Annotated in this window: 62 protein-coding genes and 1 tRNA gene (2 of these 63 running past the window's edge); 28 read left to right on the top strand and 35 right to left on the bottom strand. The window is 63.3% G+C overall.

Annotated elements, in window-relative coordinates:
* From GN300_RS06250 to GN300_RS06260, 3 genes are all read left to right on the top strand, one after another.
* A protein-coding gene (locus tag GN300_RS06250) for a biotin-dependent carboxyltransferase family protein (protein WP_058037623.1) crosses the window boundary here: on the top strand, window positions 1–374 show its end. The gene continues 490 nt to the left of window position 1, outside the view; 374 of the gene's 864 nt are visible here — the last part of the coding sequence; its start codon lies beyond the left edge, outside the window; the stop codon is at window positions 372–374.
* A gap of 46 nt (window positions 375–420) precedes the next feature.
* Window positions 421–1,971 (top strand): bifunctional 3'-5' exonuclease/DNA polymerase, encoded by a 1,551-nt coding sequence (locus GN300_RS06255; RefSeq protein WP_063315744.1) that lies wholly within the window; start codon window positions 421–423, stop codon window positions 1,969–1,971.
* A gap of 102 nt (window positions 1,972–2,073) precedes the next feature.
* Entirely contained in the window at window positions 2,074–4,299 is a 2,226-nt protein-coding gene (locus GN300_RS06260) for an MMPL family transporter (protein WP_050654594.1), read from the top strand.
* Window positions 4,300–4,303: 4 nt separating this feature from the next.
* On the opposite strand, the gene GN300_RS06265 is transcribed toward GN300_RS06260, so the two are convergent.
* Genes GN300_RS06265 through GN300_RS06280 form a run of 4 tightly spaced genes read right to left on the bottom strand, consistent with a single transcriptional unit; the run spans window position 4,304 to window position 6,783 of the window.
* The gene (locus GN300_RS06265; RefSeq protein WP_063315743.1) at window positions 4,304–5,149 is read right to left on the bottom strand and encodes a DNA-3-methyladenine glycosylase; all 846 of its coding nucleotides are present in this window, start codon (window positions 5,147–5,149) and stop codon (window positions 4,304–4,306) included.
* Complete coding sequence (locus GN300_RS06270; RefSeq protein WP_007729599.1) at window positions 5,146–5,745, bottom strand: methylated-DNA--[protein]-cysteine S-methyltransferase; 600 nt, start codon at window positions 5,743–5,745, stop codon at window positions 5,146–5,148. The genes GN300_RS06265 and GN300_RS06270 overlap by 4 nt, the downstream gene beginning before the upstream one ends.
* Entirely contained in the window at window positions 5,742–6,296 is a 555-nt protein-coding gene (locus GN300_RS06275) for an RNA polymerase sigma factor (protein WP_080961251.1), read from the bottom strand. The genes GN300_RS06270 and GN300_RS06275 overlap by 4 nt, the downstream gene beginning before the upstream one ends.
* Window positions 6,283–6,783, bottom strand: a complete 501-nt coding sequence (locus GN300_RS06280; RefSeq protein ID WP_063315742.1) for a methylated-DNA--[protein]-cysteine S-methyltransferase — start codon at window positions 6,781–6,783, stop codon at window positions 6,283–6,285. Before GN300_RS06280 ends, GN300_RS06275 begins: the two co-directional genes overlap by 14 nt.
* Window positions 6,784–6,927: 144 nt before the next feature.
* Here GN300_RS06280 and GN300_RS06285 point away from each other — a divergent pair, with 144 nt between their 5' ends.
* Window positions 6,928–7,473 (top strand): hypothetical protein, encoded by a 546-nt coding sequence (locus GN300_RS06285; RefSeq protein ID WP_007729604.1) that lies wholly within the window; start codon window positions 6,928–6,930, stop codon window positions 7,471–7,473.
* A 4-nt stretch (window positions 7,474–7,477) separates the two neighbouring features.
* On the opposite strand, the gene GN300_RS06290 is transcribed toward GN300_RS06285, so the two are convergent.
* From GN300_RS06290 to GN300_RS06305, 4 genes are all read right to left on the bottom strand, one after another.
* Window positions 7,478–8,215 carry an SDR family oxidoreductase gene (locus GN300_RS06290; protein WP_030537223.1) on the bottom strand — a complete coding sequence of 246 codons (738 nt, stop codon included), beginning with the start codon at window positions 8,213–8,215 and terminating at the stop codon, window positions 7,478–7,480.
* Window positions 8,212–9,237: a phosphotransferase family protein gene (locus GN300_RS06295; protein ID WP_063315741.1), complete on the bottom strand. Its 1,026-nt coding sequence runs from the start codon at window positions 9,235–9,237 to the stop codon at window positions 8,212–8,214. Before GN300_RS06295 ends, GN300_RS06290 begins: the two co-directional genes overlap by 4 nt.
* On the bottom strand, window positions 9,234–10,445 hold the full coding sequence (locus GN300_RS06300; RefSeq protein ID WP_003940162.1) for an acyl-CoA dehydrogenase family protein: 1,212 nt from the start codon (window positions 10,443–10,445) through the stop codon (window positions 9,234–9,236). Before GN300_RS06300 ends, GN300_RS06295 begins: the two co-directional genes overlap by 4 nt.
* 75 nt (window positions 10,446–10,520) lie before the next feature.
* On the bottom strand, window positions 10,521–12,299 hold the full coding sequence (locus tag GN300_RS06305) for an ABC transporter ATP-binding protein (RefSeq protein WP_007729612.1): 1,779 nt from the start codon (window positions 12,297–12,299) through the stop codon (window positions 10,521–10,523).
* Window positions 12,300–12,394: 95 nt separating this feature from the next.
* On the opposite strand from GN300_RS06305, the gene GN300_RS06310 reads away from it, so the two are divergent.
* Window positions 12,395–12,982, top strand: coding sequence for a TetR/AcrR family transcriptional regulator (locus GN300_RS06310; RefSeq protein WP_063315740.1), 588 nt, complete (start codon window positions 12,395–12,397; stop codon window positions 12,980–12,982).
* Here the strand turns inward: GN300_RS06310 and GN300_RS06315 are convergent.
* The gene (locus GN300_RS06315) at window positions 12,917–14,452 is read right to left on the bottom strand and encodes a LuxR family transcriptional regulator (protein WP_063315739.1); all 1,536 of its coding nucleotides are present in this window, start codon (window positions 14,450–14,452) and stop codon (window positions 12,917–12,919) included. The genes GN300_RS06310 and GN300_RS06315 overlap by 66 nt on opposite strands.
* Before the next feature lie 171 nt (window positions 14,453–14,623).
* Between GN300_RS06315 and GN300_RS06320 the strand changes: the two genes are divergently transcribed.
* The 6 genes from GN300_RS06320 to GN300_RS06345 all read left to right on the top strand — a co-directional run bounded on the left by GN300_RS06320 (window position 14,624) and on the right by GN300_RS06345 (window position 18,087).
* The gene (locus tag GN300_RS06320) at window positions 14,624–14,998 is read left to right on the top strand and encodes a PLDc N-terminal domain-containing protein (protein ID WP_007729621.1); all 375 of its coding nucleotides are present in this window, start codon (window positions 14,624–14,626) and stop codon (window positions 14,996–14,998) included.
* Complete coding sequence (locus tag GN300_RS06325) at window positions 14,995–15,432, top strand: DUF6325 family protein (protein WP_063315738.1); 438 nt, start codon at window positions 14,995–14,997, stop codon at window positions 15,430–15,432. Before GN300_RS06320 ends, GN300_RS06325 begins: the two co-directional genes overlap by 4 nt.
* Window position 15,433: 1 nt before the next feature.
* Window positions 15,434–15,742 carry an SHOCT domain-containing protein gene (locus GN300_RS06330; RefSeq protein WP_030537230.1) on the top strand — a complete coding sequence of 103 codons (309 nt, stop codon included), beginning with the start codon at window positions 15,434–15,436 and terminating at the stop codon, window positions 15,740–15,742.
* A gap of 66 nt (window positions 15,743–15,808) precedes the next feature.
* The gene (locus GN300_RS06335) at window positions 15,809–16,786 is read left to right on the top strand and encodes a DUF1214 domain-containing protein (RefSeq protein ID WP_063315737.1); all 978 of its coding nucleotides are present in this window, start codon (window positions 15,809–15,811) and stop codon (window positions 16,784–16,786) included.
* A 27-nt stretch (window positions 16,787–16,813) separates the two neighbouring features.
* The gene (locus tag GN300_RS06340) at window positions 16,814–17,227 is read left to right on the top strand and encodes a phage holin family protein (RefSeq protein ID WP_063315736.1); all 414 of its coding nucleotides are present in this window, start codon (window positions 16,814–16,816) and stop codon (window positions 17,225–17,227) included.
* 38 nt (window positions 17,228–17,265) lie between these two features.
* Window positions 17,266–18,087 carry a tyrosine-protein phosphatase gene (locus GN300_RS06345; RefSeq protein WP_003939715.1) on the top strand — a complete coding sequence of 274 codons (822 nt, stop codon included), beginning with the start codon at window positions 17,266–17,268 and terminating at the stop codon, window positions 18,085–18,087.
* Here the strand turns inward: GN300_RS06345 and GN300_RS06350 are convergent.
* Window positions 18,074–19,051 (bottom strand): DMT family transporter, encoded by a 978-nt coding sequence (locus GN300_RS06350; RefSeq protein ID WP_233405577.1) that lies wholly within the window; start codon window positions 19,049–19,051, stop codon window positions 18,074–18,076. The genes GN300_RS06345 and GN300_RS06350 overlap by 14 nt on opposite strands.
* 34 nt (window positions 19,052–19,085) lie before the next feature.
* Between GN300_RS06350 and GN300_RS06355 the strand changes: the two genes are divergently transcribed.
* On the top strand, window positions 19,086–19,664 hold the full coding sequence (locus GN300_RS06355; RefSeq protein WP_007729643.1) for a TetR/AcrR family transcriptional regulator: 579 nt from the start codon (window positions 19,086–19,088) through the stop codon (window positions 19,662–19,664).
* Window positions 19,665–19,714: 50 nt separating this feature from the next.
* Here GN300_RS06355 and GN300_RS06360 read toward each other — a convergent pair whose 3' ends face one another.
* On the bottom strand, window positions 19,715–20,341 hold the full coding sequence (locus GN300_RS06360; RefSeq protein WP_030536574.1) for a TetR/AcrR family transcriptional regulator: 627 nt from the start codon (window positions 20,339–20,341) through the stop codon (window positions 19,715–19,717).
* An 89-nt stretch (window positions 20,342–20,430) separates the two neighbouring features.
* On the opposite strand from GN300_RS06360, the gene GN300_RS06365 reads away from it, so the two are divergent.
* Complete coding sequence (locus GN300_RS06365; RefSeq protein WP_003940411.1) at window positions 20,431–20,892, top strand: SRPBCC family protein; 462 nt, start codon at window positions 20,431–20,433, stop codon at window positions 20,890–20,892.
* 2 nt (window positions 20,893–20,894) lie between these two features.
* On the opposite strand, the gene GN300_RS06370 is transcribed toward GN300_RS06365, so the two are convergent.
* The 3 genes from GN300_RS06370 to GN300_RS06380 form a co-directional block, all read right to left on the bottom strand.
* The gene (locus GN300_RS06370; RefSeq protein WP_007730038.1) at window positions 20,895–21,542 is read right to left on the bottom strand and encodes a TetR/AcrR family transcriptional regulator; all 648 of its coding nucleotides are present in this window, start codon (window positions 21,540–21,542) and stop codon (window positions 20,895–20,897) included.
* Window positions 21,543–21,639: 97 nt separating this feature from the next.
* On the bottom strand, window positions 21,640–22,401 hold the full coding sequence (locus GN300_RS06375) for an SDR family NAD(P)-dependent oxidoreductase (RefSeq protein WP_003939707.1): 762 nt from the start codon (window positions 22,399–22,401) through the stop codon (window positions 21,640–21,642).
* A gap of 73 nt (window positions 22,402–22,474) precedes the next feature.
* Window positions 22,475–23,620: an acyl-CoA dehydrogenase family protein gene (locus GN300_RS06380; protein WP_007730036.1), complete on the bottom strand. Its 1,146-nt coding sequence runs from the start codon at window positions 23,618–23,620 to the stop codon at window positions 22,475–22,477.
* A 140-nt stretch (window positions 23,621–23,760) separates the two neighbouring features.
* Here GN300_RS06380 and GN300_RS06385 point away from each other — a divergent pair, with 140 nt between their 5' ends.
* Together GN300_RS06385 and GN300_RS06390 are read left to right on the top strand one after the other, a co-directional pair.
* Entirely contained in the window at window positions 23,761–24,360 is a 600-nt protein-coding gene (locus GN300_RS06385) for a TetR/AcrR family transcriptional regulator (protein WP_063315735.1), read from the top strand.
* 35 nt (window positions 24,361–24,395) lie between these two features.
* Window positions 24,396–24,974: a hypothetical protein gene (locus GN300_RS06390; protein ID WP_063315734.1), complete on the top strand. Its 579-nt coding sequence runs from the start codon at window positions 24,396–24,398 to the stop codon at window positions 24,972–24,974.
* Between the two features lie 7 nt (window positions 24,975–24,981).
* Here the strand turns inward: GN300_RS06390 and GN300_RS06395 are convergent, their stop codons facing one another.
* Window positions 24,982–26,223 carry an RNA polymerase sigma factor gene (locus GN300_RS06395; protein ID WP_063315733.1) on the bottom strand — a complete coding sequence of 414 codons (1,242 nt, stop codon included), beginning with the start codon at window positions 26,221–26,223 and terminating at the stop codon, window positions 24,982–24,984.
* Window positions 26,224–26,229: 6 nt separating this feature from the next.
* A complete protein-coding gene (locus GN300_RS06400; RefSeq protein ID WP_003939718.1) occupies window positions 26,230–26,574 on the bottom strand; it encodes a YciI family protein in 345 nt (114 codons plus the stop codon).
* A 140-nt stretch (window positions 26,575–26,714) separates the two neighbouring features.
* Here GN300_RS06400 and GN300_RS06405 point away from each other — a divergent pair, with 140 nt between their 5' ends.
* Window positions 26,715–27,191 carry a DUF309 domain-containing protein gene (locus GN300_RS06405; RefSeq protein ID WP_003940372.1) on the top strand — a complete coding sequence of 159 codons (477 nt, stop codon included), beginning with the start codon at window positions 26,715–26,717 and terminating at the stop codon, window positions 27,189–27,191.
* On the top strand, window positions 27,191–27,829 hold the full coding sequence (locus tag GN300_RS06410) for an LON peptidase substrate-binding domain-containing protein (protein ID WP_003940076.1): 639 nt from the start codon (window positions 27,191–27,193) through the stop codon (window positions 27,827–27,829). The genes GN300_RS06405 and GN300_RS06410 overlap by 1 nt, the downstream gene beginning before the upstream one ends.
* A gap of 6 nt (window positions 27,830–27,835) precedes the next feature.
* On the opposite strand, the gene GN300_RS06415 is transcribed toward GN300_RS06410, so the two are convergent.
* The 4 genes from GN300_RS06415 to GN300_RS06430 are packed head-to-tail and all read right to left on the bottom strand — an operon-like array spanning window position 27,836 to window position 31,599.
* Window positions 27,836–28,651, bottom strand: coding sequence for a mycofactocin-coupled SDR family oxidoreductase (locus tag GN300_RS06415; protein WP_007730029.1), 816 nt, complete (start codon window positions 28,649–28,651; stop codon window positions 27,836–27,838).
* A gap of 58 nt (window positions 28,652–28,709) precedes the next feature.
* Window positions 28,710–29,336, bottom strand: a complete 627-nt coding sequence (locus GN300_RS06420) for an LUD domain-containing protein (RefSeq protein ID WP_063315732.1) — start codon at window positions 29,334–29,336, stop codon at window positions 28,710–28,712.
* Complete coding sequence (locus tag GN300_RS06425) at window positions 29,333–30,853, bottom strand: LutB/LldF family L-lactate oxidation iron-sulfur protein (protein ID WP_063315731.1); 1,521 nt, start codon at window positions 30,851–30,853, stop codon at window positions 29,333–29,335. Before GN300_RS06425 ends, GN300_RS06420 begins: the two co-directional genes overlap by 4 nt.
* Entirely contained in the window at window positions 30,850–31,599 is a 750-nt protein-coding gene (locus tag GN300_RS06430) for a (Fe-S)-binding protein (protein WP_058037936.1), read from the bottom strand. The genes GN300_RS06425 and GN300_RS06430 overlap by 4 nt, the downstream gene beginning before the upstream one ends.
* 98 nt (window positions 31,600–31,697) lie before the next feature.
* On the opposite strand from GN300_RS06430, the gene GN300_RS06435 reads away from it, so the two are divergent.
* Window positions 31,698–32,408, top strand: a complete 711-nt coding sequence (locus tag GN300_RS06435; RefSeq protein WP_042446958.1) for a FadR/GntR family transcriptional regulator — start codon at window positions 31,698–31,700, stop codon at window positions 32,406–32,408.
* Between the two features lie 53 nt (window positions 32,409–32,461).
* Window positions 32,462–32,535, top strand: a tRNA-Met gene (locus GN300_RS06440).
* A gap of 97 nt (window positions 32,536–32,632) precedes the next feature.
* On the opposite strand, the gene GN300_RS06445 is transcribed toward GN300_RS06440, so the two are convergent.
* From GN300_RS06445 to GN300_RS06480, 8 genes are read right to left on the bottom strand one after another with little or no spacing between them, the layout of a single operon-like run.
* Window positions 32,633–33,259: a TenA family protein gene (locus tag GN300_RS06445; protein ID WP_063315730.1), complete on the bottom strand. Its 627-nt coding sequence runs from the start codon at window positions 33,257–33,259 to the stop codon at window positions 32,633–32,635.
* The gene (locus tag GN300_RS06450) at window positions 33,256–34,008 is read right to left on the bottom strand and encodes a glutamine amidotransferase (protein WP_003939869.1); all 753 of its coding nucleotides are present in this window, start codon (window positions 34,006–34,008) and stop codon (window positions 33,256–33,258) included. Before GN300_RS06450 ends, GN300_RS06445 begins: the two co-directional genes overlap by 4 nt.
* Window positions 34,001–35,092, bottom strand: coding sequence for a phosphotriesterase (locus tag GN300_RS06455; RefSeq protein WP_233405578.1), 1,092 nt, complete (start codon window positions 35,090–35,092; stop codon window positions 34,001–34,003). Before GN300_RS06455 ends, GN300_RS06450 begins: the two co-directional genes overlap by 8 nt.
* A complete protein-coding gene (locus GN300_RS06460) occupies window positions 35,047–36,090 on the bottom strand; it encodes an ABC transporter permease (protein WP_003939698.1) in 1,044 nt (347 codons plus the stop codon). The genes GN300_RS06455 and GN300_RS06460 overlap by 46 nt, the downstream gene beginning before the upstream one ends.
* Complete coding sequence (locus GN300_RS06465; protein WP_003939830.1) at window positions 36,087–36,857, bottom strand: ATP-binding cassette domain-containing protein; 771 nt, start codon at window positions 36,855–36,857, stop codon at window positions 36,087–36,089. The genes GN300_RS06460 and GN300_RS06465 overlap by 4 nt, the downstream gene beginning before the upstream one ends.
* A 2-nt stretch (window positions 36,858–36,859) precedes the next feature.
* Window positions 36,860–37,867, bottom strand: coding sequence for a substrate-binding domain-containing protein (locus tag GN300_RS06470; protein ID WP_019745494.1), 1,008 nt, complete (start codon window positions 37,865–37,867; stop codon window positions 36,860–36,862).
* On the bottom strand, window positions 37,864–38,763 hold the full coding sequence (locus GN300_RS06475; RefSeq protein WP_042924967.1) for a PfkB family carbohydrate kinase: 900 nt from the start codon (window positions 38,761–38,763) through the stop codon (window positions 37,864–37,866). The genes GN300_RS06470 and GN300_RS06475 overlap by 4 nt, the downstream gene beginning before the upstream one ends.
* Window positions 38,764–38,765: 2 nt before the next feature.
* Window positions 38,766–39,608 carry a BtpA/SgcQ family protein gene (locus tag GN300_RS06480; protein ID WP_003940276.1) on the bottom strand — a complete coding sequence of 281 codons (843 nt, stop codon included), beginning with the start codon at window positions 39,606–39,608 and terminating at the stop codon, window positions 38,766–38,768.
* Between the two features lie 234 nt (window positions 39,609–39,842).
* On the opposite strand from GN300_RS06480, the gene GN300_RS06485 reads away from it, so the two are divergent.
* On the top strand, window positions 39,843–40,868 hold the full coding sequence (locus tag GN300_RS06485; protein ID WP_042446970.1) for a LacI family DNA-binding transcriptional regulator: 1,026 nt from the start codon (window positions 39,843–39,845) through the stop codon (window positions 40,866–40,868).
* Here the strand turns inward: GN300_RS06485 and GN300_RS06490 are convergent.
* The 4 genes from GN300_RS06490 to GN300_RS06505 form a co-directional block, all read right to left on the bottom strand.
* Window positions 40,829–41,911 carry a M20/M25/M40 family metallo-hydrolase gene (locus GN300_RS06490; protein ID WP_030536559.1) on the bottom strand — a complete coding sequence of 361 codons (1,083 nt, stop codon included), beginning with the start codon at window positions 41,909–41,911 and terminating at the stop codon, window positions 40,829–40,831. The two genes, GN300_RS06485 and GN300_RS06490, sit on opposite strands and share 40 nt — an antisense overlap.
* A gap of 26 nt (window positions 41,912–41,937) precedes the next feature.
* Complete coding sequence (locus GN300_RS06495) at window positions 41,938–42,555, bottom strand: sortase domain-bontaining protein (protein WP_030536558.1); 618 nt, start codon at window positions 42,553–42,555, stop codon at window positions 41,938–41,940.
* Entirely contained in the window at window positions 42,527–44,224 is a 1,698-nt protein-coding gene (locus GN300_RS06500; protein WP_063315729.1) for a hypothetical protein, read from the bottom strand. Before GN300_RS06500 ends, GN300_RS06495 begins: the two co-directional genes overlap by 29 nt.
* Before the next feature lie 133 nt (window positions 44,225–44,357).
* On the bottom strand, window positions 44,358–44,930 hold the full coding sequence (locus GN300_RS06505; RefSeq protein WP_003940498.1) for a peroxidase-related enzyme: 573 nt from the start codon (window positions 44,928–44,930) through the stop codon (window positions 44,358–44,360).
* A gap of 154 nt (window positions 44,931–45,084) precedes the next feature.
* Here GN300_RS06505 and GN300_RS06510 point away from each other — a divergent pair, with 154 nt between their 5' ends.
* Entirely contained in the window at window positions 45,085–45,963 is an 879-nt protein-coding gene (locus GN300_RS06510) for an AraC family transcriptional regulator (protein WP_063315728.1), read from the top strand.
* Between the two features lie 63 nt (window positions 45,964–46,026).
* Here GN300_RS06510 and GN300_RS06515 read toward each other — a convergent pair whose 3' ends face one another.
* Together GN300_RS06515 and GN300_RS06520 are read right to left on the bottom strand one after the other, a co-directional pair.
* Window positions 46,027–46,674, bottom strand: coding sequence for a CoA transferase subunit B (locus GN300_RS06515; RefSeq protein ID WP_007730017.1), 648 nt, complete (start codon window positions 46,672–46,674; stop codon window positions 46,027–46,029).
* Entirely contained in the window at window positions 46,671–47,417 is a 747-nt protein-coding gene (locus tag GN300_RS06520) for a CoA transferase subunit A (RefSeq protein ID WP_030536554.1), read from the bottom strand. Before GN300_RS06520 ends, GN300_RS06515 begins: the two co-directional genes overlap by 4 nt.
* Before the next feature lie 171 nt (window positions 47,418–47,588).
* On the opposite strand from GN300_RS06520, the gene pcaH reads away from it, so the two are divergent.
* Genes pcaH through GN300_RS06550 form a run of 6 tightly spaced genes read left to right on the top strand, consistent with a single transcriptional unit; the run spans window position 47,589 to window position 53,517 of the window.
* Window positions 47,589–48,308 (top strand): protocatechuate 3,4-dioxygenase subunit beta, encoded by a 720-nt coding sequence (pcaH, locus tag GN300_RS06525; RefSeq protein WP_007730015.1) that lies wholly within the window; start codon window positions 47,589–47,591, stop codon window positions 48,306–48,308.
* Complete coding sequence (gene pcaG / locus GN300_RS06530) at window positions 48,301–48,942, top strand: protocatechuate 3,4-dioxygenase subunit alpha (protein ID WP_063315727.1); 642 nt, start codon at window positions 48,301–48,303, stop codon at window positions 48,940–48,942. Before pcaH ends, pcaG begins: the two co-directional genes overlap by 8 nt.
* 11 nt (window positions 48,943–48,953) lie before the next feature.
* The gene (pcaB, locus tag GN300_RS06535; protein ID WP_003940620.1) at window positions 48,954–50,282 is read left to right on the top strand and encodes a 3-carboxy-cis,cis-muconate cycloisomerase; all 1,329 of its coding nucleotides are present in this window, start codon (window positions 48,954–48,956) and stop codon (window positions 50,280–50,282) included.
* Window positions 50,279–51,460, top strand: a complete 1,182-nt coding sequence (pcaD, locus tag GN300_RS06540; RefSeq protein WP_063315726.1) for a 3-oxoadipate enol-lactonase — start codon at window positions 50,279–50,281, stop codon at window positions 51,458–51,460. Before pcaB ends, pcaD begins: the two co-directional genes overlap by 4 nt.
* Window positions 51,457–52,281, top strand: coding sequence for an IclR family transcriptional regulator C-terminal domain-containing protein (locus GN300_RS06545; RefSeq protein WP_058226620.1), 825 nt, complete (start codon window positions 51,457–51,459; stop codon window positions 52,279–52,281). Before pcaD ends, GN300_RS06545 begins: the two co-directional genes overlap by 4 nt.
* A gap of 24 nt (window positions 52,282–52,305) precedes the next feature.
* The gene (locus tag GN300_RS06550; RefSeq protein ID WP_007730007.1) at window positions 52,306–53,517 is read left to right on the top strand and encodes an acetyl-CoA C-acetyltransferase; all 1,212 of its coding nucleotides are present in this window, start codon (window positions 52,306–52,308) and stop codon (window positions 53,515–53,517) included.
* Here the strand turns inward: GN300_RS06550 and GN300_RS06555 are convergent, their stop codons facing one another.
* Entirely contained in the window at window positions 53,518–54,057 is a 540-nt protein-coding gene (locus GN300_RS06555; protein WP_099698127.1) for a MarR family winged helix-turn-helix transcriptional regulator, read from the bottom strand.
* Between the two features lie 72 nt (window positions 54,058–54,129).
* Between GN300_RS06555 and GN300_RS06560 the strand changes: the two genes are divergently transcribed.
* Window positions 54,130–54,753: the 5' portion of an SDR family NAD(P)-dependent oxidoreductase gene (locus GN300_RS06560; protein WP_063315725.1), read on the top strand. It continues 102 nt past the right edge of the window; the window shows 624 of its 726 coding nt (coding positions 1–624); the start codon lies at window positions 54,130–54,132; its stop codon lies beyond the right edge, outside the window.

Here is a 54,753-nt window from a genome sequence, read left to right on the forward strand (position 1 = left end):
CACCGGTGCCGCCGATGGCAAACGAGACTCTCGCCATTCGAGTGGTGTTCGGTCCTCGCGCAGATCGATTCACCAACCCCGAAACACTCCTCCATGGCCGATGGGCGATCTCGACCGACTCGGACCGAATCGGCGCACGCGTCGATCGCGTCGGCGCCGACGAACTACTTCGAAGAACAGACGACACCGAACTGCCCACCGAAGGCGTGGCACTCGGATCGATCCAGGTACCACCCAGCGGCCAACCTGTCGTGTTCCTCGCCGATCACCCCATCACCGGCGGCTATCCGGTGGTGGGAGTGGTCGCGGACGCAGATATCGACCGACTCGGCCAAGCCCGCCCGGGTCAACACATCCGGTTCGTCAGGGCCTGAGCACGCCGAGCGATAGCGTGTCGGACCCAGCCGTCACACTGATGTCGTGCGAGTTGTCCTGGTCCCCGGTAGTACGACGTCCACGGGAGCTGTGACGGCAACTGTCCTACGGACCGATCCCGCTGGAACGCCGCTCGCCGATCCCGTCGAATACCCCGACCTGATCGCAGCGGTACGCACCATCGAGGAAGCCGAGCACCCGCGGTGGGTGTGGCCGAGTACGGCGACCGTGTACCCACCGCTACTGCGGGCAGGCGTACGGGTTCAACGGTGCCACGACATCTCCCTGACCCGCGCGATACTCGGAATGCGCGCCGGCAAACCGTCACCGCCCGCCGACGAGTTCGACGACGATCGACTCGGACTCTTCGACACTGCACCCGTTCTCGATCCCCTCGCCGTCGTCACCGAATTCGCCGAGCAGCGCGCAACCATCGGCACGGACGCTCGACTGGACTTGTTGATCGCAGCAGAATCGGCCGGCGCTCTCAGCGCCGCCGAGATGACGCACACGGGCCTTCCGTTCTCGACGCAGAAGCATCGCGAACTCCTCGAAGAACGGCTGGGGCCGCGGCCGACGGGATACGACCTCCCCGCTCGTATGCAGGAACTTGCCGCCCAGATCAGTGAGGTCTTCGGGCGCACCGTCAATCCTTCGTCTTCGGTGGAGATCACCGAGGCGTTCGGACGTCAGGGCATCGAACTACCGTCGACGCGCAAGTGGTTTCTGCAGGAAATCGATCATCCGGCTGTGCCGCTGCTCCTACGTCACCGCGAACTCGCCAAGCTGTACAGCACCAACGGTTGGCAGTGGATGGACAGTTGGGTGCGGGGCGATCGATTCCGCCCGATCTACGTTCCCGGTGGTGTCGTGTCCGGCAGGTGGGCGAGCCGGGGCGGCGGGGCCCTCCAGATTCCGAAGACCATGCGCTCGAGCGTCGTCGCCGATCCGGGCCACGTGTTCGTCGTCGCCGACGCCGGTCAGCTCGAACCCCGAATTCTGGCCGCCATGTCCGGCGACCGCCGCATGATGGCCGCCGCCGGCGACGACGATCTGTACGCACTTGTCGGTGCCGAAGCCTTCGGCGGTGATCGCGCAAAAGCCAAGGTCGCAATCCTCGGAGTCCTGTACGGGGCGACGGCGGGTGAAGCCAAAGCACTGCTCGTCTTGTTGCGGAAGCGATTCCCGGTCGCCGTCGAGTACGTCGAGCAAGCTGCCAAGGCAGGTGAGCGCGGCGAGGTGGTGAAGTCACTGCTCGGCCGGGCCTGTCCCCCACCGTCTCCCGACTTCTACTCCCACGGCGACGCTCACGCCCGCGGTCGTTTCACGCGCAACTTCGTCGTGCAGGCGACTGCGTCCGAGTGGGCGCTGTGCCTCCTGGCCGACCTCAGGCGCCGCCTCGCCGAAGATCCGGACGGCGAGTTGGTCTTCTTCCAGCACGACGAGGTAGTCGTGCATACCCGCAACCCCGAAACCGGTACCGCGCACGTGCTGGCCGCAGCTGCTTCGGCAACTCGATTGTTGTTCGGCGACACAGTCGTCCGTTTTCCCATGGACGTCGCAGCCCGCGAGACATACGGCAAAGGCACTTCGTAGCGTCGTCAATTCCACGCCAAGTGGTTCCACCGCGCCCGTATTGCGTGTTCTACTGGAAAACGTTGCTTTGTTGGTGCTGGTCGACTGCGTTCGAGGAGAACCATGACCAAGCTGGACACAACTGACGCAGAACGGAACGAGCGCGGAGCCGTGAAGCGCCTTCGCGTGCCGATCTTCACCGTGATCGCCCTTGCGATCTTCGCCTTCGTCGCAGGCGGATTCGGCGGTTCTTTCCAGGGCAAACTCGCCGAGGTTCAAAAGAACGACAACGCCTCGTACCTCCCGAGTTCCGCCGAATCGACAATCGTCAGCAACCAATCCGCGAACTTCCTCGCAGTCGAGACGATCCCTGGATTTGTTCTGTTCCATAGAGATTCGGCCCTCACCGAGGCGGACAAATCTGCAATCAACTCGGCCTACGGCGCCATTGCCGGCATCTCCGGGGTAGACGCCGACGGTATGCAGCCCACTCAGTACTCCGCCGACGGCACAACTGCGTCGATCTTCGTGCCACTCGTCGCCAAGGACGGAGACACATCCGTGGCAGGCGATGTCCTGGCGACCACCGAGCAGAACGTCATCGACGCCGCAAAACAAGCAGCTGGTGATGTCGAGGTACTCCCAGCCGGGCCAGGTGGGCTACTCGTTGCGTTCATCGACGCCTTTGCCGGTCTGGACGGAGCGCTCCTTGGCGCGGCACTCCTGGTCGTGATCCTCATCCTGCTTGTCGTGTACCGATCGCCGGTGTTGTGGTTCTTCCCGCTGTTCTCCGCGCTCCTCGCCATCGGTTTGTCGTCGATGGTGATCTATTTTCTCGCGAAAGCCGAATTACTCACTCTGACCGGACAGTCTCAAGGCATCCTTTTCGTGTTGGTGATCGGTGCCGGTACCGACTACGCCCTACTCTTGATCTCTCGCTATCGCGAAGAATTGCACACGTATCCCAACCGCTTCGACGCGATGATCAAGGCCTGGCGCGAGTCTGCGCCGGCCATCACCGCTTCGGCTGTCACCGTGATTCTCGGTCTGCTTTGCCTGACGTTCTCTCAACTCAACTCCAACAAGAGCCTCGGACCCGTCGCCGCCATCGGGATCGCCTGCACCTATCTGGTGATGATGACGTTCATGCCGGTCGCTCTGGCCGCCACCGGACGGTGGGTCTTCTGGCCGCGCAAGCCCAAGGTCGATCACGCCGCAGACCTTACGACGCACGGGATGTGGGGCAAGATCGCCGAGGCCGTCGGTAGCAAGGACCGCCCACTGTGGATCGGCGCCACAGTGTTGTTGATCATCCTGTTCGCGGCCGGGATCGGCAGTCTCAAAACCGATGGCCTGACATCCACCGAAAGCTTCACCAATCGTCCCGACGCCGTTGTCGGACAAGAACTCTACGACTCGAAGTTCGATCCCGGAGCCGGCGCACCGGCCGTGATCACCGCAAACGCCGACCAGGCCGACGCCGTCATCAAAGCAGCCAGCGGCGTCGAAGGTATCTCGCAGGATCCCGGCGCCGTCTGCACCCAGGTGGACGTCGCGAAGGTCAGCGATTTGATCAAGACCAACCCCGCTGCCGTCGCACAAGCCGCCGCTGCGGGTTGCGCCCCTGCGGCTTTCACCGTTGCACCGATCGACGGCCGAACCATGATCAATGCAACCCTCGCCGACTCCTACGATTCGCCGCAGGCACTCGAAACTGTCAAGCGACTGCGGACTGCCGTCCACGACGTGCCCGGCGCCGACGCGCTCGTCGGCGGCAGCACGGCCACCACCCTTGATGTCCAGGCGGCCTCGGTCCGCGACAGAAACCTGATCATCCCGATCGTGCTGGTGGTGATCTTCCTGGTTCTGGCCGCTTTGCTCCGTGCTCTGCTGATCCCGGTGATTCTCATTGTCACCGTGGTGCTTTCCTTCGCGGCGACCCTCGGTGTGAGCGGATTCTTCTTCACACACGTATTCGGGTTCGCCGGGGCGGATCAATCGTTCCCGCTGTTCGCCTTCGTCTTCCTCGTCGCGCTGGGTATCGACTACAACATCTTCCTGATGACCAGAGTCCGGGAGGAGACCGGAGAATTCGGCACCCGTGCAGGTGTACTGCGCGGTCTTGCGGTGACGGGCGGCGTGATCACGTCAGCCGGAATCGTCTTGGCCGCAACGTTTGCCGTACTGGGAATCCTGCCACTGGTCTTCCTCGCCGAGATCGGATTTGCCGTGGCCTTCGGCGTGCTGCTCGATACGATCATCGTGCGCAGCGTCCTGGTGCCGGCACTCTCTCACGACATCGGGAAACGTATTTGGTGGCCGTCCGAACTGGCCCGCGCGAAAGACTGACCGACTACAGAAACGCTTCCTTGGTCCACAGATGAAAGAGCGCGTAGGCTCGCCAGGGTCGCCAGCGCTCGGACAACGCTGTGGCTTCTTTGGCCGTCGAGACCCCCAGCGCACGTTTCAACACCAGATCATCGGGTACGAATGCGTCGCGATCACCGAGAATCCGGACGGTGAGATAGTCAGCGGTCCACGGTCCGATTCCCTTTAGCGCCAACAGCTCTCGACGAAATTGGACAGGATCCGCATTCCAGGAGAGATCGAGGCCGTTCGCTGCCGCAGTTGCCAGCGTGTGCACTGTTCCTGCGCGCGCTGTGGTCAATCCGACGGCTTTCTGTATGCCCTCGGTTGATTGCGCTGCAACCATGTCCGGATCAGGGAAGGCAAGAAAATCCCCTTGCACCGGCGCTCCGAATGCGCTGACAAAACGACCACCGAACGTCCTCGCCGCGCCGAGCGAAACCTGTTGTCCCAGAACGGTGAGCACTGCGGTCTCGAACCCGTCCACCGAACCGAGCACACGCAATCCTGGACGGGCGGCAACAAGTGGGGCCAACAACTCATCACTACCGAACGCCGCTTCGACAGCAGTGTGATCGGCGTCGAGGTCGAGCCAACGGCGCACGATCACCTCCAGAACTGCGGAATCCGTTACCGGCACATCGGAATCCACGACGACACCGTCGTCGGTCCACGACACCGACACGACAACGGGTCCGGAAGGCAACGGTACGACTCTGGTGTGAACACCGTCGTCGTGACGCTCGAGGCCTGCGACGCAGTGAGCCCGCAGGGCACCGGTGAGCGGTTCGACTGCATAGGGCGCCTGAAAGCGCAGCGTCACTGCGCTCACCGGCCGGCTTCCAGATCCAGCAGAATCGCTTTCAGTTCGGGGCCACCCGCGTACTGCCCGAGGCTGCCGTCGCTGCGCACCACCCGGTGACACGGGACCACCAACGGCAGCGGGTTCTTTGCGCATGCGGTCCCGACGGCACGCACCGCACGCGGGCTTCCCGACGCTGCTGCGACCACCGAATAGCTTGCAGTGTGGCCGTATTCGATCTCGGGAAGATGACGCAACACTTCGCGTCGAAACCCTTTCGCGAGTTGGAAATCCAAGCGCAGATCGAATTCTCGACGCGCACCGGCAAAGTACTCGTCCAACTCGCGAGCGACAGTGTCCAGCCTGCGCGGGTAATGAAGCACACGAGGGCTGACGGTGTCCGCCAATCGTTCCAGAACGAGGTCGTGCCCTTCGACGGCAAAGGCAACCCGCACCAGGCCGACATCAGTTGCCGCCAGCAGCAGCTTTCCGACCGGCGAATCGACGGTTCGATATGCCACGTCGATCAATTCGGCTTCGGACGCCTGCGCAGCCAGGCGCGCCCGTAGGCGGATCATGGCGTCGGCGTCAACGGCTGGAAGTGCCTCGAACACATCGTTACTCATGAGTGACTCCCTTCCGCAGCGGTAGCGGACAAGTAGGTTCTTCGTAGGGTGGCGATACCGTCGGCACCCGCGCGTCTGGCGGCTGCCGGCGTGTTGCCGAGGATGTCCGCGATCTCTGCATACGGCAGCCCACCCAGAAAGTGATAGGCGACCGCCGCACGTTGTTTGAGTGGTAGTTGTTCGAGTGCGTCCCAGAGTTCGTGATCCCACGTGCCCGGCACGCCGATTCGCGTCGGCAATTCCGGAACGTCGTCTGTCGGCACGGCCACGCGGGCACGCACTCGGGTGATGTCGATCGCCTTGCGGTGCGCGATGGTGACCAGCCAGGCTTCGATGTTCGCGTCCGGGTTCAGATCCGGGTATGCCCGCATCGCCGCGATGAACGTCTCGGACCACGCGTCCTCGGCGTCGACGGGCCCGACCACCGCGCGGCAGACACGGAGGACCACTGCACCGTATTCGGTCACGACGTCTTCGAACGGTTTGAGTGTCACGACCGGTAGACGTTCCCGATCACCGAATTGTGAGCCGAGCGCATCAGAAGAGGACATCCGATTCGCCGCCGTGCTCGCGGTCGAGCAGGAACCGCTTACGTTCGAGGCCGCCGGCGAAACCGGTCAGACTTCCGTCGCTACCGACCACGCGATGACAGGGAACGATGATGCTGATCGGATTCTTGCCGTTTGCCGCGGCGGCGGCACGGATCGCAAGCGGGTTACCCAAAGTTTGCGCGAGCTCCATGTAGGTCCAGGTTTCGCCGTACGGGATCGTTCGCAAGGTGTCCCACACCCGCTTCTGGAACTCGGTACCCACGGGCGCCAGCGGCACGGAGAACTCCGTGCGATCACCCTCGAAGTACTCGGTGAGCTGCGATTCGACTTGACCGAAGACCGCCGAGGAACGATCACCGAACGTGGACTCGTCCGGCTTGTGGCGATGCTCCGCCATGTACAGCCCGCAGAGGTCGTCACCTGCTGCTACCAGCGTCAACGCTCCGATCGGCGAGTCGATCACAGTGTGCGTACGGATAGCCGTCATGTCTCGATCCTTCCAGGTTGCGCGGTGCGGCAGGCAGCGGGTGAATTGATTGTCCGCGCCGGCACCGACACCTCGAAGACGCCGCGGGCCTCGTGAATGTGAGATTTACCTGTACTTTGACGTCACATCAGGCAGTATCGAGGGATGGCTCTAGTTTTGCCCGGCAGCTCCACCGTCGTCCGCTCCGTCGGCGACGTGGTGCACTGGTCCCTGTCCACGGTCGCTTTTGCGGTCACCCTGCCCACTCGACTCGAGGCGCTCCTCTTCTCGGTCGAGAGGTTGGTGGCGCGCATCAACCAGATCGCCGACAACGCCGACCGCGTCGTCATCGGAGCTGCCGCCGTGACCGTTCGCGCTGAGACACTGGTCGAGGCCGTCGAGCAGACGTCGGACATCGCGGGACAACTCCTCGAGATCTACGAGCCCATCGCCCTACAGCTCGCGCCGCTGGCCGCCAGGTTCGCCGACGACCTTTCCGAGGCAGAGGTCAGCGCCGCGATCAAGCTGATCGACCAACTACCGGAGCTCACCGACCGGGTGGCCGCGGTGTTGCCCATCCTCGGAACCTTGGACTCCGTCTCGCCCGAGATCCACGAACTCCTCGGAGTGGTCAAGGACCTGCGGCAGGCGATCGTCGGGGTGCCTGGCTTTCACTTCTTTCGCAAGCGGGGCGAAGCCAAGCTGGATTGAAATTTCAGGCGGAGTAGCCGTTGGTCCCGGCCCGCGCCATGACGACCTTCGGAACGACCGCTCGAGACGAGAGCTTGAGCAGACCGTCCACCAACTCCACGATGTCGTCGACCTTGATCATGGTGTCCGGTGTGATCCGATCGTGTGTCCATGCCGACATGTCGGTGTCGACGTAACCGGGAGCGATGGCCGTCGCACTGACGCCGTTTCCGGACTCCTCGGCGTTGAGTGCCTCGACCATCGAAATCAGCGCAGCTTTGGTGGCTCCGTAGACGGCCAGGCCGCTCTCGGCATACACACCGGCCATCGAGGCGAGAGCGATCACCTTCGCTCCGCCGGCAAGGTCCGCGTCCGCCGCTGTACGCAGGAGCGGCAGCGACGCTTGCAATAGTGCAAACGGTGTTCGGAGATTGACGGCAACGGTCTTGTCGAAACGTCGCATCGGGTAATCCGCTACTCGCCCACTGGTTCCCACTCCGGCGTTGAGGACGAGAGCCCTCATGGAGCCGAATCGCTCATTGTGTGTGGCGACGAGTGCTGCGGCGAAGTTCTCGTCCGCCATGTCGCCGGCCGAGACGACGACGTCCGGCGATCCGGCGCGGGTAAGTTCTTCGGCGACAACGGCGAGCCGCTCGGTATCACGCGCCGTGATGGTCAGCCCGTACCCTTGCGAAGCCAAGCGTGTTGCGATGCCGAGCCCGATTCCCTTGGAGGCGCCGGTGACCAGTGCTGATCGAGTCATTCGAATTTCCCTTGCAGTGCGTTGAGTCCGGCCGAGATCAGTTCCGGCACAGAAGATCCAGCCTTGTCGAATCCCCCGCCGACGGTGGCTCCTGCTCGGAATCGGTGATCGATGCCCTGCGCCACGACGGCGAGTTTGAAGAACCCGAGCGCCATGTAGAAGTTCCAATGCGCCAGTTCACGACCCGAAACGGACGAATACCGTTGCGCCAGATCGACAACGGACGGTAGCGACGGGCTCGTCCATGCAGCAGGCTCACCCAGAACCAGATCCAGCGCGGGATGCCGATAGACGCACATCATCGCGATGTCCGCCAGCGGATCTCCCAGCGTCGACAGTTCCCAGTCCACCACTGCGGCAACCTTGGTGACGTCGTTCGCCGCGAGAATCGTGTTGTCGATCCGGTAGTCGCCGTGCACGATCGACGAGGCTGATTCCGCCGGAATCAATTCCGCGAGGCTCGACGCCAACCTGTCCACGTCGGCCGAGTCCTCGGTCTTGACGCGTGACCATTGACCGGCCCACAACTTCACCTGGCGGGCTACGTAACCGTCGGGTCTGCCGAGTTCGCCGAGACCCACTTCGGTGTAGTCGACGTCGTGCAGTGCAGCGAGAACACGCACCAACTCGTCGGTGCACTGCGTGACCTGCGCTGCCGGAACAGCTTCCAACTCGGTTTTGGTTCGGATCACTTGACCGGTGACGAACTCGACCACCGTGAACGACGCACCCATCACCGAGGCGTCCTCGCACAGCACGACGGTCGGCGCGACCGGCACGGCGGTGTTCTGCAACGCCGAGGTGATTCGGAACTCGCGCGCAACATCGTGCGCCGACGGCGTGAGGCCGGCCGTGGGTGGACGACGGAGAATCCACTTCGTGTTGTCGTCGAAGATACCGTAGGTGAGATTGGATTTGCCGCCTGAAATCAGTTCGGCTCGCAACTCACCGCTCACCTCGACGCCAGCGGCTTGCAGATACTTGTGGAGCGCCGCGAGATCGAGTCCTGGAAAGTCCGTCACTTCGACTCCTCCCGAGCAGCGCGCTTCGCAGCTCCGACAACACGTTTCGCAATTGCCCAGCGATGAACCTCGGACGGGCCGTCGTAGACGCGGAAGGGACGCACTTCGCGGGACAAGCGTGCCAGCGGCAGATCGCCGGACACGCCCATTCCGCCACACATCTGAATGGAGCGGTCCACGATCCGGAAGATCGCCTCGGCAGCGTAGGTCTTGGCGATGGACGTCGCGTTGCTCGCGTGCCCGCCCTGATCGAGTTCGAAGCAGGCCTGCACCAGAAGTGCGCGGCTGGCTGCGATGTCGATCTCGTTGTCGGCGACCATCTTCTGGATCATTCCGAGATCACCGAGTTTCGAGCCGAAGCCTTCTCGTTCGGCAACTCTGGCCACGGCGACGTCGTGGCCGCGGCGCGCTGCACCGAGCCAGCGCATCACGTGCGTCATGCGGGCGGGACCGAGGCGAACCTGCGCGTAGGCGAAACCTTGATCGACCTCACCGAGAACGGCCTCGTCGGGTACGAAGAGATCCTCGAACGTGACCTCGCAGTGCCCGCCGATCATGGCCTTGTCGAGGGTGTCGATGTGTCGACCCACTACCAGGCCGGGAGTGTCCGTCGGCGCCAGGAACATGGTCGCTCCGCCGCGCTGCCCGGGCTCACCGGACGTGCGCGCCATGATGATGAAGAACCCGGCGCCGTCGGCGCCGGTGATGAACCATTTCTTACCGTTGATCTTCCAGCCACCGGGGACTTTCTCGGCGCGGGTGTTCAAAGCCGAAGGATCGGATCCCGCTCCCGGCGCGGGTTCGGTCATGGCGAATGCCGACCGCATGTCCCCGCTTGCGAGCGGAGCGAGGAACTGCTGCTTCTGTGCTTCGTTCGCCACGTGGGCCAGCATGTGAACGTTGCCCTCGTCCGGCGCCGCGATGTTGAGCGCCGTCGGCCCGAATAGCGAGTAGCCGGCTTCCTCGAAGACCGGCGCGCGATCACTCATGTTGAGTCCGTGTCCGCCGTACTCGATCGGCGCATGCGGGGCGAAGACACCGGCTTCTTTTGCTGCCGACTGCATCTCGATGCGGATTGCATCGCCACCCGCTACAGCGATGTCACCGGCGTGTTCGTCTTCGATGGGGAGCACTACGTTGCGCGTGAAGTCGCGCGTCTTCTCGATCAGCGCCACCACCTCGGGCGCGTACGTCAGATCGATTGCCACCAGCCACCTCCGAAAGAACATCCCGACCGAGCGATCGCTCGGTATCAGCACTCTCGCACACGCCGACGCGTCGGGTCAACAATCCTCGAGCATTGCCTCGCCCTGATCGAGCCGGCCGGCAACCACCATGTCGCGGTACAGATCGTCCTTGTCCATGAGCTCGTCATGGTTGCCGATGTTGCGGATCCGACCGTCTTCCATGACCACGATCCAGTCGGCGTCACGCACCGTCGAGAGCCGGTGAGCGATAGTCACCACGGCCCCGGTGCGCGCACGTTCGTTGATCGCGTCGACAATCGCGGCTTCGGTGAGCGTGTCGACCTGGGCAGTGGCTTCGTCGAGCAGAAGCAAAGCACTCGGCCGCAGAACTGCGCGCGCCATCGCGATCCGCTGACGTTGGCCGCCCGACAGCGAGGTGGCCGTCAGAGCGGTGTCGAGTCCATTCGGCAGGGCCTCGATCGCGTCGTCGAGCCGGAGCAAGCGCAGAACGGCCTGGACTTCTTCGTCCGTCGCATCGGGATGGCTGAAGACGACGTTCTCCCGAATCGTTCCGGGCACCACCGGTGTCTCCTGCTCCACGTATGCGAGACTCTCGCGCACAGCGCGGTGATCGAGCGCGTCGTAACCGACTCCATGCAGGAGAACCTCACCCGATCGCGGTTCGACAAATCGCAGCACGGTCGAGAGCAAGGTCGTCTTTCCTGCACCCGACGGGCCGACGATGGCCATGTGCCCACGCGTCGGAATGACCAGCGAGACATCGCGCAACGCCGGCTGGTTCGATCCGTGGTAGCTCACGGTGACGTCGCGCAACTCGATCAGCGGCGCGGCAGCGTTGGTTTTCGCGACCACGTCCACGACCTCGTCGTACTGCTCGGTGGGCAACGACTGCATCTCGCGAATCCGGATAGCTGCCGCGATTCCCGACTGAACGGAGGTCACGTTCTGCGCAAGCTCCGACACCGGCCCCATCAGGGTGAAGGCGTAGAGCAGAAACGCGATGAGCGTCGAGACTGCCATTTCGCCGTCGGCGACTCGCCAGGCACCGAAGCCCAGGATGGCAATGATCGATCCTTGAATGGCGGTCCACGCGACAGTCCACGCGGTTGCCGACACTCGCACCGCCGTGATCGCATGCTTTTTCGCATCGGACGCATTGTTCGTCACCAGAGCCCCGACGCGATCCTCGGCGAGGGAAACTTTGACCGTCCGGATCGCACGCAAGCCACCCTCGAGAACGCCGCCGAGCTGACCGAGCGATTCCTGGGTTCGCGCTTCCGCTGCGGAAATCCGAGGCATCAGAACCGCAAAGAGTATGGAGGCGAACACGATTGCCACCATGGTGACCCCCAACAACGGCAGATCCAGTACGCCCATCAGAACAATCGTTCCGATGGTCAACGCGGCTGCGTTCAGAATATTCACCGCGGCCGACGACGCAGCCTCCCGCAGCAGCAAGGTGTCAGACGTGACCCGGGTGACCAATTCACCAACGGATCGCGATTGCAGCGACGGCACCGTCGCAGCGAGGAATCGCTTCACCAGCGACGACCTGGCGTCGAAGACAACCTTCTCGGCGGCGGTTCCGAGAACGATCCACTGAGCACAACCGAGCACTGCACCGACGATCAGAAGGACGACGAGCGTGAGGATAGGTCCTTTCAGCGACGCACCGGTATCGAGGGTGTCGAGAACCCACTTGGTGACCATGGGCGTTGCCAGCGTCGCCGCGGAGCCGCACAGCGCCAGTACCAATCCGAGAAGGAGCGACGGCAGATGCGGTCGAGCGAACTCCGAGAGGACGCGGAGATTGCTCCATTTCGGTGCGGGCTGAGAAGCGTCGGATTCAAGCATGAATTTATGGAACACGAATGTTCCATAAAGGGCAAGAGAAATTCCGATTCGGAAACACTGGATACCGAAACCGGACACGGCTACGCTTCGGATTCGTGACAACGATCCACAGCGCACCAGAACAAAGCGCGACCCGCGAGCGCACACGGAAGGCCATCCTCGATGCTGCCGTTTCGGTGTTCGCATCCAAGCCTGCTGCGACCCTCAGCGAGATCGCTTCGGCCGCAAAGGTCGGCCGGACCACTTTGCACCGCTACTTTCCCGAACGGTCAGACCTGGTCGACGCAGTCGCGGCCGAGGCCACCCGCGCCGTCGGAGAGGCAGCAGCAGCAGCTCGACTCGGCGAGGGTACGGGAGCCGAAGCGCTGGTTCGCCTGTGCCATGAATACTTCGAACTGGCCGACCTCTTGACGGTCCTGTTGTTCACTCCCGGTGTGTATCAAGAAGATTCGTTTGCCAAGTCCGCGTCGAACGACGACTCAGTCACCGATGCCATCGAGCGCGGACACTCCGACGGTTCCATCGACCCCGACATGGGTTCGGACTGGGTGCAGAACCTGCTGTGGTCACTGCTCTACACGTCGATGGACTACGTGAACCGTGGTTCCGGGACGCGCCTACAAGCCTTGGACCTGACGGTTCGCAGCCTCCGCCGCGGAATCGCCCCCGATCCCGCGGTCTAGGTTGTCGGCTGCTTGAACAGCGGCACGCCGTTTGGTCACGCCTAGTTTGCGGTAGATCGAGCGAATGTGAGTCTTCACAGTGGGATAGGCGATGCCGAGGTGCGCAGCGATCTCGTCTGCAGTCATCGTGGTTCGCAGAAAAGTGAGGATCTCTTTCTCACGTTCCGTCAGGACTCCGGCGAGTTTGGCAGAGAGCTGGCCCCGTTTTTCCAGAATCGTGCGCAGGAGCTCCTGGTGTCTCGACCCCTGTGTTGCGTGCGCGTTCAACAGATCGACGATTACCGGATCGCCGCTCAGAAATGGGGCGAGAATCCGCTCGGGGATTGCTTCCGCCAGCGCACGATCCAACTGCTCGTGCGCCTGCGGTCCACGCCCGGCGACGGAGTTCAGGGCGGCAGACGTGACAAGGGTGCTCACCAGCGCATATCGCGGCAGCGCGGCCGAGGTTGCCAAGCGAAGCGCTTGAGCCGACGGTTCCGGATCCCCCATGACTCGGTAGAGCTCCGCGAGAAGCGCGTGAGCGACCGCAGCACCTGTTCTGGTCAGCGTGGGCATTGCGATGCGTCGAGCTTGCTCGTCCTGTCCTTGAGCGTGGGCGAGCCAGGCCGTGGTGACGCGCCGCAGCGTATCCCAAGGAATGCCGTGCTTGTCCGCAGTGCTCACGCCTCGCAGCAGACGAGCGGCGTTGTGGTACCGGTCTTCCCGGTTCAGAGCGATCAGGCTCATCACCAGGTACAGACGGGCGAGCGCCTCGAAATTGGTTCCGGGGCTGCCCTCCTCGATGATCGAATCGAACTGAGCGATCGCCTCCTCGAAGTCGCCACGCCAGTAAGCGATGCACCCCCGATTCGACTGTGGGAGACCACCTTCGAAGCGTTCCCAATCGGACGCCACCTCTCGCGCAGGAAGGCCGTCGAGGATCTGTTCGGCTTCCGTGAATGCTCCCGCGTGGGTCAGCGCAAAGGCCAAGTTGGACTGTGCGAGACGCAACGTCTCCGTACGCGACTGCAACTGCGCCTCGTCGCCGGCCGAGCGAAGTAGCGCGATGGCACGAGGAAGGTCACGACGAAGCCTGACCTCGGTCCATCCGAGGAGGAAAAGCGCGGACGGGTAATCGTCCTCGGGCTCGCACTGGGCGAGCGCGTGACGCGCGCGATCGGCGATGACGGCCTTGGTCGAGGTGTCCGGAGCGAGCAGCAGGTCGGTGAAGCAGACGACAAAATCGTCGGACGCCACCCGCAGACCCTGCCCGCGGAGAAACTCAGCGCCGTACGGATCACCGCTGAGATCCCGGCAGCACGCTCGTATCAGCAGGATGTGCGGATCGTGGGGATCGGGATGAGCAAGGCAGAGCTGCTCGAGTTCCCTGGTGTGAGATTCGAGAATCAAACGAAGCCAGTTTTTCCGCAGGACTCGTCGAGCCTGCTCCGCCTCACCAGAGGCGAGTGCGTCACGCACGGCTTCGATCATGTGTCGAAGATACTCGAGACGTTCGATGTCCGTGGAAATCCGGTCTCATCCGCTTCGGATTAGGCCGCGATCGAAGCCCGCCGATACCGGTGAGAATTGCCGGAATCAACCGAAATGCGTGAGTCAGCGGAATACCGTGTGCGCAGGCCTGACACGAAACGGATAAGACACATGAGCTTCTGGGAAAGCCTCGGCTGGATGCTGTGGGCGACCGTCTTCATCGGATATCTCTTCGCGCTGTTCGCGATCATCGCCGACCTGTTCCGCGACCACAAGCTGAACGGCTGGTTGAAGGCCGTTTGGGTGTTCTTCCTGCTCTTCCTACCGATCCTGACCGCCCTCGTCTATCTCGTCGCCCGCGGCGAAGGGATGACGGAACGCAGCAACAAGGCCGCACGCGACGCCGAGAAGGCCGCCGAATCGTATATCCGCGAGGTCGCGGGGAAGAGCCCCAGCGAGGAGATCGCCGCAGCCGCAGCACTGCTCGAAGCCGGAGCGATCAGCGAGGACGAGTTCGCCGCACTCAAGCTGAAGGTCCTCTCGTGAGTGCCGCGCGTTTCGGCCCCGTCGACTTCTACCTTCTCGGCCTGCCTGGGCAGAGCCTCGACCCGGCCGCGCTCTCCGCACTGACCGACCTTACGGATACCGGCCTGGTGCGGCTGCTCGATCTGATCGTCATCTCCAAGTCCGAGGACGATGAACTCACCCTCATCGAAGTCGAGGAGTTGCCGAACGGCTTCGAGATCAACGTCGAGATGCTCGGCGCGTCCGGTCTGCTCGGGCATGAGGACATCACCGAACTCGCGGCAGCCATTCCCACCGGCGCTGCAGCGCTGCTGGTCGCGCTCGAGCTGGTCTATCAGCGCGAACTCGCCGCCCGCACCGCTGCGTCAGGCGCGGTGCTACTGGGTTACGAGCGGATACCCGCACCCGTCGTCAATGCCCTCATGGACACGATCATCCCGGAATTGGAGGTCTGACATGCCGTACATCCCGAGACGAGGCCGCCCCGGACTACTGGGCCTCGCCGCCCGCACCGCGGTCGTCACCGGTACCGCGACCGCCGTCAGCGACGGTATGGCCACCCGCCGGCAAAGGAGAGCTCAGGCCGACTACGAGCAGGCGCAGTACGAATTCGCCCAGCAGCATGCCGCACTCCCGATGCCCACACCCGCACCCGCGGCCCCGGTCGATCTCGTCACCGAGTTGCAGAAACTCGGCGACCTCAAATCACAAGGCCTGCTGAGTGAGGCCGAGTTCCAAGCCGCCAAAGCGCGACTGCTCGGCTGATTCACCCCGACAGAGGCGAGGGATTCCCGCTCTCGCTTCCATACCCGACACCGAATGGAACCCGCTATGTCCACGATCGTCGTCAACGTCCTGAACTTCAATCGGGCAGAATCCGATCTCATGTTCGCTCGCCTGGCCGCGGGCGTCGGCCTGGGCACGTGGAACCACACTCGTGATCTCGGGTCACTCGACAACCAGCCGATCATCCGCCAGAACCGCGACACTCTGTACAGCAGCGCGATCATCGACGTGCGCGAGAACGTCACGATCACGGTGCCCGATACCGGCAAGCGCTACATCTCCGTGTGGGTGGTCAGTCAAGATCATTACGGTCCCGTCATCCTGCGCGACCCGGGAGAGCACCTGCTCACGCGTGAATTGGTCGGGACCGACTACGCCGCACTGATCGTGCGCATCCTCGTCGATCCGAACAGCCCCGAAGACGTCGCCGAGGTGAACCGGTTGCAAGACGCCCTCAACATCGACGGCGGCGGAACGGGAGAGTTCCCGTTGCCCGACTACGACGAGCAATCGCAGACCGAGACCCGCGACGCACTCCTCGCACTCGCGCGTGGCATCACCACGTACGACCATTCATTCGGTACCGCTGCGGAAGTCGATCCGATCAGGCACCTGCTCGGTACCGCATCCGGCTGGGGTGGCCTTCCCGAGTACGAGGCCACCTACGTCAACTTCGACGAACGTCTCCCGGTCGGGGAATACCGTCTCCGCCTGAACGATGTTCCCGTGGATGCGTTCTGGTCGGTCTCGCTGTACAACGCGGCCGGATACTTCGAAGAGAACGCCCTGGGCGTCAACAGCATCAACAGCCTCACGGCCACCCCAGACTCCGACGGCAGCACCACCATCCGCTTCGGGGTCCATCTCGACGGCGTCGCGAACGCACTGCCCATCATGCCCGGGTGGAACTACGTACTGCGCCTGTACCGCCCCCGTCCCTCCGTGCTCGACGGCACCTGGACGGCGCCTCGTCCCGAAGCCCTGCAGCAAAGCGTTCCCCACGCACACACCACTCTCGGGTGACTCGACCTGATCACGGAGGTACAAGCCATGCGTCTGTTATTTCAGCTCATTTCGCAATGTGTTCTCGGCGCGATAGCGCTGATCGTCGTGCATTTTGCTCTTCCCGGGGTCAGCCTGAGCGTGAACGGCTTCTTGGCCGCTATCGGTGTATTCACCCTCGCACACATGATTCTCGGCCCATTCGTGCTCAGCGTGGCACTGCACTACGCAGCTCCGCTCGCGGGTGGTGTCGGCTTGGTCGCCACACTGCTCGCGCTCTGGGTTGCGACCCTGGTCCCCGACGGTATCGAGATCAGCGGCGTCGGGTCCTGGATCCTCGCCCCGATCATCGTGTGGGTGATCACGGCATTGGGAGAGTGGATCTTCATGGCTCTCGTCATCGACAAGTGGATAAAGAGACGCAATGCCGAAAAGCTCGTGCGCAGTGTGCAGAAGGCATGAATGATCAGTTCGGAAACGGAACCCACAAGGAGTCAGCCATGCCAACTCACCCGCTCGATCGCCGCGTTCTCCTGAAGACCGCTCCGAACTTCCGGGACCTCGGTGGCATTCCTGTTGCGGACGGCACCGTGCGCGCGGGCGCGCTCTACCGTTCGGCGACTCTCGCGAAACTCGACGGCGACGACCTTGCCGCGGTCGCCGACTTGGACGTGCGGACGGTCTACGACCTGAGGACCGCCGCCGAGCGCGACGGCGCACTCGACAATCTCCCTGACTCGACGCGCACAGTCTGGCTCGACGTACTTGCCGACAATGCCCAAAACGCCGCGGCCACTGGACTACTCATGACGGACCCGGTCGCATACGCCGAGACCATCAGCGACGGACGTGGGATCGCACAGATGGAGGAAGCCAACCGCAACTTCGTCAGCCTGCCGTCCGCTCTCGACGCCTATCGCACGTTCTACCTCGACCTCATCGACGAAAAACGCACCGGGGCAGCACTTTTCCACTGCACCACCGGCAAGGATCGAACCGGGTGGGCCGCGACCTCTTTCCTACTCCTCCTCGGGGCCGACGAAGCCGATGTACGCGCCGACTACCTGGAGACGAACACCGATCTGGCCCCCATGACAGAACCGATCCTCGACTTCGCCGCGAGCAAAGGCGTTGACGCAGAAGTGCTACGACCCCTCCTCGGAGTCCGTGACAGCTATTTCGACGCAGCTCTCGACGAAATGCGCACGCACTTCGGCACCGTCGAGGACTACGCAATCAACGGACTGAAGCTCACCGCAGAGCAACTCACCGCGCTCCGCGAGCGGTTCACATCCCGATCGGCCTTCATCAGCGCGACGTGATCGAAGCTCTCGGCGGGCAGGAATCCGTGCCCTCGTCCTGCTTCTTCGGGCGATTGCCCACCCGGGTGACCACGACGACGGCGACGATGCCCACCGCCAAGCCGAGCGCGGTGAACGGAGTGAAGGATTCTCCGAACATCAGTGCGCCCCAGACCGCGGTGACGGGGGCGATCAAGAACATCAGGGTGTTGACGGACGTAATGCCGATGCGGAGGAGCAACAGCCAGTACAGCCCGTAACCACCGAAGGTGGACAACACGATCAACCAGAGCAACGCGATCCAGAATGTGCTGACACTCGGCGGTACGGCAGCATCCGAGACGATCGCCAGAGTTGTGAAAACTATTGCGCTGGTAGAGCAGTGGATGGCCAGAGCCTGCAGAGGTGGCGTGGACGTGTGAGCGCGTTGTTGGACGAAGGTGGATGCAACCAGGCTGAGCATCCCCAGGAACGGGATCGCGTATGCCCACCACGGAGCAGATGTACCGGCCCCGGCATCGGCTGCCGTGACCATCGCGACGCCGCCCATTCCGATCGCCAACCCGATCCACTGCATACGCGGGACTGCGACACCGAGGACCGGACCGAGCAGCGCGGCAGCCACCAGCGGCTGAATACCGTCGATCAGCGCTGTGGTTCCGGTGTTCACGCCGAGATCGACTGCCCAGTACACCGACAACAGGTAGCCACTCTGGGAGAGCATCCCGATCACCACCTGCCTGCCGAGAGCCCGCGGTGCGGGCATCGTGTTCCGGCGCCGGGCGGAGAGCCAGACAATCGGGGGCAGTACCACCGCGAGCGGGAGAAAACGCCACATCAGCAGCGTGGGGACCTCGGCACTGCCAGCGCCGAGTTTGGCCCCGATGAATCCCGAACTCCAGCACGCGACGAACAGGACCGACAAGGTAGCCGTCACGGCAGATCTCGAGGTCACGATCCGAGGTATACCGATCTGTTTACTCATGAGCCCGACTATACAGATCGGTATACTTTTGTCCATGGCAGAGGAATCCACACCCGAATTGACTCCGAAAGCGCGTCGCATTCTGGAGTCTGCGTCGAAGCTGTTCTACGAAAAGGGGATTCATGCCGTAGGCGTGGATACCGTCGCACTGGACGCCGGGGTCACGAAGAAGACTTTGTACGAACGGTTCGGCTCGAAAGACGGTCTCGTCGTTGAATACCTGAGGGCTCGAGATCGGCGGTGGCGAATCTTTCGCGACGAGAAGCTCGCATCAGCCGGAGCTAGCCGCGCCGAACAGTTGAGTGCGGTATTCGACGCTTCCGCCTCCTGGTCCAAGGCGAGCGGAGGCAAAGGGTGCAGCATGATCAACGCGCACGCCGAGTTCAGCGATCACTCACATCCGGTGTTCGCTGTCATCGCCGAACAAAAGCGGGAGATGTCAGACCTTTTCCGGCGCATTCTGGCGACGGACGGACTAGCCGACGAACGTCTCGTCGAGGCAATCATGCTGCTTCACGAAGGTGCCCTCGTCGCAGACGGGATCGGTATCGGCACCGACCCCTTCGGCGCCGGCCGGGACGCGGCGCTCGAATTGCTCAAAAATTCAGACTGATTCGCGCAGTTGCCCCCACAGTCACTCCCCCACCCGCTTCGCCCCCACAGTCACTCCCCCACCCGCTTCGCCCCCACCATGCGCCTCGCTATCTCCAAATACCTCTCCACCAACTCGTCCGGAGACAACTCACCGTCCGGTCGGTACCAGACCGCGACGGCGACGCACATCGTCACCACGGCTCTGCTGGCGTCCTCGGGATGGTCGGCTTCGAACACGCCCGAGGCGACGCCGTCGAGGACGATCCGGTCCACCTGCTTCTGCTGTTCGTCGCGCTGGGCGATGTAACCAGCCCGGCTGTCGGGCTCCATGCTGCGGATCTCCGAGGAGGCGACGAACGACTGCTCGCGTCGAAACATGTGGAACCGCAACAGAGATTCGATCACCGCGTCGAAGCGATCGGAGGGATCGTCCCCGGCATCGAGTTCGGCGGCGCGGCTTCGCTCCAACAACTCCGTCATCACAACGGTCGCCAGACCGATCAGCAGAGCTTGCTTGGACGGGTAGTGGTGGTAGAGCCCCGGCACCGACAGCCCGGACCGCGACGCGACGTCACGGATCGAAGTCCCGTGATAGCCCTGCTCGACGAACGCCTCCAGCGCCGCAGCGAGCGGTTTCGGTAGTCCCAGGTCTTCGTAATCGCGCCAGGACCCGCGTACCGGAAGCTCGTTCGTCATACCGATACCGTAGATCGCTCTTGCGCCGCCGCCGAACACGTCGGAGCCATTGGTTAGAGTCGGTGTTCACCGAAAGACAGGGACCAGTCATGATCCATGTTCGCCACACCGCGGTTGCTGCCGTGCCGGTTGATGTCGCCTTCGACTACATCGACAACTACCGCAATGTCCCGACGTGGATGTTCGGTGTTTCCGAGTTCACCCCGTTCGGAGAGTTCGATCAGGGACTCGGCGCCACGTTCGACGCGGCCATGCAGATCGGGCCGAGCACGTTGCGCTCCAAACTCGAGGTCACCGAGTGGGAGAAGAATCGAATCATCAAGCTGTCTTCGCTCGGCGGTGTATCCAACTCGTCCACGTGGGAGTTCGCCGCGATCGACGATTCCAAGACCGAGCTTTCCGTCGACTTCGCCTACAAACTGCCCGGCGGCATTGCCGGCAAGGCACTCGGCCGATTGATCGGGCCGTTCGTCGAAAACGCTGTCAAGAACAGCGAGGAAACACTGCGCCACAGCCTCGAGGAGCAGTTCGCGGCCCGCGGCGAAGGCTGAAACTACCCGCGGTCGCCTTCGAGTCCCAGCGCGTTGGCCCACACCTGAGTAGCCGTCTTGACGACGTCCTCGAACGGGACGGGGTTGCCGTCGGCGCCAGGTTCCTCGGAGACGAATGAACTGTAGGCAAGACGGCTCACCATCGCCGACAGTGCTCGGGAAGCCAACAGCGGGTCCAACGAGGCGTCTGCCTTGCCAGCTGCTTGCAAGCGTTCGATGGCTCGGGCATTACGAGAAATGAAGGTCTCGGCTCTGTCCCGACGCAGTTTCGCGAAGGCCGGATCGATGTGCGATACCTGCTCGAGCAGACCCATCAGTTTGGCGTTGCGGCGAAAAGCCGTCAGGTAGGCACGGTTGCTCGATTCGAGGACCGCATACGGATTGTCGACGTCGCGGACCCGTCCCATGCCTGGGTGCAGCATGTCTTCCTGCGCGACGTCGAGAACTGCGGCGAAGATCTGCTCTTTGTTGTCGAAGTAGGTGTAGAACGTGCCGGTGGAGCAGTTCGCTTCCTTGGTGATGTCCGTGAGACGGGCGTCGAGATACCCTGCGCGCTCGAACACCGTTCGAGCCGCTGCGACCAGAGAAGCCCTGGTCCGGACGCCGCGGGCAGTCACCGGCAGGTCACGCAGAAGCTCCGTCGCAGCCATGGATGGTGGCGGACGGTCTTCCCAGTTCTCCTGAGGTTCGGCGCGAGAGGTCACCAGCTACTTATACGGCAAAGCCGGCGACATCTCGGCATCGGCGTCAGGTGATGGTGATTCCTCCGTCGACGGCGATGGTCTGACCGGTGACGTATCCGCCGGCCTCGGACGCGAGCCACACCATGGTGGCCGCGAGCTCTTCCGGATCGCCCATGCGGCCGAGGATCAGGCGCGGAGCCATCGCGTCCAAGTAACCGTCGTTGTATTGGTCTGTCATTTCCGACTTGAAGAAGCCGGGCGCGATCGCGTTGACGCGAATGCCCTTGCGCGTTCCCCACTGCTGTGCGAGGTCGCGGGTCAATCCGACGACGCCTGCCTTGCTCGCCGCATAGGCGGCCTGCGGGAGTCCGGCGGTCGTCAATCCGAGAATGCTCGAGATGTTGACGATGGAGCTGCCCGGGAGCATCACGCGGCCGCAGGCCTGCGCTGCCCAGTAGGACCCATTGAGGTTGATGTCGATGACGGCGCGGAACTGGTCCGGGGTCTCGCGGGTCGCCGGAACGGCAGTTCCGACGCCGGCATTGTTGACCAGCACGTCCACGCGGCCGAACTTCTCCATCGCGGCGTCGACCATGTTCTGAGCCTGAGCCGGATCGACGATGTCGGTGGCCACGCACAATGCTTCGCGGCCTGCGTCACGCACGAGCTTGGCCGTGTCTTCGAGCTTGTCGACGCGGCGAGCAGCGAGGACGACGTCCGCGCCGGCCTCTGCTGCGGCTTTCGCGAACGCCACCCCGAGGCCCGACGACGCACCGGTCACGATGACCACTCGATCGGTCAGAGAGAACTTGTCGAGAACAGACATGCGCGGTGATGCTCCTGTGTCGTCGGGTTCGGGAAGTGGCGGTTGCAGTGACGTATCGACTGCAGTTGCGAAACTACAGGCCGAGATCGCGGCCGATGAGTTCCTTCATGATCTCGTTGGATCCGGCCCAGATCTTGGTGACGCGGGCGTCCATCCACGCGCGAGCGGCGCGGTACTCGGTCATGAAGCCGTAGCCACCGTGCAACTGAACGCAGTGATCGAGGACCTCGTTCTGCACCTGCGCGGTCCACCACTTAGCCTTGGCGGCGTCGATGGCGGTCAGCTCGCCGGCAGCGTGTGCCGCGACGCAGTTGTCGACGTAGGCCTGGGTGACCTCGATGCGGGTGACGAGATCCGCGAGAAGGAATTTGTTCCACTGCAGCGAGCCGATCGGCTGACCGAAAGCCTTGCGGTCCTTGGCGTATTGCAGCGTCTCTTCGAGGATCGGAGCGGCGTGCGCGATGTTGGACACCGCAGCGCCGACGCGCTCCTGCGGCAGCATTTCCATCATGTGGATGAAGCCGCGGTCGATCTCACCGATGATGTTGGTGGACGGCACGCGAACGTTCTCGAAGAACAGTTCGGCGGTATCGGACTCGTGCTGGCCGACCTTGTCGAGCTTGCGTCCGCGCTCGAAGCCTTCCATGCCGGTCTCGACGGCAAAGAGGGTGATGCCCTTGGACTTCTTCTCGGGACTGGTCCGAGCCGCCACGATCACGAGGTCGGCGTTGTAGCCGTTGGTGATGAAGGTCTTGGAGCCGTTGATGATCCAGTCGTCGCCGTCCTTGACCGCAGTGGTCTTGAGCGAGGCGAGGTCGGATCCACCGGAAGGCTCGGTCATGCCGATGGCCGTCAGCATCTCACCGGTGCAGAACTTGGGCAGCCAACGCTGCTTCTGCTCTTCGGTGGTGAGCTGAACGAGGTAGGGAGCAACGACGTCGGCGTGAATGCCGAAGCTCGAGGCAACAGCTGCACTGGCGCGCGAGAGCTCTTCGGCCAGAACCGCGTTGAAGCGGTAGTCGCCGGCTTCGCTTCCGCCGTACGCCTCCGGAACCTCGAGTCCGAGGAAGCCGTTGCGTCCCGCTTCGAGCCAGATTTCACGATCGATGAAGCGCTGGTCGATCAGCTTCTCTGCGACCGGAAGGATGTTCCGGTTGACGAATTCGCGAGCAGATTCGCGAAATGCCTCGTGATCGGGTCCGTACAGAGTGCGACGCATGACGAGTTGCTTCCTTTCGGCGTGGCAAAGCCACACGTAACGATGTTCCTAAGCATTCGCTTAGAATCTAAGCACCTGCTTATAGTGAATCGAGAGCGGGATATTGTCAACATCGAAATCCGTCACACCTGGAGGAAACCGTGAGCGATTCACCTGACGTGGTGATCAGCCCCTCCAAAGCTGCGGCCCGTATCCGCGCGGCAGCCGTGGACGCTTTTGCCTCTGCCGGCTACGGCGGCACCACCACCCGTGACATCGCTGCGCGCCTCGATATGAGTCCCGCCGCCATGTACCCGCACTACCGCTCGAAAGAAGAGTTGCTTTTCGCGATCAGCTACGAAGGCCACACCGAAGCGTTGAAGGTGGTCGAGGGCGCCGACCGACCGGGTGAAGAACCGTCCGTTCGTTTGCGGGAACTGATCAGCACCTTCGCCAGTTGGCAGGCGGGGCACCATTCACTCGCTCGCGTTGTCCAGTACGAACTCACTGCCCTCACACCAGAGCACTACCGAACCGTCGTCGCGCTTCGCCGCAGCACGACGCGGGTGGTCCGGGAGGTTGTCGATGCCGGCGTGCAGTCAGGCGACTTCACGATCCCCGATGCCGAAGGCGTCACCCTCGCCTTGATGTCCCTGTGCGTCGACGTGTGCCGCTGGTTCCCGGCCGGCAATTACACGAATCCGGAAGACATCGGAAAACTGTACGGAGACCTGGCATTGAGGATGGTGGGCGCCGCCTGAATCAGGTGACACCGACCGCAGAAAGGACTCGGCCAGTGGCCACCCGCACCTATCTCTACTCGACCCCTGTTGCTCCGCATGAGAATCCGGCTGCCGCTCGCGCCCGAGGTCTCACCGGTATCTCCGAGTGGTCGTACGCGATACCGCTGGTCCCGAGGATCCTTGTGTCCGTGAATCCCTTCGCCCACCAGTCGGTCATCTGGGACGACACCCCAGACCTGATCGCGGTCACCGCGCACTGCGGTCCTGGTATCGCCCGGCTCGAAGACTTCCTCGGCCGAATCGATCACCCCGAACTCGGCACGATGGCCGGCGATGCGCTGCGTTTCCTGCGCAGCCACACCGAACCCGACCACTACTTCGTCCTCGAGTGCGGCGAGATCTTCGACATGGACGACGAACCGTTCGCCGAACAGGGCGCGGCCCTGATGACCGGTCTGGCGGACATCGACGCCGAGATGGAGGCGGCTCTGGCCACACTCGCACCCGCCAAGCCGCGCTTCTGGGAGCGGCTGTTCACGCCGACTCAGGAGAGCGTCGAGGAACCGCTACGCGAGCTCGGCCTCGGTTACTGGTCCGAGACCCTGTACTTCGATCTCGACGTCCCTCGATAGGAGCCGATCAGTCCGAGATCTCACCCAACCGACGCTCCAGGTAGGCCCGCTCCGGTTCCGTACCAACGAGTTTCAGAGCTTGTCGGTACGCGGATGCCGCTGCGTCGGTGCGCCCCAACCGAGCAAGTAGTTCGGCTCGTGCAAGGTGATACGGATGGTAGTCGGCAAGTTTGGGCTCCGCTGCCAGTTCCTCCAGCGCAGTCAGCCCGACTTCCTCGCCGTCGCGCATCGCCAGCGCCACTGCCCTGTTGACTGCGACGACGGGCGAAGGCGTCAACGTGAGAAGCACTCCGTAGAGCGCGCAGATCTGCGGCCAGTCGGTGCTCTCCACATCTGCGGCCTCGTCATGCAATGCGGCGATGGCGGCCTGCACCCCGTACGGCCCCGGCGCTCCCCCGGTCAACGCGACTACGACGAGGTCGCTGCCTTCCTCGATCATCGGCTGGTCCCAACACCCGCGATCCTGGTCTTCGAGGAGCACGATCCCGCCGGCGGCGTCGGTACGGGCATCCCGACGCGCGTGGACGAGAAGCATCAATGCAAGCAACCCGGCGATCTCGCGCTCATCGGGAAGCAATGCGCGCAAGATCCTCGCCAGCCTGATCGCCTCCACCGCCAGGTCTACGCGTTGCAGATCCGGACCCGAACTCGCTGCGTACCCCTCGGTGAACACCGAGTAGATCACCTGCAGAACACCGGGCAAACGTTTCGGGAGTTCTTCGGCGCTGGGAGTGCGGAAGGGAATCCGAGCCTGACGGATTTTCTTCTTCGCGCGCACGATCCGCTGCGCCATCGTCGCCGAAGGAACGAGGAAGGCCCGAGCGACTTCGGGCGTCGTCAACCCGCCGAGGCAACGCAAGGTGAGTGCGATTCGGTCGTCCTCGGCCAGCGCTGGGTGCGAGCAGGTGAAGAACAGCTGCAACCGCTCGTCGGGAAGTTCTCCGTCGACCGTGGGCGGCGCCGGGTCGGCACGATCGGCGTCCACCTGCATCACCGCCAATCGCGCCGCATAGGCCTGATCACGACGAAGCCTGTCGACGGCTTTACGACGCGCCGTGGTCAGCAGCCAGGCGCCCGGTTTAGCCGGCACTCCGTCCACGGGCCAGTGCACCAACGCGGCCTCGACGGCTTCGGAGGTGACTTCCTCGGCCAGATCCAGATCACCGAAGCGGCAGACGAGCGAGGCCAAGAGTCGTCCGCGTTCCTCCCGGAACACTGACTCGATGGAGTTCTCGGCCTGCTCGTCCACGGCGAATCAGTCCCCGAACCCGGCCAGTGGACGCACCTCGACGCTGCCGCCGTCGCGCGCGCCGGGGCACCGCGCGGCCCATGAAAGCGCCGCATCCAGATCGGGAACGTCGATGACGTCGTAGCCGCCGAGGATTTCACGGGTTTCTGCGAAGGGTCCGTCGGTGACGGTCTTTTCTCCGGACTGCGAGACCCGAACCGTCGTCGTAGTCGTCAGGTCGGCGAGGGCATCGCCGGACACCCAGATCCCGGCATCCTTCATTTCCTTGTCGTATTGCTGCCAGTCCTCGAACGTGCACTGGGGTTCGGTGTCTCCGCCGGGTGCGGTGTAGATGAGCAACATGTACTTCATGACTGACTCCTTGGTCTGTTGTTTTTCTTGCGGCTTTCTTGCCTTACAACATGACGACGAACGGTTCTCCCCGGAATCGACAGGCGACTCGAAAAAACTTTTGGCGAGTTCGGCCGAGGCGCTGCCGTTAGGCTGAGTGTATGACCGAACGCGACCGGGACGCCGCTGGGAAACCCCTCAATTCGCGGCCCCGTGACGGACTCGGACGTCCACTGCCACGCGACGCAGCGGGCGGTGTCCCGCGCATTCCGGACGATGTACGCCTGCCACCAGACGAGTCGATCACCGAGGCGCAGCGCCTCCTCGACCACGGCATGCCTTTCCACGCACACGAGATTCTCGAAGGAACGTGGAAAAGCGCGCCGCCCGAGGAACGTGACCTGTGGCAGGGACTGGCTCAGTTGGCCGTCGGGCTCACCCATCTGCTTCGGGGCAACAACACCGGCGCCGTCTCACTCCTCGGCCAGGGTCACGACCGCATCAGGCACTACGAGGTCGAGAGTCCGCACGGCCTCGATATCCCCGGTCTACTGACGTGGTCCGAGCACCTGCTCGCCGAAATCGATCGCCCCGGCGATTTCCCCGCCCCTCCGATTCCGAGGTTGAGAATCCCCTGATGCCCATCTTCCCCATGTTTCCGCTCGGCTCCGCTTTGCTACCGGGTGAGGTGTTGCCCCTGAACATCTTCGAACCTCGGTATCGCGCACTGGTCGAGAACGTTCTCGAAGCTGCCGACGGCCCACTGTTCGGAGTAGTGCTCATCGCTCGTGGCCACGAGGTAGGTGGCGGCGAATCACGTCACGACGTCGGCACTCTGGCTCGGATCGAGTCTCATGTCGCCATGGGTGCCGGGCGGTATCAGTTGTATTGCCGGACCGAAGACCGCATCCGGGTCAATCGATGGCTGCCGGATGATCCCTACCCACTTGCCGAGGTCGAATTGTGGCCTGACGAGAACAACGGAACACCAGTCACTGCTTACGAATACGACTCGCTCCTCGAGCGCATCGAGTTCATGTACGGAATGTTGGGAAAGCTCGCACTTCGGGCCGGCGAACAGACTCCGCGAATGCCCGTCCCACCGGATCCCTTGGATCCGCTGGGTTCTCGGCTGTATGCCCTTGCCAGGAGCATTCCGATGGGTGACGCCGATCGCCTGGCGATTTTGACCGCGCCAGGCGCCGACGAACGTATTCGCACACTCTCGGAGGCAGTCGAGAACACCATCGAGGTCGCGCAGTTCAATCTCCTCTGAGCGCAACTACGCCATCGTCTGACCCATGTCGATGACGATCTTCGTCCCGGTGACCGCGCGGGAGAGGTCCGTCGCGAGGTAGACGACGGCGTTGGAGATGTCCTCGACGGTGGTGCGCGGGACGGACGTGAGCGGCCACTTGTACGAGTTCATGTACTCCGGATGAGTAGTGAGTACCTTACCGACGTTGGGATCGTTGCCCATCTCGGTCTCCACCGCGCCAGGGTGGATGGTGTTGACTCGAATGTCGAAGCTTCCCAATTCCGTTGCCGCAGTGCGAGCCAAACCCACGAGGCCGTGCTTGGCCGCCGAGTAGTGCGCGCAGCCGGGCGCTTCGGCGACGCCGGCAGCACTGCTCACAATCACGATGGAACCACCGTTGCCGGCTTCGATCATTGCAGGAACCGCAGCTGTCATCGTGCGCCAGACACCATTGAGATTGATGTCCACCAGCGTCGACCACTGCTCTTCAGGCATCTCCCAGAAACGGTTCCACGTAGCGATGCCCGCATTGGCAATCACGACGTCGAGGCGACCGAACTTGTCGACGCCCGACGCCACCGCCGCACGCAGTGCCTCGAGGTCACGGACGTCCGCTACAGCGGTGACGATCTCGCGCCCCTCCGCTCGCACGAGACGAGCCGTTTCTTCGAGGTCGGCTTCAGTCGCGGCCGCGTAACCCACGTCTTCGGACACCGACGCGCACACGTCGACAGCGATGACGTCTGCACCTTCCTGCGCGAGTCGAATCGCGTGATTGCGTCCCTGACCCCGCGCTGCACCGGTGATGAAAACGACCTTGCCTGCCAACAGTTGTGTCATGGCCGGGACGTTAGACGCTGATGTGGCCCGCTGCCTCCGAGTTCCCGCTCGACGGGAATCAACCGTCGACGATGACGACGTGAAGATTCCTCGGACCATGGACACCTTCGACGCGCTCGAGTTCGATGTCGGAGGTCGCCGACGGGCCGCTGATCATGGTGGTGGGGCGCTCCGGTGTCAGCTTCGCAATCGCCTCCGGCACTCCCACTTCCACACTGCTGCGATACACGACGCAGATGTGTGTGTCCGGTACCAGTGTCAACGCACGGCGTCCCTGTGATGGACCGGCGTCGAGGAAGATGGTGCCGGTTTCGGCGCACGATACCTTCGAGCGGGTGACAACGGCGTCGAGGTTCTCGAGTTCAGGAGCCGGTACGTCCGGGCTGTCCACCACCAGCGTTCCGTCGAATCCGGCTACCCATGATCGGTCGAGGCCGGCGGGGATCCCCAGAGTGTGTAGTCCGCGCTCTCTCAGTATTCCGGCGACGGCCTCGGCGACTTCTGTTGCAGCGCAATGGTGAACGTGCGCCTTGTAGTCCACCAGACGGTCGATGAACAAATCGATGAGTTCCCCGTCGGACATGGTTCTGCCAGTCCGGTAGTTTCGCGGTATCTCGCCTTCGCGGGCGGGCGCCAAGGTGATGGCATCACGAATGCGTCCGAGCACCACTTCACGTGAATTCATCTGTCCGCCTTCCCGTCACGACGAGCCTCGTCCAATGCCGCGCGGCCTTCGTCGGAGTCCCACCAGGATCGGAAGGTCTGCTTGGGCGGTGCGGGAATGTCTCTGGCAGCTGTCCAACCGTTCAATGGAGGTGGCAACGTAGAGATCTTCCCTTTCCTGCCGGCCACGACGCGTCCGAGCCCGGCAGCTTTCTGAGCCAACGTCCACCGGCCCTCGGTCGACATCGCCAGAGAGGCGGCTTTCATCGCCAAAGACTCTGCCGTGACACCGGATTGCTCGACCTTCTGGTGCCGCAATTCGACGAGCAGCGAGGGTATGTCGATCTTGACCGGGCAGGCGTCGAAGCACGCACCGCACAGACTCGAGGCAAAGGGAAGCGTCGAGTTGGGATCGTCTTTGCCATGTATGCCCGCGAGCTGCGGAGTCAGCACCGCGCCGATCGGTCCCGGATAGGTCGATCCGTAGGCGTGACCGCCGGTGCGCTCGTAGACCGGGCACACGTTCAGACACGCCGAGCACCGTATGCAGCTCAGGGCTTCCCTCCCGATCTTGTCGGCAAGCGCGGCAGTCCGACCGTTGTCGAGGAGGACCAGGTGGAACTCCTGTGGACCGTCGTCGGGCGTGACGCCGGTCCACATGGAGGTGTACGGGTTCATCCGCTCCCCCGTCGAGGACCGCGGCAGCAGTTGCAGGAAGACCTCCAGATCCTGATACGTCGGCAGAATCTTCTCGATGCCCATCACGGTGATCAGTGTTTTCGGCAGCGTCAGGCACATTCGCCCGTTGCCCTCCGACTCCACGACGGTCAGAGTGCCCGTGTCCGCGATGCCGAAATTGGCGCCGGAGACGGCGACCGGCGTCGTCATGAACTTGTGGCGTAAGAACTTTCGTGCAGCTGCGGCAAGTTCGGCCGGGTTCTCCCCGAGGTTCGGATCGACATCTGGCATCTCACGAAGGAATATCTCCCGAATCTCGGACCTGTTGCGATGGATCGCGGGAACCAGGATGTGCGACGGTTTGTCGTGGCCGAGTTGGACGATCAATTCCGCGAGATCGGTCTCGTAGGCGGTGATTCCGTGGGCTTCGAGATGCTCGTTGAGACCGATCTCCTGCGTGGCCATCGACTTGACCTTGATGACCTCGTCGGAGCCGGTGGCTTTGACAAGTTCGGTCACAATGGCGTTGGCCTCGTTGGCATCCGCCGCCCAATGCACATGCCCACCGCGCGCGATGACTGCAGCCTCGAACTGTTCGAGCAGTTCCGGCAACCGCGCCATGACGTCGGCCTTGATCGCCGAACCCGCGTCACGCAGGTCTTCCCAATCGGGAAGCTCTCCAGTCACGTTGATGCGCTTGGCACGGATGGTGTGCGTCGCCTTGCCGATATTGCGTCGCAGTTGCGCGTTGGCCAGCTCGTGATGTGCTGCGACGGGGAATTTCTCAGTACCTCGCAGGAACCCTGCACCCTCGGGCGACCTCGGCGGGAAGCTGGGCAGACCCAGCGTCACAGCGCTCATGCGGGCACCCGGCTTTCCACCGACGCCAGAATCTCCGCGAGGTGAATGGTCTTGGCGCCCATCTGCAGTCGTGACATACCGCCGCCGATGTGCATGAGGCAGGACGAGTCTCCGGCGCTGCAGAATTCGGCGCCGGTGTCCGCAACGTGGCGAATCTTGTCCGCCAGCATGGCCGTCGAAGTCTCCGCATTCTTGATGGCGAAGGTGCCGCCGAATCCACAGCAGGAATCTGCTTCGGGGAGTTCGACCAGATCGATGTCGCGGACGTTGCGCAGCAACTGAAGTGGCTTGTCCCCCACCCTCAACATGCGCAGTGAGTGACAGGTCGGGTGATAGGTGACCCGGTGCGGGAAGTACGCGCCCACATCGGTGACCCCGAGAACGTCCACGAGGAATTCGGAAAGCTCGTACGTCTTTGCCTTCACGGTCTGCACCTGTCCACACAGCGACGCGGTGCCGTAGCGCTCGGCGACGATCTCGTGTTGATGACGGACCGAACCGACGCACGACCCCGATGGTGCGACAACCGCGTCGATCGACGCATCACCGAAGGTGTCGGCGTAGTTCGCGACCAGCGGTAGTGCGCCCGGCTGATAGCCGGTATTGACGTGCATCTGCCCGCAGCAAGTCTGCCCGGACGGAAACACGACGTCGTGCCCGAGACGGGTGAGCAGGAGGGCGGTGGCCTTGACGGCGTCGGGAAACATCGTGTCCCCGATGCAGGTGGCGAACAGCGCTACTCGCATGTGGTTCCCCGCAATCTGTCGGTGTGGTCTGACCACAGTAATACATCCCCGTACAGGCCATCCCATAAACGGCGTCCACCCGGTTATGCTCTTGCCTCATGCCGACCGAGCCGAGCCCGCGAGCGTGGGAACAAGTACTGAGCCACCTCGAACGTCGGCTCGTTTCAGGCGAGGTGTCTCCTGGCCAGCGCCTGCCGGGAGAGAGAATTCTGGCAGCAGAGTTGGGCGTCGGACGGTCATCGGTCCGAGAAGCGTTGCGGGTCATGGAAGCACTCGGCCTCCTCAAGGCGCAGACTGGCTCCGGCCCGACGTCCGGCGCGATGATCGTGGCCAAACCGACCGGCGGTATGACCATGCTGATGCGGATGCAGGTTGCAGCACAAGGCTTTCCGGTCTCGGATGTGGTGAAGACACGACTCGTTCTCGAATCCGAGGTGATGCAGTCCCTGGCATCGCGGACCCCGACACCCGACCTCCGCGCGGCCGTCGAACTGCTCGACTCGATGGAGGACGCAGCTCTCTCGGCCGAGGAATTCTTGCTACTCGACGCACAGTTCCACGTGGCGCTCGCCGACGCGGCGGGCAATCAGGTGATCGCAGCCATGATGACCGGCCTGCGCGAGTCCATCGAGGCCTACGTTCTCGCGGGCGTCCAGATCGACAGCTGGCCGAGCACCTGCATGCGACTGCGTGACGAACACCGAGGATTGGTGGATGCGGTCAACGCGGGTGACGGCGAACTCGCACGTCAGCGCATAGTCGGCCACATCCGCGGTTACTACTCGGAAAGCGCCCACTCCGGCCGGTGACAGGGGGTGGTAATTGCGCCTCCAGAAGTCGTGTACTGTTGGTTTCACACCGACGCGGGGTGGAGCAGCTCGGTAGCTCGCTGGGCTCATAACCCAGAGGTCGCAGGTTCAAATCCTGTCCCCGCTACAAAGAAGAGGCCCGTAGGTTGCGAAAGCGACCTACGGGCCTTTTGCTGTGCGCCTTTATTAACCGCCGGGGGTTAATAAAGGCGCACAGCAGTACCTCACACCGCCACGTTGTGAAAATCGATCTCTGCGACCAGCATGCCGGAGAACCACCGATCCAGGTCCTCGTCGGTGACGGACTCGGGCATGGCGTCCACCTCGCACGCCAGCACCGCCACCTGAGACACGAACGGCGGAGCGACATGCATGTCCACCCAGTCCTGCAACGCTGGTTCGCGATCTACCTTCACTGCCGCCGCCTCCCGGCACCACGACAGATACAGGGTTTCCGCGGCGTACATGCCCACCAGCGCCGCCGCCCTGCCCTCTTCGCGAGCGAGAGTCAAGGCGTGCGTGGACAGCACGGCCGACTCCTCGACCAGCGCCGCTGCGTCACCCTCGTACGGGAAGCGGGAACGCAACTGCGCGAAATACTCGCGCTGCTCGCCCACCAGGTTCGACATCGACGTCACGTGGTCGAGCGCGTCGTCGAGCGTCGGGGATTCGGCGACCACCAACCCCAACACCTTGACGGCCGTCAGTACGAATGCCTCTTCGATCACGAGGTACCGGCGGAATCCCTCATCACTCAACGTCCCGCCGATGGTGTCCTCGATGAATGGAACCGCCCGCGCGGCAGCGAGATTACTCTGCTGCCGCGCGAGCAGGTCTGAGGAGCGACTCATTCGCCGGCGACCCAACTGATCAAGCCGTCGAACAGGTCGGTGTATCCGGGCCACTGCTCACAGAACTCCGGCGGAGCCCAGTGCGGCGAGCAGTCCGAGGTGAAGACGATCGACCGTCCGGCGCCGTATTCACCGGCAGCGACAAGCGGATCGCCGTTGATGGTGGCGGGAACCACGGCACCGTCCTTCGCGACGACGCGGTTGTATCCCAGGAGCGCCGGCCAGGAATCGCCGGCACCACCGAGAGCCGGGTGAGCAGCATCGACGACGGTGGGAACGATCCCAGCCGGTGTCTCGACGCGATCGTCTTCGGCCAGCATCGTCACGGGCAGTACCTCGGCGATCGCGGTCTGGCGGAAAGCTGCTCGCGCCTGGAACCCGGAGAACGAGAGGTAACCACCGATCATCATCAGTGAGCCGCCGGCGTTCACCCAGTCACGAAGCGCGACAAGGCGATCCTCGCCGGCGCGGAACTGGTCGAACACGCCGGGAGCCAGCTGCAGCGAGTTCGCTCCGATGTCGGAGAGAACGACGACGTCGAACTGCGACAGCGCTTCTGCGGTACCGGGGAACTGCGTCGGCACCAGGTGTGCGGGCATGTGTGTCACGTCGTGGCCACGTGAGGTGAGCGCATCCCGAAGCGGGCCGACTCCCTCGACGTAGGAATGGACACTGAACTCGTCGACGCCCTTGACGTGCGTCGACGTCGTCATCCAGCTCTCGCCGGCGATCAGTACTCGTTTACCCATGACTGCTTCTGTTTCCTTTCGCGGCCTGCTCGAAGAGCGACCTCGGGTTGTCTCGCATCAACGCGGACACTTGCTGGGGATCTACGCCTGCGCGCACCAATCGGGCGGCGAAGGCGAGTGGTACGTAGGAGAATCCGTTTCCGCCGTGCTTTCTGAGCATTGATTTGAGGAAGAGGTCGTGACTGAGCAGGAGCTGTGATGCGTGACCGGAGGTGACCAATCCGGCTACCGCAGTGGCTGTTTCCGCCGGATGCGGCGAAAGACCCTCGCCGGGGAAATCGAAAGGCATCCCGATCATGTCGAATTCGAGAAAGACACCGCGGTCGGCGAGCGATCGTTGGTAGTCGGCGTCGTGTCCGGACGGGTCCATGTGGCACAGCACCACTGCTTGCGGATCGACGCCCATCTCGTCGACCACGATGTCGACGACGTGATGTCCCACGCGCTGCCAGCCCGGAAGGTGGACGAACAGGGGCACGTCCACCTCGCGCTGAGCAATGCACGCCGCCCGCAACGCTTTCGCCTCGTTCTGAGTGAAGAGCGGGGAGACGCCGATCTCCCCGATCACTCCCGGAGCCAATTCCTTTGCCGGATCGAACTCCTCGACGAGCGAACCTGCCAGATCGTCGACACCGAGTTCGTGGACCTCGACCGGATGGGTCGTCTCGAGGTACCACCCTGAACCCATGATCACTCGCACGTCTGACTTTCGCGAGAACTCCGCCAACTTCTCCGGTGCCCGGCCCAGTCCCGGCGGTGTCAGATCGACGATCGTCCGACCACCGAGGCGGGCGAAGTCCACAAGGTCTTCCACCACGGCCGCTGCGTCGTCGACTCGACAATTGTCGAGACTGTAGTACGGATTGTCGTGAAGAAGCCAGGCATCCTCGGCGCGTACCGGACCGGCCAACCGCTGTGCCACAACCGGATCCGGGGCCTCGGTGTACGCACCGGTGACGTCGTTGTGCAGATGTTCGTGTGGGAGAACCAGTCCGAGTTCCGAGCTGTCCACAGTTCCCGTGACAGTACGAACCTTGCTCATGAGCGTGCAGGCCCCGACGGTGCGGACTGCAGGTGTCGCCACAGCGCGCTCAGTGTATGTCCGCGCATGTTGATCCAGATGGCCAGTAGCAGAACGACACCGGTGATGATCGGCGTCAGGAACGGGCTCACGCCGAGCAGGGTCAGTCCGTTCGCGATGATTCCGGTCAGGACGGCGCCGATGACGGTACCGATCACGGTGCCGCGACCGCCGAAGAGATTGGTGCCACCGAGAACCACCGCGGTGATCACCGTGAGCTCGAATCCCGTTGCGGAGTTGGCCGAACCCGAGCCCAGTCGAGCCGCGATCAGCAGTCCCGCGATACCGGCAGCCAAGCCGGTGAAGACGAGCGTCATCATGAGCACACGACGCGTGTTGACGCCGGACCGTCGCACGGATTCGACGTTGGACCCGATACCGGTGACGTAGCGCCCGAAGCGCATGCGGTTGAGCGCAATTGCTCCGATGACCACGACGACGAGAGCAATCCAGGCGCTGGCGGAGAACCCGAGGAACTCAGCAGTTCCGAGCTTCGCGAAGTAAGTGTCGGCCGGAACCGGAACGGAGAATCCTTCGGTCCGATACAGCGCGATACCGCGAATGACGGACATCGTCGCCAGAGTCACGATGAACGGCGGAATGCCCTGATAGGCAGCGAGCCATCCGTTGACCAGGCCCCAGGCCGCGCCCATCACCGGGGCGGCGACGAAGACCAGGGACGAATCGACGCCGGCCTGGATAAGCTCGGCACTCATCGCCGCGACGAACGCGACGATCGCACCGACGGACAGGTCGATCTGACCTGCCGTGATCACGAAAGTCATCGCCACCGCGATGATCAGAACCGGAGCGATCTGGGTTGCCAGGTTCGACAGGTTCGTGAATGTCAGGAACGACGACGTGGTCGCCGAGAAGACGGCTGCGACAGCAACTGTCACCGCCAGCATCGCGAGGGTGGGCTTGTTGACGCTGTCCCACAAGGAGGGTTTCGCGGCGAGCTTGCGCTCGATCGGCGCCTGGGTCTTCTCGAGAGTGGTCATGCCGTGGCTCCCTGTGTTGCTGCCGATGTCCGTTGCGGCACCGGAGTTCGAGTGATGAGTCCGACGAGGGACTCGATGTTGAGGTCGCCGATCGGAACGTCGTCGACACTCTGCCCCTCGTACATGACCGTGATTCGGTCACACACGCGGAACAGGTCCTGCAGGCGGTGTGTCACGAGAATGACGCCCACGCCGGCCGCTGCGACGTCCGTGATCAGCTTGAGCACCGACTCGACCTCGGCGACGGCAAGCGCTGCGGTGGGCTCGTCGAGGATCAGTACGTCTGGGCGGAAGGAGACTGCGCGGGCGATCGCGACGGTTTGCCGCTGTCCGCCGGACAGTTGCCCGATCTCCTGGTAGGTCGACTTCACCTTGACATGCAGGTCGGCAAGAATGTGAGCCGCCTTCTCGTGCATGGCATGCCGGTCGAGGAAGGGGCCTTTTCGCGGTTCTCTGCCGAGGAACAGGTTGCTGGCGACGTCCAGCGTGTCGCACAGAGCCAGATCCTGGTAGACGATTCCGATCTTTTTCTGCTGGGCGTCGAGAGGCGTCGAAAAGCGCACTGGTTCACCGTTGACGCGCATTTCGCCGCCGTCGTGCTGAACCGCACCGGCGAGAATCTTCATCAGAGTGGACTTACCGGCGCCGTTGTCGCCGACCACTCCGAGTACTTCACCCTTCGCCAGCCGAAGGTCCACTCCTTGAAGGGACTTCACCGGTCCGTACGACTTGGTGATGCCCGAGAGTTCGATCAGTGGAGGTGCCATGATTACTTCTCCAAGTAGTACATGTAGTCGGCCACGTTCTCCGGGGTCACGATCTGGGTGGGAACCGGGATGTTTGCCGGAGCGCCGCGTCCGCAAGCCAGGTCGATTGCCGAATTCATTGCCTCATGGCCGAATTCGAAGGTGTTCTGCTGGACCACGCCTTTAAGCCAACCGGCTTTGAGTCCGCCTACCGCCTGATCCGAAAGATCCCAACCGACTGCTTCGATGCGATCCTGCGCCTTCTGACTGTTGACCGCCGCGACGAGACCGATCAGTGCCGGCTCACCGGTTGCGTAGACGTACTTCATGTCGCCACCGCCGGTCAGCAGGTTCTCCGCTGCGGTCTGTGCGTTCTCCTGAATGTTACGTCCGTCCACGACGGTGCCGACGGTCATTCCGCGGCCGGTCACGGTCTCCGTGAAGCCCTTCTGCCGCTCCAACTGGACAGTACTGTTGAGCGCGCCGACGATACCGACCGTTCCGGTGTTGTTCGCGACGTCGGCCAAGGTGTTTCCGATCTTGGCGCCACCCTCGGCGTTGGCCGTACCGACCTGAGTCGACAGTGCCGGATCGTCGATGGTCGCGTCGACCGCGACGACGGGGATGCCCGCGTTCTTGGCCTTGACCACCGACGGCTTGATTCCGTCCGTGTCGATTGCATCGACGATGATCGCGTCGACTCCGGCGGCGATCAGATTGTCGAAGGCGTTGGCCTGCGCGACGGAATCGTCGTTGCCGCTGATGATCTGCAGGTCGACGCCTGCCTTGTCCGCGACGTTCTTCGCGGCATTGTTGATCTGGTTGAAGTACAGCGCCTGGAGGTTGATGGTCACCAGACCGACCTTGAGCTTGCCGTTCGTCCCGTCACAGCTTTCGGCGACCCGGGTCGGCTGCGGGATGGACGAGCCCCCCGATGCGTCCTTCGAGTCACTCGACGAAGCCGAGTCACAAGCGGTGAGCGTGAGCGCGACTGCAGCTCCCAGCGCCAGAGGCAATGCACGTTTCATCATCGAGTCTCCAAAAGGGTGTGAGGGGTCAATGTTGCTGTGAAGCTGTCCAATTCATCTCGGGTGGGGCATCCGCGGGGGCCTGCGGTGGCGCAAGCCAATGCAGCCGATGCCCCGGCGAGTCGTGCGGCGTCCACCGGTGAGCGCCCGGCGTCGACAAAAGCGATGTACGTACCGCCGAAGCAATCACCGGCCCCGACTGCATCGACGACGTCGACCACTACTGCCGGTTCGCTCGTCACCTCGCCGTCCGGTGTGGCCAGTGTCCAACCTCGCGAGCCGTCGGTCACCAGCAGGTGGGTGTGGTGCTCGGCGGCCAGAGTCTGCCACTGGTCGAAACCGATCCCGAACTCGCCTTCCCACAGGGCACGCCCTACGACGACGTGGTCGGCCAGAGCGAACGCGCGCAGTGCCGCGGCCTTGTTTTCACAACCGTCCAGATCGATTACCAGACTTACGCTTCCCGGTAATTCATCCGGGAGGAAGACCGCACGGTATCCGTCGAGGAACAGTCGTCCACCGCCGGCAGCGGCCAATCGGGTGACGACAACTCCGATGCGTTCGGCATCGTTCGGGTCGTCCTGGCTGATGATGGAGCGATCGCCGTCCTGCGCGATGAGAACAACTGCCGTCGACAGGAACGCATCTCGCGGCGACCAACTGGTGTCGACGCCATCTGCCTCGAGGGATTCGAGAAACTCGGTGGACCGCGCGTCCGGGCCCACGGCACCGGCAAAGATCACTTGCGCGCCCATTCTGGCCGCGGATACCGCAGCATTTGCATTCATTCCACCGTCGATCTGACTGATGGCCGTTGCCTGAACGCGCTCACCGAGTACCGGTACGTGTGGGACATGTACCGTCACATCGTTGTTGGCGTATCCACAAAAGACAATCATGGTTACTTTCCTGCGGCCCGGGACAGTTCGCGGACCTTCTCGCCTGCGACCCGTCCCCACCAGCGTCCATTGTCCTTCACCGAGGATGCAACTATCGCGCCGTCGCATTCCTTCATCAGCGCTGCGACATTGGCAGCCGTGATGCCGGAGCCGATGATCACCGGAAGAACGGTGTTGTCTCGGATCACGGAAACCTCGTCGACCGAAGCGGCGTCACCGGTGCGCGAACCCGTCGCGATCAGAACATCTGCGTCGAAGAACTCGGCGTCTTCGGTCTGTTCCGCGACAGTGCGGTCCGCGACAATGGCATGCGCACCGTGTTTGACGTGCACGTCAGCGAAGATCCGGACCGGGTCGGCGCCGATGCGATGGCGGAAGCGCGTCGTCTTGGCGGCCTGGCCCTCGATGAAGCCCTCATTGGCAATGTAGGCATTGGCCCACTGATTGACGCGCACAAAACTCGCGCCTGCCGCCCACGCTGCGGCCACTCCGCACTCGCCGGCGTTGGACAGGATGCTGACGCCGACGGCCTTGCCGAACTCGCCGACCACCGCTGCCGTGATGACTCCCATGCTGGCGGCGGTTTCGTATCCGTGTTCGCCGGGCTTGAGGAACGGTATGTCCCAGTGATTTTCGACGATCACACCGTCGAAACCGTTGTCGACATACGCGTGTGCTTCCTCGACGGCGAAGCGAGCAATTTCCGAAACCGGCTGCCCGGTGTAGTGCGGGCTGCCCGGCAGGGCCGGGAGGTGAATGGCCCCGATGAGAGATGGCGTGCCGGTGAACATCTCTGCCAGCGCCGAGGGCTTGGGCGGAAAGACTCCGAGCGGTGATGCGGTCACTTCAGCTACCCCATTCCATGCGCAAGATTTGCGCTGTATGTCCATGCACAAGATCTGCACACGATGTAATCGATTGCCTTGATGAATTAGCAGGTTATGCGATCAACACCGGGTTGTGTCAAGGATTTCACAATTCGAATTTGTAAACGATTGCCTCAATCGCGTTACATGCGGGACACTGGACCGTGCGGTTCGATAACCTCGGACCCGAATCGAGCAGAAAACGGGGGACGCATGCGCAAGGCGACCATTCGCGATGTCGCGGAACTGGCCGGGGTCTCGACGGCCACCGTGTCGCGGGCACTGTCCGGCTCCCGCCCTGTCTCGGACGAGCTTGCAGCGACGATCAAACGAGCCGCGGATTCTCTCGGATACTCGGGAAACATCATCGCCAGCTCACTGCGTCGTAATCGGACGGACACTGTCGGAATGGTGGTTCCGAGTATCGCGAACCCCTTCTTCACTTCGCTGGTGGTCAACGTCGAACACGTCCTCGCTCGGCGCGGCCTACAACTGTTCCTGTGCGATTCTCGTTCCGATCCCGACGTGGAAGCGCAGCGACTCAAGTCGCTCGTCTCCCGGCAAGTGGACGGAATCATCATCAGCCCGTGCCACGGCGAACTGAGTGCCGAAGCCGTCCGAGCCAGCGCGGCAACGCTTCCGGTCGTTCAACTGGACCGGTTTGCAATGGATACCCAGACGGACTGGGTCGGCGTCGACGACGACGCCGCTCAATCCCTGGTGATGGAGCATCTGTCGGAGCGTGGCGCGCAATCAGCCGCCTTCATCAGTTCCGAGCTGACCAATTCGTCAACAGAACTTCGCCGGGCCGGCTTCTTCCGCCACGCGGATCGAATGGGCATCGAAACTCGTGACGAGTGGACACAACTCGGCGAGTACTCGATCGAGTGGGGGCGCACGGCATCCAACATCATCCTGACCGGCAAAACTCGCCCCGACGCCCTGGTCTGCGCCGACGACTTGATCGCACTCGGCGTGTTGCAGACCTGTCACGCATTGGGCATCGACGTTCCCGGCGACGTTCTGGTCACCGGTTTCGACAACATCCCGTTCTCCGAATTGTGCAACCCGCCGTTGACCACCGTCGGGCAGCCGCAGGAAAGAATCGCGGAAGAAGCTGTGCGACTTCTGGATCAGGCGATGAACAACTCTTCCGAGTCGACAGCCCACATCGCGCTTGCTCCTGAACTGATTGTCCGTCAGTCCACCGTCGGCCAAGCGGCGGCAACCGCACCGTAAGCAGCGATCGCATCGTCCAGTTCGGAGACCTTGACGCTTTCGTTGGCCGCATGCATCAGCGAGGGAGTGCCAGGGCCCCAGATCACGACGGGAGCACCAGGGGCGGCGGCGGCCAGTACCGAAGCGTCGGTGAAGTACGAAACCGGTTCGGTTGCAACAGGGATAGGCAGGGTGGCCAACCACGGGTCCGACGCGTCGGTACGCACACCTCCCAGATGAATCGACGTCTCCACCGAGTCGACTTCTGGTTGGGCTCGCCACCACGCGAGCAGGTCGGCGCCGTCTCCCACCGTGCGGTGATCGATCACCGCACGTGCACTGTCCGGCACGATGTTCGGAGCCGAACCCCCGCCGACCAAGCCGAGGTTCCAGGTTTCGGCACCCAGAAACGCGTCGGACGACAGCGGAAGCTCACGCCGGGCTCGGTCGACGACGTCAAGCAGTTTGAGGACGGCGTTAGTTCCTCGCTGCGGCGTACTCCCGTGCGCGGCTTTTCCTTTGACGGACACTTCGAGCCACAGTGCGCCGCGGTGCCCCAGGTTGATGCGATTGCCGGTCGCCTCGGGAACGATGACGGCCCCGACCTCGAGATTCGCAACGGCGTCGGCCGAACGAACAGCCCCGAGCGATCCGATTTCCTCGTCGCTCGTCAGCAACAGCGCGACCGGGACTCCACGTTCGAAAGCGTCGACAACCGCGGCAGTAGCGGCAACAAGGCCGGCCTTCATATCCGATGTCCCTCTGCCGAGGAACAATTCGCCGTCGACCTGTGCGGCATACGGATCGAACTCCCAGTCGGAGACAGTGCCCACCGGCACCGTGTCCACGTGGCAGGCGAACAGGAGTCTGGCTGCCGAGGGTGCAGCTTCGTTGGTGATCAAGGCCCAGGGATGATTGCCGGTCAGGTCTGACTCCACCTTCGCCTGTGGCGCACGTGAGAGAACCAACGAGACAATCGAATCCATCGCCCGCTGTTGAGGAGCGGACTCCCCCGAGACCGTGTCGAGAGCTACCAGTTCCGAGAGAAGTCCGAGGGAATCCATGTACCTATTCTTGCACTGCCACGGATTCAGTGCGCTGCCAGCTGGGCGATGACAACGTAATTGTCGTCGGTCGACTCTCCTTCGACGACATCACAATTGGCGAGGATCAGCCGTCCCGGAACCGATTCGCGCAACTCGTGAGCGCCCAGCAGCGAACCTTTGTGCAGCGGCCCGACTGTTTCGACGTCGTACTCGAGTGTGCCGTTCGGTGTACCCAGGAGAATTCGATCGCCCGGCTCCACTACCCGGAGCGCCCGGAATGGTGCTTCGCGAGTGGTGTAGTTGTGGCCGACCACGACAACTGTTTGTGTGGTCGACGTTCCCGGCATTCCGCTTTCACCCCACCACACCGGCAGTTCGTCGACGGGATTCAGTTGCTGCCCACTCTCGCCGCCGCGCATCAGTTTCTCCGAGTGCAACGGACTGCTCAGGTACGTGACCCCGGACGCAGACCTCAACTCGATCCTCTCGGGTTCTGCCGGATCGACGGTCACCGAAGCCGGTGCAGCCGCGATATGCGACTGCACCGGCGAGCGGTCAGGTAGCGATCCCGCGTTCTCGCCCGAACATCCGGATACGAGGACGGCGAGGATCGCTACCGCCGAGAGACCGAGGCTACGCAGACGTGTTGCCCGGGCCGTCATGACGCTTGCGACGAACAACCACCGTCGTAGCTGCTGCGGCGGCAGCGCCCACGACTCCGACGCCGATCAATACAGCCGGCAGGTTGGAGTTGCTGCTACCGCTGGTGCTGCTGCTTGCGGTGTCACCGAGAGCAAGGTCGACCGGGGGCAGGCTTCCGGCGAGCGCCGGATCGCCGTCGGCATCGGTGACGTAGTAGTCGACGACGTCGAAGGCTCCCTTGTTGTTGTAGTAGCCGACCAGCTTGACGCCGGTCTTGTTCACTACAGCGGTGGTCTCGTCGACCTTCGTGACCCCGGAGCCGTCGTCAGTGTGCTCACCGATGATCACTTCACCGCCGACGCCTGTTCCGTTGTCGATCTCCTTCTCGCCCTTTGCCTTGAGCTCGTCGACGATCTTCTGCGCTGCATCCGCTTCGGCCTTTGCGGCGGCTGCAGCGGCCTGAGCTTCCTTGGCCTTTGCTGCCGCGGCGTCGGCTGCGGCCTTCGCGTCTTCGGCGGCCAGGTAGAGATCCTGCGCCTTCTTGCTCGCCGCTTCGGCAGCTTCGGCCTTCTTGGCGGCTTCGGCAGCCTTTTCGTCGGCGATGGCTCGCTTGTCGGTGGCAGCCTCGCCCGCAGCATCGGCTTCGGCCTGGGCCGTCTCCGCGGCCTTCTGCGCAGCGTCGGCATCCTTCTGCGCGGAAGCCGCAGTAGCCGCCGCTTCATCTGCGGCCTTACGGGCGGCGGTAGCAGCTTCTACCTCGGTGGCAGCTGCGGACTCGGCTGCCTTGGCCGTGGTTTCAGCGGCGGTGGCCACCTTCTGAGTTTCCTTGACGGTGATCGCGAGCTGCTTGGCGTTCCAAGCCGCGGCCAGCGCCTGAGCCTTAGCGACGGCTGCCTTCGCGAAATCCCAGTTCTTGAAGGCTTCCTCGGCTTCCTTGTTCTTGTCCGCAACCAGCTTGGCGTTTGCATCCGCGGCAGCCTTCGCCTCATCGGCCTTGGCCTGCAGAGCATTAGCCTCGGCGCGCGCCTTTGCTGCCTCTTCGGTCTTGGGCCCCGAACCGGCGGCCTTCGCAGCCTCCTCGAGTTCCGCAGCCTTGGCTGCGGCCGCGTCGGCTTCTACCTGAGCTGTTTTTGCTACCTCCTTGGCATCGGCCGCCGCGGACTCCGCAACCTTGGCCGCCTCTTCGGCTTCCTTGGCAGACTGTTCCGCGGCCCCGGCCTCCGCCTTGGCCTTGGTCGATTCGACCGCCGCCTTGGTTGCCTCGACGCTCGCCTGGGTCATTGCCTCGGTCGCCTTCACCGAAGTGTCTGTCGCTGCGGACGAGTCGACCCCTGCCGTCGCGGCTGCTTCGGCGGCCTTCGCTGCCGCGTCGGCAGCTGCCTTGGCTTTTGCTTCGGCTTCCGCCAGTGCTGCAGCGTCCGTACCAGCGGTTTCGGCACTGCCCGTGCCCGCGACCCCGGCTTCAACCTTCTCCGGCGTGGTCTCGGTGCTCGTCGCCGCGTCGGCGTCGGTGGTGGCAGCTGCCTCTTCCTCGGCGCAGGTCACCAGCGGATCAGCGCTCGGTGTACACACGGTTTCCGGCTCTGCCGATGCAATTCCCGTGCCGCCCACCGCCAATCCGAGAGCTAGTACGGCACCGGCGGCCGCAGAGCGGACCCTCCGAGAATGGGCGATGGACTTCTCCGACATAGCGCTCAACCTTTCGGCCTTCTTTACGAAGACGGCAATTCCGGCGTGGACAGCCTTTACTTCGTCGGCCGACTTCCAGACGTTACGACCGGTCGGTCCGAAAAATTGAGAGCTGCTGCTCTACCCGCAGGAATCAGGACCGCGGAACGCGCCCCATCAGGTAGAACTCCGGATTGGGCAGCATGCCGGAGAAACTCGCCATGCGATTGCTGAGCCCGAAGAATGCAGTGATCGCGGCGATGTCCCACGCGTCCTCGTCGCCGAAGCCGTGCACACGGAGGGCGTCGAAGTCGGCGTCGGCGATTTCGTGTGAGGCGGAGTTCACCTTGGTGGCGAAGTCGAGCATCGCGCGCTGACGATCGGAGATCTCTGCGGTGCGATAGTTGACCGCAACCTGGTCGGCAACCAACGGCTTCTTCTCGTAGATACGCAGAATTGCGCCGTGCGCGACAACGCAGTACGTACATTTGTTGGCCGCAGAGATCGTGGTGACGATCATTTCTCGATCACCCTTGGTGAGTGCGGAATCTTCCTTGAGCATGATCGCGTCGTGGTATGCGAAGAATGCCCGGAACTCGGCTGGGCGCCGAGCGAACATCAGGAAGACGTTGGGCACGAACCCCGACTTCTCCTGGATCTCGAGAATCTTGGCGGCGATGTCCTCGGGCACCTCGGTCAATTCAGCCTGCGGAAAACGGGTGCTCACTGTGCCTCCTGGTCAACCATCGATGTTCGATTCAAGATAATGATGATTAACTGAGTTGTCCAGATGCATTTCCTGCCCTACTTTTTCGGGCACGGATAGTCGGGTACGGCCCAAGTGATCTGCGTAGCGTGAAACCCGTGAACAGGAAGACACGATGATCGACGGACTGAACCGCGCGCTCGACTACATCGAAAGCAATCTGAGCGGCGAGATCGAGACAGCCGAGATGGCAAGGCTGGCAACCACCTCGGAGTATCACTTTCGGAGGATGTTCTCGGCCCTGGCCGGCATTCCCGTATCCGAATACATCCGTCGACGTCGACTCACCCTGGCTGGTGCCGAGTTGTCCGTCAGCAGATCAGGAGTGTTGGAGACCGCCGTGAAGTACGGCTACTCGTCCGCGGAGGCCTTCACACGAGCGTTCACCGCATTTCACGGCGTGAGCCCCGGCGCGGTCACACGCGCTCCCGCCGTTCTCAAATCCCAACAGAAACTTGTCATTCACGTGACACTGGAAGGAGCCACACCGATGGACTACATGCTTGTGGACAAACCTGCCCTGACGGTAGTCGGGTTCAAGACCCGGGTTCCATTGGTTCACGAAGGTCCCAATTCTGCGATCGAAGATTTCACCCGCTCCGTGGACAAGGTTGCGTTGCGAGGGTTGCGCGAGCTCTCCGATCAGGACCCGGCGGGAATCGTCAGTGTCGTCGACAATTTGGCGCATCCCAGAACCGAAGGCACAGAACTGGATTACTACCTGGGAGTGGTCACCGGCAAACCTTCACCCACGGGTTTCGATGTGCTGACGGTCGACGCACACACGTGGGCCGTCTTCACCGCCGACGGGTCGGAAATCGAATCTGTGCAGTATTTGTGGCGAGATATCTACACGGAATGGTTCCCTGCCAACCCTTTTCGCTCCGTACCTGGTCCCGAGATCATGCGTACCGAATACAACGACGATTTCACCGTCGCACGGTTCGAGCTCTGGATTCCGGTCGAGAGCGAGCTGAACGACGTCGGGGCGTAAAACAGCCGCCAGGTCGGATGGAAGTCACGACCCGGCGGCTGAGCCATCAGATGAAACAGACTGTCAAAGAATCAGTTTCGCTCCGGTAGCAGCAACCACGTCCTCGACGCTGATGCCCGGCGCCGTCTCCACCAGGCGGAGACCGTCGTCAGTCACGTCGATCACGGCCATGTCGGTGATGATTCGCTGGACGCAGCCCTTACCGGTCAGCGGAAGCGAGCACTCCTCGACGATCTTGTGCTCACCCTTCTTCGAGACGTGCTCCATCATCACGATGACGCGCTTTGCGCCGTGGACCAGATCCATCGCGCCGCCCATGCCTTTGACCATGTGGCCGGGGATCATCCAGTTCGCGAGGTCTCCGGTGGCACTGACCTGCATGGCACCGAGCACGGCAACGTCGACCTGGCCGCCGCGGATCATGCCGAACGACGCTGAGGAGTCGAAGAACGACGCACCGGGGAGAACGGTGATGGTCTCCTTGCCCGCATTGATCAGCTCGGGATCGAGTTCGTCCTCGGTCGGGTACGGCCCCACGCCCAGAACGCCGTTCTCCGAGTGCAATACAACGGTGATGTCGGTCGGGAGGTAGTTCGGAACCAGCGTCGGCATACCGATGCCGAGGTTCACGTACTGCCCGTCCTCGAGTTCGCGCGCGACGCGGGCCGCCATCTCTTCGCGGGTGAGTTTGGTGGGTAGTACAGAAGTCATGCTCGTACCGTCCGATTCTCGATGCCGACCGTCACGGGGCCGACGTGGACAACACGCTGAACGTGAATGCCCGGCGTGTGGATCTCGGCGGGGTCGAGCTCACCCGGCTCTACGAGGTGCTCGACCTGCGCAATGGTGATGCGCCCCGACGTTGCTGCAGCCGGATTGAAGTTCTGGGTACTCGCGCGGTAGACGAGGTTGCCGTGCCGGTCACCTTTCCAGGCATGGACCAGTGCATAGTCGGCGACGATGCCGCGCTCCATCACGTAGGTGACGCCGTCGAAGTCACGAGTTTCCTTGGGCGGACTGGCAACTGCGATGCCGCCGCTGCCGTCGTAACGCAGTGGCAGGCCGCCGTCGGCGACCTGGGTGCCGACGCCGGCCGGGGTGAAGAACGCGGGGATGCCCGCTCCCCCGGCGCGCATGCGCTCGGCGAGCGTGCCCTGCGGCGTGAGTTCGACTTCCAGCTCACCGGAAAGGTACTGACGCGCGAACTCCTTGTTGGAGCCGACGTACGAGCTGACAGTACGACGGATACGCCCCTTCTCCAGAAGCACTCCGAGCCCGAACCCGTCGGTGCCGCAGTTGTTGCTCACCGTTTCGAGTGATGTCGCGCCCTGCTCGAGGAGCGCATCGATGAGGATTTCCGGCACTCCGACGAGCCCGAAACCTCCGACAGCGATCGTGACGCCGTCCGGCACGTCGGCGACGGCCTCGGCAGCAGTGGGAATGACTTTGTCCATCATGTCGATCACAGTAGCGCGACCCGTACGTATTGTGAACCCCCGTCCGCATAACGAACATTTTTCGCCCCCGGCATTGCCTGGGTCACATCTACGAACTATTCTGTTCGCAGAGCGCAACACATGTACACATTGCGAACAACTTCACGTAACCGAACGACGAGGTTCCCTATGCTGCATCTACCGCCGAGGTACCAGCGGCCGACTGGCGTCAACGCCCCGGCCGATTTCGCGGACTACAAGACGACTTCCCTTCGCCACCCGAAGCAGCCGCTGAAGCTGCTCCCCCAGCGGCTCACGGAGCTCACCGGGCCGGTATTCGGCGAAGATCGCGTCGGCGCCGGCGAAAACGACCTGACCATTGCCAACGGCGGCGAAGCACAGGGACAGCGCATCGTCGTTCACGGCCGCGTACTCGACGGCGACGGAAAACCCGTCCCCCACACACTGCTCGAGGTGTGGCAGGCCAACGCCGGTGGACGCTACCGCCACACCGGCGACAACTGGCCCGCGCCGCTGGATCCGTTCTTCAACGGCCTGGGTCGCTGCGTCACCGACGCGAACGGCCACTACAGCTTCACCACGATCAAGCCGGGCGCCTACCCGTGGATGAACCACGACAACGCCTGGCGACCGGCACACATCCATTTCTCGCTGTTCGGCACGGCATTCACGCAGCGCCTCGTGACGCAGATGTACTTCCCCGACGATCCGATGTTCTTCCAGGACCCGATCTACAACGCGGTACCCGAAGCAGCACGTCACCGCATGGTCAGCGTCTTCGACTACGACGCCACGGTCCCCAACTGGGCTCTCGGGTTCCGCTTCGACATCGTCCTGCGCGGCCGTAATGCCTCCGTATTCGAGAACGAGGAAGACCACGATGACTGATCACACCGCGAAGCCCGCACCCACTTATCCGGTCGTCCCCGGCGACTTCACCACTGCCCCCTTCGGTGTCACGCCCTCTCAGACCGTCGGGCCGTACTGGCACATCGGCCTCCTCTGGACGGACGGCCCCGACGCTGCCCCGAGCGATACCCCCGGACGAATCACGCTGGCCATCACGGTGATCGACGGCGCCCGCACACCCGTCGCGGACGCGATGATCGAAACATGGCAGGCCGATACGCTCGGACGCTTCAACCATCCGGACGATCCCCGTGGCGCAGTGGAGCTCACTCCGGCTGGTTTTCGCGGATTCGCCCGCAGCGCAGCGGATCCCACGGGCACTGCATTGGTCCACACTGTCAAGCCCGGTGCGCAGCCCACTGAAACGGATGCGGACGAGGCCCCACACGTGAACGTGTCGGTCTTCGCTCGCGGCATGCTCGACCGCCTGGTCACCCGCTTGTACTTCCCCGAAGACGCCGACGCACACGCAACAGATCCGGTGCTGTCCTCACTGAGCGAAACCGAACGCGCGAAGCTGGTTGCAACCAAGGTCGACGGTGGGTACTCCTGGACGGTCTATGTTCAGGACGAGGACGCGAACGGCGTCGAGACGCCCTTCTTCGAGCTGTAAGAGGAGTACACATGCCCACTCGCGGCGCACTGTTCGACCCGGTGTTCGGGGCCACCCGCGTATCGGAGCACCTGTCCGACCAGGCGTGGGTCACCGCGTTGCTCGACGTGGAGGCCGCACTGAGTTGTGCGATGGCCACAGTCGGGTTGGCGGACGGGGAACATTGCGCCGCGGTGGCTGCTGCCGCGGCCGAACTCTCACAACCGGGCGGTCTGGACATCGTGGCGCTCGGCCGCGCGTCGGCCGCCGGCGGAAATCCCGTCATTCCGCTGGTGAAGATGCTGCGCGAAAGGGTGGGACAGGAAGGTGTGCCTGCCTCCGTGGTGCACCCGGGCGCCACCAGTCAGGACATCATGGACTGTGCGCTGATGCTGTTGACGCGACGCGCGGGCGCGGTGGTTCTGGCCGACCTGACCCGCGCCGCCGATTCCGCCGCCCACCTCGCCCGCATCCATCGCTCTACTCCGATGGTCGCGAGAACCCTGGGACAACAAGCACTTCCGACCACCTTCGGGCTACTGGCATCGAGTTGGTTCACCGCACTCGACGCCGCAGCGATTCGCCTCGAGATCGTGCTGTCCACGTTGCCGGTTCAATTCGGCGGAGCCGCAGGAACACTCGCTGCGTTGTATCCCGACGGGCTCAGGATCGCCGACGCGCTGGCCGACGAACTCGGCCTGGCCAGGCAGGTCACTCCCTGGCACACCGACCGCGTGACCATCGCAGAACTCGCGACCACACTCGGTATCGTCGCCGGCGCCGTTTCCAAGCCCGCCACCGACATCACCGTCATGGCGTCCACCGAACTGTCCGAGGTTGCCGAGAGCGCTCCGGGCGGCTCATCGGCCATGCCGCACAAGCAGAATCCGGTTGCCGCGATCACCGCCCGCGCGGCAGCGCGACGTGCTCCCGCGCTGGTGGCCACAGCCCTGTCGAACATGGATCACGAATTCGCTCGCGCCGCAGGCCCCTGGCACGCCGAGTGGGAAACCGTCACCGATCTCCTGCGTCTGGCAGGCGGAGCGGCGCACCAGCTTTCCGTGAGCCTCACCGGCCTGCAAGTACACACCGAGTCGATGGCTCGCAATCTCGACATCACCGGTGGCCTGATTCTCGCCGAGCGTGTCACCAAGGCCCTGTCCGCACACACTGATCGAGCGCGCGACATCGTCACCGCGGCAGCCACTTCCGGAACCAGATTGGATCGTGATCCCGCCATCGCAGAGCACCTGAGCGAAACCGAGATCGCCGAACTACTCGACCCCGCACACTATCTGGGCCACGCCACCGATCTGGTCGACCGCGCCCTCGCCGAACGCCCCACAGGAGGATCTCGATGAGCGTCGCGCTCAACTTTCAACAGACCGGCAATCTCGATGCCCCGGCAGTGGTTCTCCTGGGTTCACTCGGATCCGATCTGTCCATGTGGCAGCCGCAGATTCACGCGCTGTCGAATCGCTACCGCGTCATCGCCGTCGACCATCGCGGCCACGGCAAGTCACCGGTGCCTACGGGCCCCTACTCAATTGCCGATCTCGCCGGCGATGTCATCGCTCTCCTCGATTCGCTCGAACTCGAGTCCGTACATCTCGTCGGGCTCTCCCTCGGCGGCGCTGTCAGCCAATGGATCGCCGCGCACCACCCCACTCGCGTCGAGACGTTGACATTGATGTGCACGTCCTCGCAGTTCGCCCCGGCTCAACCGTGGATCGATCGTGCTCGGGCTGTCCGTGCGGACGGTATTGCATCCATCGCGGCCGCCGTCGTCGGACGCTGGTTCACGCCGGGACTGGCCGAGAACGATCCGGAGCTTGTCGCCCGTCACGTCGCGATGGTCGAAGCCACACCCGACGAGGGCTATGCCGCCTGCTGCGAGGCGCTTTCGACGTGGGACGGCCGCAACGACCTGGCCCGCATCGTCGCTCCGACGCTCCTCATCGCTGGCGAGCAGGATCCGGCGACGCCTCCGTCGACGTTGAGCGCGATCGCCGACGGCATCGCCGATGCGGTACTGCACGTGGTCGATCCGGGCGCACACCTGGCCAACGTCGAACAAGCCGGGCGCGTCACCAAACTACTTGCAACGCATATTGCCTCGCACACATCTGCGCTCGCCCAACGTAGCGCCGCGGTGTCGGCCGGCATGACCGTACGACGCCAGGTGCTCGGCGACGCCCACGTCGACCGTTCCATTGCCGGTGCCACCGAGTTCACCGCCCCTTTCCAGGACTTCATCACTCGCACGGCGTGGGGTGACATCTGGTCGCGCCCCGGCCTCGATCACCACACCCGCAGGCTCCTCACTCTCGCGATCCTCACTGCCGTCGGCAACGAACACGAACTCGACATGCACATTCGCGCTGCGCTGCGTGCCGGGATCGATCCCGACGAACTCGTGGAAGTATTTCTCCATACCGCGGTCTATGCGGGTGTGCCGAACAGCAACTTGGCTTTTGCGCTGGGAAAGCAAGCACTCGCGGACCTCTCGGCCGAACCTGAGGAGAACGAGACAACATGAGTGAGAACAGCAGCGAGCAGGCGCCGGGACCGTCCCCGGACTACGTGCAGTCGCTGGCCCGTGGGCTTTCCGTCATCAAGGCATTCGACGGTGAGCACCCGCGTCGCACCCTCAGCGAGGTTGCCCGGCACACCGATCTCACGCGTGCGACTGCTCGCCGCTTCCTACTCACGCTCGTCGAACTCGAATACGTACGTACTGACGGTTCGGTGTTCTGGTTGACGCCCCGTGTCCTCGAACTCGGCTACAGCTACCTCTCCAGTCTGTCCCTTCCCGAGATCGCCGGGCCGCATCTGGAAGCCTTGTCCGCCAAGGTCCGTGAATCCACGTCCGTGTCGATCCTCGACGGTGACGACGTCGTCTACGTGGCTCGTGTTCCGGTCAGCCGCATCATGACGGTGTCCATCACCATCGGCACGCGCTTTCCCGCCTATGCGACGTCCATGGGCAGGGTCCTGCTCGCGGGCCTACCCGACGACGCATTAAACGCATACCTCTCTCGAGTGTCCTTCGCCCGCCTGACCGGCAAGACCATCTCCACGGCCGACGGACTACGCGCCGAACTCGAGAAGATTCGCACCGACGGGTTCGCGATAGTCGATCAGGAACTCGAAGAGGGTCTGCGCTCGCTCGCCGCACCCATCCGGGACGCGACCGGTGACGTGGTCGCGGCCGTCAACATCTCCACCCAAGCCGCCCGCTACAGCGCCGAAGCTGTTCGCGGTGAACTGGTTCCGGCCGCAGTCGCCACTGCGGACGCCATCTCCGTCGATCTCGGACGTACTCAGTCGTCCAACAATCACTCGGCTGCCACCCGCTGACCGAGCAGACCCAAGGAAGAACCAATGCCTGACGTTGTCATCTGTGAACCGCTCCGTACCCCTGTCGGCCGCTTCGGCGGTGTCTTCCGTGACGTAGCCCCGGAAGATCTCGCCTCGACGCTGATCACCGAACTCGTCACGCGTACCGGCATTTCCGGCGCGGAGATCGACGACGTCATTCTCGGCCAGGCTTCGCCGAACGGTGAGGCTCCGGCGATCGGACGCATCGCGGCGCTCAACGCGGGTCTGGGCATCGATGTTCCCGGCATGCAGGTGGATCGCCGGTGCGGGTCGGGATTACAGGCAGTCATCCAGGCCGTCATGCAGGTTCAGTCCGGTGGCAGTGACCTGGTCCTCGCGGGCGGTGCCGAGTCGATGAGCCAGGCCGAGTTCTACGCAACCGGAATGCGTTGGGGCGTCAAGGGTGAAGGAGTTGCGCTCAGCGATCGTCTCGCGCGCGCCCGCGTCACAGCCGGCGGACGTGACTTCCCGGTTCCCGGCGGAATGATCGAAACGGCAGAGAACCTGCGCGCCGAGTTCTCCATCAGCCGCGAAGATCAGGACGCCCTCGCGGTTCAGTCCCATCAGCGTGCCGTCGCAGCACAGAAGAACGGCGTCTTCGCCGAAGAAATCGTTCCGGTATCCGTTCCGCAGCGCAAGGGCGAGGCCCTGCTCGTCGACACCGACGAGCATCCACGCGCCGACACCTCGATGGAATCGCTTGCGCGCCTTCGTCCCATGCGCGCAAAGATCGACCCCGACTCCACCGTGACTGCAGGTAATGCCAGCGGTCAGAACGACGGCGCAGCACTGGCGATCGTCACCACCGCCGACAAAGCTCGTACCCTCGGACTGCGACCGCTCGCACGCCTCGCGAGTTGGAGCGTTGCGGGCGTTCCGCCGCGCACCATGGGCATCGGCCCCGTACCGGCGTCGGAGAAGGCACTCGGCCGCCTCGGGCTGTCCCTGGCGGACATGGACGTCATCGAACTCAACGAAGCCTTTGCGGCACAAGCACTTGCAGTCCTGCAGAGTTGGAATCTCGAGGCCGACGACCCACGCATCAACCCCAACGGCTCCGGCATCTCCCTCGGACATCCGGTCGGTGCCACGGGTGGACGAATCCTGGCCACCCTGTTGCGCGAGATGGACCGTCGCGAAGCGCGTTACGGCCTCGAGACGATGTGCATCGGCGGCGGGCAGGGCCTGGCTGCGGTCTTCGAGCGCCTGTCCTGATCAAGCCCCGACGTGCGCGACGCCGGAGTCACCGAGTTCGCCGCGCAGGCCGTCGAGAAAGACACGCAGCAGTTCGGTGAGTTCGGCCTGCTGCTGCTCGGTGAGAATCGACGTCAGTTCGGCTTCACGGCCGAGAACTCGGTCCACCAATTGCTCCACCAGCTCGTGACCGGCGGCAGTGAGGGTCACGAGCACTATTCGTGACCCTTGCGCGGCGGAGGACCTCTCCACCAGACCCGCGTTCTCCGCGCGCGCGAGTCGTTGCGAGATCGCACCGGCCGTGACTCCGGTCTGCTCGGTGATCTGGCGAGTCGTCAACTGATACGGCTCGCCGGATCGCCGCAGGACACTGAGTAGGTCCAGCGTGGCTGTGTCCGCACCGGCCGAGGCGAGTACCCGTCGGCGATCCTCACCGAGCAGCTTGGCGCACATCCACAGCCTGGTGACGATGCCGATACCCTCCACGGGCGTGCCCGGCCTTTCGCGAAGCCATGCCAAGGCAACCGCGTCCACCGCGTCGTCCGGGTTGTAGTCGCCCACCACTGCACACCTCGTTTAGCTCTAAATGATACGTTCTTCGTATAGGTCTAAACGTAGCTCACGGAGGTAGGCATGACACGCACAGTTCTGGTAACCGGCGGCGGAACAGGGATCGGGCGCGCAGTTGCAGCGGCGTTCGCCCGGGACGGAGACACCGTTTTTGTCACCGGCCGACGCACGGAACCACTCGAAAAGACCGCGGAGGAGTTGGGCGATAATGTTCACGCCTTTACTTGTGACAACTCCGACCCGAAAGACCTGAAGCGGCTGCAGGATTCGCTTCCGGGAACCATCGACGTCGTGGCGCACTGCGCCGGCGGTAACACGGACTTCGATCGTGAAGCGCCGTCAGATCTGGAATCCCTGGCCGCCGGGTGGCGGGCCAATCTGGACTCCAATCTGATGTCGGCAGTGTTGACCACAGCAGCAGTTCGAGATCGAATCCCCAGTGGCGGTGCCGTCATCACCATCGGATCGATTGCCGCCGACAAGGGAGCTGGAGCGTACGGCGCTGCCAAAGCAGCAGTTGCGACGTGGAATGTCGATCTGGCCGCCGAACTGGGCCCAGAAGGCATCACGGCGAACATCGTCTCCCCCGGTTACATCGCCGACACCGAGTTCTTCCGGGACTTTCTGACGGACGAGCGTCGCGCGATGCTGATCGAATCCACCAGCACCAAGCGCGCCGGAACCCCG

This window comes from Rhodococcus sp. Ni2 (genome assembly GCF_021352185.1).
GTDB lineage: Bacteria > Actinomycetota > Actinomycetes > Mycobacteriales > Mycobacteriaceae > Rhodococcus_F > Rhodococcus_F qingshengii.

Bases quoted from the DNA above. Each gene is read 5' to 3' on its own strand.
- GN300_RS06260 (WP_050654594.1), top strand. From the start codon at position 2,074: ATGACCAAGCTGGACACAACTGACGCAGAACGGAACGAGCGCGGAGCC.
- GN300_RS06270 (WP_007729599.1), bottom strand. From the start codon at position 5,745: ATGAGTAACGATGTGTTCGAGGCACTTCCAGCCGTTGACGCCGACGCC.
- GN300_RS06275 (WP_080961251.1), bottom strand. From the start codon at position 6,296: ATGTCCTCTTCTGATGCGCTCGGCTCACAATTCGGTGATCGGGAACGT.
- GN300_RS06280 (WP_063315742.1), bottom strand. From the start codon at position 6,783: ATGACGGCTATCCGTACGCACACTGTGATCGACTCGCCGATCGGAGCG.
- GN300_RS06285 (WP_007729604.1), top strand. From the start codon at position 6,928: ATGGCTCTAGTTTTGCCCGGCAGCTCCACCGTCGTCCGCTCCGTCGGC.
- GN300_RS06290 (WP_030537223.1), bottom strand. From the start codon at position 8,215: ATGACTCGATCAGCACTGGTCACCGGCGCCTCCAAGGGAATCGGGCTC.
- GN300_RS06305 (WP_007729612.1), bottom strand. From the start codon at position 12,299: ATGCTTGAATCCGACGCTTCTCAGCCCGCACCGAAATGGAGCAATCTC.
- GN300_RS06315 (WP_063315739.1), bottom strand. From the start codon at position 14,452: ATGATCGAAGCCGTGCGTGACGCACTCGCCTCTGGTGAGGCGGAGCAG.
- GN300_RS06320 (WP_007729621.1), top strand. From the start codon at position 14,624: ATGAGCTTCTGGGAAAGCCTCGGCTGGATGCTGTGGGCGACCGTCTTC.
- GN300_RS06330 (WP_030537230.1), top strand. From the start codon at position 15,434: ATGCCGTACATCCCGAGACGAGGCCGCCCCGGACTACTGGGCCTCGCC.
- GN300_RS06335 (WP_063315737.1), top strand. From the start codon at position 15,809: ATGTCCACGATCGTCGTCAACGTCCTGAACTTCAATCGGGCAGAATCC.
- GN300_RS06340 (WP_063315736.1), top strand. From the start codon at position 16,814: ATGCGTCTGTTATTTCAGCTCATTTCGCAATGTGTTCTCGGCGCGATA.
- GN300_RS06345 (WP_003939715.1), top strand. From the start codon at position 17,266: ATGCCAACTCACCCGCTCGATCGCCGCGTTCTCCTGAAGACCGCTCCG.
- GN300_RS06350 (WP_233405577.1), bottom strand. From the start codon at position 19,051: ATGAGTAAACAGATCGGTATACCTCGGATCGTGACCTCGAGATCTGCC.
- GN300_RS06355 (WP_007729643.1), top strand. From the start codon at position 19,086: ATGGCAGAGGAATCCACACCCGAATTGACTCCGAAAGCGCGTCGCATT.
- GN300_RS06360 (WP_030536574.1), bottom strand. From the start codon at position 20,341: ATGACGAACGAGCTTCCGGTACGCGGGTCCTGGCGCGATTACGAAGAC.
- GN300_RS06365 (WP_003940411.1), top strand. From the start codon at position 20,431: ATGATCCATGTTCGCCACACCGCGGTTGCTGCCGTGCCGGTTGATGTC.
- GN300_RS06370 (WP_007730038.1), bottom strand. From the start codon at position 21,542: ATGGCTGCGACGGAGCTTCTGCGTGACCTGCCGGTGACTGCCCGCGGC.
- GN300_RS06375 (WP_003939707.1), bottom strand. From the start codon at position 22,401: ATGTCTGTTCTCGACAAGTTCTCTCTGACCGATCGAGTGGTCATCGTG.
- GN300_RS06380 (WP_007730036.1), bottom strand. From the start codon at position 23,620: ATGCGTCGCACTCTGTACGGACCCGATCACGAGGCATTTCGCGAATCT.
- GN300_RS06400 (WP_003939718.1), bottom strand. From the start codon at position 26,574: ATGAAGTACATGTTGCTCATCTACACCGCACCCGGCGGAGACACCGAA.
- GN300_RS06405 (WP_003940372.1), top strand. From the start codon at position 26,715: ATGACCGAACGCGACCGGGACGCCGCTGGGAAACCCCTCAATTCGCGG.
- GN300_RS06410 (WP_003940076.1), top strand. From the start codon at position 27,191: ATGCCCATCTTCCCCATGTTTCCGCTCGGCTCCGCTTTGCTACCGGGT.
- GN300_RS06415 (WP_007730029.1), bottom strand. From the start codon at position 28,651: ATGACACAACTGTTGGCAGGCAAGGTCGTTTTCATCACCGGTGCAGCG.
- GN300_RS06420 (WP_063315732.1), bottom strand. From the start codon at position 29,336: ATGAATTCACGTGAAGTGGTGCTCGGACGCATTCGTGATGCCATCACC.
- GN300_RS06425 (WP_063315731.1), bottom strand. From the start codon at position 30,853: ATGAGCGCTGTGACGCTGGGTCTGCCCAGCTTCCCGCCGAGGTCGCCC.
- GN300_RS06430 (WP_058037936.1), bottom strand. From the start codon at position 31,599: ATGCGAGTAGCGCTGTTCGCCACCTGCATCGGGGACACGATGTTTCCC.
- GN300_RS06435 (WP_042446958.1), top strand. From the start codon at position 31,698: ATGCCGACCGAGCCGAGCCCGCGAGCGTGGGAACAAGTACTGAGCCAC.
- GN300_RS06445 (WP_063315730.1), bottom strand. From the start codon at position 33,259: ATGAGTCGCTCCTCAGACCTGCTCGCGCGGCAGCAGAGTAATCTCGCT.
- GN300_RS06450 (WP_003939869.1), bottom strand. From the start codon at position 34,008: ATGGGTAAACGAGTACTGATCGCCGGCGAGAGCTGGATGACGACGTCG.
- GN300_RS06460 (WP_003939698.1), bottom strand. From the start codon at position 36,090: ATGACCACTCTCGAGAAGACCCAGGCGCCGATCGAGCGCAAGCTCGCC.
- GN300_RS06465 (WP_003939830.1), bottom strand. From the start codon at position 36,857: ATGGCACCTCCACTGATCGAACTCTCGGGCATCACCAAGTCGTACGGA.
- GN300_RS06470 (WP_019745494.1), bottom strand. From the start codon at position 37,867: ATGATGAAACGTGCATTGCCTCTGGCGCTGGGAGCTGCAGTCGCGCTC.
- GN300_RS06475 (WP_042924967.1), bottom strand. From the start codon at position 38,763: ATGATTGTCTTTTGTGGATACGCCAACAACGATGTGACGGTACATGTC.
- GN300_RS06485 (WP_042446970.1), top strand. From the start codon at position 39,843: ATGCGCAAGGCGACCATTCGCGATGTCGCGGAACTGGCCGGGGTCTCG.
- GN300_RS06490 (WP_030536559.1), bottom strand. From the start codon at position 41,911: ATGGATTCCCTCGGACTTCTCTCGGAACTGGTAGCTCTCGACACGGTC.
- GN300_RS06495 (WP_030536558.1), bottom strand. From the start codon at position 42,555: ATGACGGCCCGGGCAACACGTCTGCGTAGCCTCGGTCTCTCGGCGGTA.
- GN300_RS06500 (WP_063315729.1), bottom strand. From the start codon at position 44,224: ATGTCGGAGAAGTCCATCGCCCATTCTCGGAGGGTCCGCTCTGCGGCC.
- GN300_RS06510 (WP_063315728.1), top strand. From the start codon at position 45,085: ATGATCGACGGACTGAACCGCGCGCTCGACTACATCGAAAGCAATCTG.
- GN300_RS06515 (WP_007730017.1), bottom strand. From the start codon at position 46,674: ATGACTTCTGTACTACCCACCAAACTCACCCGCGAAGAGATGGCGGCC.
- GN300_RS06520 (WP_030536554.1), bottom strand. From the start codon at position 47,417: ATGGACAAAGTCATTCCCACTGCTGCCGAGGCCGTCGCCGACGTGCCG.
- pcaH (WP_007730015.1), top strand. From the start codon at position 47,589: ATGCTGCATCTACCGCCGAGGTACCAGCGGCCGACTGGCGTCAACGCC.
- pcaG (WP_063315727.1), top strand. From the start codon at position 48,301: ATGACTGATCACACCGCGAAGCCCGCACCCACTTATCCGGTCGTCCCC.
- pcaB (WP_003940620.1), top strand. From the start codon at position 48,954: ATGCCCACTCGCGGCGCACTGTTCGACCCGGTGTTCGGGGCCACCCGC.
- pcaD (WP_063315726.1), top strand. From the start codon at position 50,279: ATGAGCGTCGCGCTCAACTTTCAACAGACCGGCAATCTCGATGCCCCG.
- GN300_RS06545 (WP_058226620.1), top strand. From the start codon at position 51,457: ATGAGTGAGAACAGCAGCGAGCAGGCGCCGGGACCGTCCCCGGACTAC.
- GN300_RS06550 (WP_007730007.1), top strand. From the start codon at position 52,306: ATGCCTGACGTTGTCATCTGTGAACCGCTCCGTACCCCTGTCGGCCGC.